This window comes from Kitasatospora sp. MBT66, from assembly GCF_000710405.2.
GTDB lineage: Bacteria > Actinomycetota > Actinomycetes > Streptomycetales > Streptomycetaceae > Kitasatospora > Kitasatospora purpeofusca.
Genome location: NZ_JAIY01000015.1, coordinates 865 through 48,196 on the forward strand (window position 1 = coordinate 865; position 47,332 = coordinate 48,196).

Genomic DNA, 47,332 nt, shown 5'->3' on the forward strand with positions numbered 1-47,332 from the left:
CAGGCCCCACCCCCGCCCCACCGCAGCAGGAGACACCAGTGCCCACCCCCGCCACCCTGACCACCACGCTCCACCTGCCCACCGAGGCGAAGGGCAAGAAGAAGCACCGCACCGTGACCGTCACCACCCCGGCCGACCAGCGCGGCGCACAGAACAAGCACACCAAGGCCGTACAGCTCGCCCTCAACCTGCCGACGGCTAGCGGCCCAGGCAACGCGGTGAAGATCGGGGCAGACCCGCGCCGCACCCCGCAGCCCAGCAAGACCCGCAGCAAGGGCAAGGGCTGGCAGCGCTGGACCGAGAAGGACGGCACCGTTCGCTACGGCGTCGCCAGCGAGGCCACCCCGTGGGAAGCCGGAGCCGGTTGGAGCGCGAACGGGGCCCGGGTGGTCGTCCCCGCAGACGGCGGCCCCCTGTTCGCCATCTTCCGCACCGGCAGCGGTAACAGCTCGGACTGGGCCCGCGAGGGCGACGGCGTCGTGATGCGCCCCGCGCTGCTCCAGGACTGCCTGCCCGGCCTGCTCGTCAGCGGCACCGTACTGGCGGCCTGACCCGCCTCGGTGCGGCCCGGACACCCGTCCGGACCGTGCCGAGGCCGGTCAGACACCAGGCCCCACCCCCAGGCACGACCGAAGGAACAGCGCCACCGTGACCTACCTCCGTGACGAACTCGCCCCGCTGCGCGCCGAACTGCTGGCGCTGGCCGAAGGGCTCGCCCAGGCCCTCGGTCCCGACGAGTGGACCGTCGAACCGCGCCGGATAGTCGACTGGCACCCGGCCACCGAACTCGTCCGCACCGAAGACGGGGCCCGCATCCTGATCCAGCAGGAACGGCTGCGCTCCGGCCGGTGGTGGGTGCACGGCGTCCTGCCCGACACCAGCACCTACTACTACCGCCACGACATCGAGTCCGGGGACATCACCGTCACCCGGGCCAAGACAGCGGCCCAGGTCGCCCAGGACGTCCAGCGGCGGCTGCTGCCCGTCCTGGACGCGGCGGTCGCCGAGATGAGCGCCCGGCAGCACCGGCACCTCACCGACGTGCACGAGGTCACCACCGTGGCCCGCCGGTTGAAGGCCGTGCCGCTGACCACCGGCCAGCCGCCCGGGGAGGCGAACCGCCGCAACGGCGAGGACACCACCCGAACCCTGCGGTGGAACCAGGGCCCCGGGACCTCCTGGACGTCGCCACACGCGGACGTCAAGGTCAGCCGCGCCAAGTTCAGCGGCATCGAGATCACGTGCTCGCACCTGACCCCCGACATGGCCGAGGCCGTGCTGCTGGCCCTGACCGCCTCGCTGCCGGCCGCCGCGCCCGCGCAGGCCGCGTAGGCACCAGGCCCCACCCCCCGCCAGCGGCCGGCCGCTGGCACCAGGCCCCACCCCCTCGGAGACACAAGTGCCCGCCCCCGCCACTCCCGCCACCCACTACACCCTCACCTACCCGCAGGCCCGCCCCGATCAGCCGCCGATGGCCGTCCGCTTCACCGTGTCCCCCGACCCCAAGGGCACCTGGACCGCCGAACGACAGCCGTACGGAGCGGGCGGCCGGATGCTCACCGGGGACCAGCCCCGCCAGTACTTCGGGTGCGAGGCCCAGACCCGCGCCGAAGCCGCCTACCGGGGTCTCCTCGTCCGCGAGTGCCTGCACCTCGCGCAGCTGCTCGGCATCGAGCTGGAACCCCGAGACGTCCGCTTCCGCGACGGCCACCCCACCCTCGACGGAATGGACGCCGGTCAGTGGCTCGAAGCCCTCGCCGCTGGCTGACCGAGCGCTGGCACCAGGCCCCACCCTCACCCACCACACAGGAGAGCAAGTCTTGACCGCCCGCCCCACTGCTGCCTCCCACGACGGCCGTCCCCCCGTCACCGGCCGTCGCCCCCGCGTCCTCGACCTCTTCTGCTGCGCCGGAGGCGCGGGCATGGGCTACTACCGCGCGGGCTTCGACGTGGTGGGCGTGGACATCGTGCCCCGGCCGAACTACCCCTTCAAGTTCATCGAAGGCGACGCGCTCGACGCGATGAGGGAGATGTGCCAGGACTTCGACCTGGTCCACGCCTCCCCGCCCTGCCAGGCCAGCTGCACCCTGACCAAGGGCACCAACAAGGGCCGACGCACCTACGTCGACCTGATCCCCGAGGTACGCGAGCTGTGCCGCTGGTACGGAGTGCCGTGGGTGATCGAGAACGTGCCCGGCTCCAGCATCAGGCGTGACCTGAGCCTGTGCGGGGAGAGCTTCGGCCTCGGGGTCATCCGCCACAGGTACTTCGAGATCGAATGGTGGGGCAACGAGCCCGCGCAGCTGCCGCACCCCAAGCACCGGGGGCCCGTCCGGGGCCTGCGCCACGGTGTCTGGCGGGAGGGCCCGTACATAGCGGCCTATGGCAAGGGCGGAGGCAAGGGGACCGTCACCGAGATGCAGGCCGCCATGGACATCGGTTGGACGGACGTCCACGAGGAGCTGACCGAGGCCATACCCCCGGCCTACACCGAGTACATCGGCAGCGCCTTCCTGGCCGACTGGGGCGCGGCCCTTCGGGGCGAGCCCGACACGATGCCCCTCCCCGAGATCATGCGCCCCTACCTCACCCACGACGACGCCGGCCGCCTGCGCTACATCCCCGCCGCCTGAACCGGGGCCCTGGCACCAGGCCCCACCCCGGCCGTGTCGAAGTGCCGGGTGCCGGAGCCCGAATCGGGTTGAACCCACCACCAGAGCCTATGCCTCTATGTTTTTTATAAATGTCAATAAAAAAGACATTACGACATAAACCCCTACGCCGAGTAACCAGTGCGCTCACCCCGAGCGACCACCTCTCGCCCCATCCCCAGGAGACGCCAGTGACCACCGCCCCCGACCGCCCCCTGTGGGTACCCTGCGGCGGAACCGCCCTGGAGTGGGGACTGCGCAACCCCTGCCCCGTCGCCATCAGCACCCACACCCACACCCGGGGCCGCTGGTGGACTGTCTGGTGCCTCACCTGCGGCGACCCCTACACCGGCTACCCCGCTGAGATCGGCGAGCGCCACCACCACGAGGACGACGCCCAGCACGCCGCCCGCCTCCACGCCGACGACCACGAAGGCGAGATCCGCCGCTTCCTCGCCTCCGCGCGGCACGCCGAGATCCGCGAGAAGTCCGGCTGGACCACCCGCCTCTTCACCCTCGTCGCAGCGGCCAGCGGGGAGGACCCCGACGCCGTGGTGTGGTGGGACGGCTCCGGGTACCGGTTCATCCCGGCCGGGGCCCGCTACGGGGCGAAGGGCCGCCGTATGCGGCGCAAGGTGGTCGAGTTGGCCATCGCCGCCGGGTTCCTCCAGGAGCGGGCGGACGGGGACCTCGTCGCCACCGCCGACGGCCGCGCCATGCTCGCCGTCTGGCGGCACCACCGCGCTGACCTCGCCGAGCCCTGGGCGGTCCGCCACGAACCCCAGGCCCTGCCCCCGCTCCCGGGAGGCCAGGAAGCCGCCCGCCGCCGCGAGGCCGCCCGCCAGCGCGCCGTGGAGCTGGAGCGCCAGGCCGCTCAGAGCCGCGCCGAGTTCCTGCGCCGCCGCGAGGAGGCCGAGCAGCGGAACCAGGCCGAGCTGGAGGCCGCCCGCCAGCGCCGGGCCGACGAGCAGGCCGAGCGCGAGCGCGCCGAGCGGGCCCGCACCGGGGCGGACATCGACCTGACGTGGTCCGCGGTGGATGCCGGCCGCTGGAGCGTCACCGGAACCGGCAACGACCGCTGCCTGGACGTCGTCCTCAACACCACCGACTTCGCCTCGGACATGTACGAGATCCGCGAGAACGGCCACTTCGTCTCCCGCCACCCCTACCGGCACCAGACCGAGGCCGCCGTCCGGCAGCTACTCGCGGACGGCGTCGAGATCGGGCAGCGGACACCAGGCCCCACCCCCGCGGCCTCCATCGAGGCGGGCCCCAGCGAGCCCGCCGTCCGTGGACACCAGGCCCCACCCCCACCACCTTTCGTAACCCCTGTCTACGGCCCAAGGTCTGTCGAACAGCGGGGCGAACCTGGCTTTCCGCCTACCCACCCGGCTACTTGCGCTCTCGCCGGACGCCGCGTGGCTGAGCTGGCAGTTCGTCAGAAACGGAAACGCCTGACAGGCAGGTCGTGTACGCGCCAGGATGAGCCCACCGGTTGTGCAACTACGCAGAACCAGAGCCACAGGGAGCATCGTGGAGCCTCTACAGTTCATCGGGATCATCTCCAACACGCCAGAGGTTGACTCGCCGACCATCTGGCGCGACCCGGAGAACGGTGACCTGCTCATCCAGTCCTACAAGGCCAGCGATGAGGACTTGAGCCGCTGCAAGGAGGTTGGTTCGGTTCCCGGGCACTCGGCTGACGTGCCCGACCACGAGACCGTGATCCGCCTCCCCGAAGAAATGATCAAGTTCATCGTGGACCTCGCCGCAAGGCTGGCCACTCAAGAGGACGAGAGGGAGTAGCGTGGCCAACCCGATCGCCACGGCCATGGCAGAGGCCAAGTTCTCTGCCGTGCACCTGGAGATGCGCGACAACTACACGCCGAACGACCCGCAGTTCCAGCGCTATCGGGAGGGTCTTCGCTACAACCCGGACGACCGGCCGGAGTGGTTCCAGTACTGGACCAACTTCGCTGGCGAGGCGATTGACCGGGGCGTGGTCATGCGTCGGGCTCGCATCGTCTCCGAGCCGGTCACGGAGTACATCCGCTACGAACACCACGTGACATTCCTGAACGTGGCTATCGGCGAGCAGGTTCGCTGGCTTCCGCGCCGGTTGGCGGCAGACATCGCCCTGCCTGGGACTGACCTGTGGATGTTCGATGACTCCAAGATCATGTTCACCTTCTTCTCGGGCGACGGGGATGTGGTGGACCGGGAGTGGACGACCGAGCCTGACGTCGTTCAGCTCGTAAAGAGCGCCTTCGAGACTGTGTGGCATAGGGCGACTCCGCACAAGGACTACGTGCTCAAGTAGCCGAACAAGATGCGTACCTCCCGCTCATCGAGCGTTCAGCAGGCCCGGAAGGCTCTAGCCGAACGGCTTAAGGAGATCCGGAAGGACTCCGGGCTCACCGGGCCTGCTCTCGCCCTCGCATGCGGTTGGAGCAAGTCGAAGTGCTCCCGCATCGAGAACGCGATCACCGCACCTTCCGAGCAGGACATCAGGGATTGGTGTCGAGCGTGCGGAGCAGACGACCGCGCCGCAGACCTGGTGGCTTCCCTTCGCTCAGTCGAGACCATGTTCACCGAATGGCGACGCATGGAGCGGAGCGGACTCAAACACGCCCAAGAGATGGTCCTGCCGTTGTACGAGCGGACTACGCGGTTCCGGGCGTACACACCTGGCATCCTGCACGGGCTCCTTCAGACTCGGGACTACACCCGCTCGGTACTCCAGGCCACCCAACGCCGTCGTGTTGCCGTGGACGACGTGGAAGAGGCCGTACAGGTGCGTATGGAGCGTCAGGAGATCCTGAGAGACCACGGGAAGACCTTCGCTTTCATTATCGAAGAGGCATGCCTGTACCACGGCCTCGGCGGCACGGAGGTAGCCGCCGGCCAACTCACCCACCTGATCACCGTCGCGTCCATGGCGAACGTGAGCCTGGGGATCGTTCCGAGGGGCTACTTGCGCCACTCGATGCACGTCGAAGCGTTTTCGCTCTACGACTCGTCACAGGCCAACATCGAACTCGTCTCCGGGTACCTCCAGATCACGCAGCCCTCCGAGGTGGCCATGTACGTCAGCCGGTTCGCGGAACTGGCCAGCGACGCCGTGTATGGCGCTGCCGCTCGTACTCTGATCACAGAGGCGATTGACTCTCTCGGGTGACGGCTGTGCAACTGCGTGCAACTTGCTGGAGAGCGTCTGGCTGAAACTCCTACGGTCTATCACGCACCCCCACCGCCCACGGCGAAGGAGGACAGACCGGTGGCGAGACGCACCCCCAAGCGTGAGTACCGCGAGACCGGAACCGGCCCGAGCAAGTACGAGTTGAGCCGGGCTCCCGCCGGTTGGAACCCGCTTGACGACTACCGGAAGGCCAACGCCGCCGGGCAGGCCCCCTCGGTGGGCACGAAGCTCCAGATCGACGCCGTTCGCGCCACCTGCTCCTGCTCGGACTGTCGAACCCGCCGCGCCGGCCTCTCGGCCTGACCAGCACCACCACATCGCACGCCCCGACCCGATGGAGAGGCGCAACTGTGAACAGTGTGATCCAGGGAGCCCCGGTCCGGCATCGCACGGACGGCTGGACGGGCACCGTCGCGGAGACCCCGAGCAAGCTGGCCAACCACGCCTGGGTAAGCCGGGATAGCTCCAGCGACACGTACCCGGAGATGGTCCTCCTGACCGACTTGGAGCCCGCGGAGTGAGCAACCCGCTGCTACCCGTCCGAGTGACCGCGCCGCTGCCAGTCCGAGCGGACACCCCGCCGCCGACGCCGGTCCGATTCGCGGGTGAGGGGATGGTCGTGGACCGCCCCGACGGATACCGGCAGGGAACCTGCTGGGCCTGCCGCCAGGAGACGCTGGTCTGCGCCGGCACCACGCTCCAGGCCCCCGGCGAGGACCAGGCCACCTGCCACGCGATCTGCGACGACTGCATTGCCCGTGCCCGCCGGCCCCACCGCCGCGCCGCGCTGCGCGCTGCACTCGACCAGCGCCCGGCGTAGGCCGCCGTGGACGACGGACAGGAGGAGTACCGCGAGGCCGCCGACCGGGAGGCCCGTGGGCTCCCGACGCCGCTGCCGGTCGCCATCGCCCAGACGGTAGCGATGGTCCTGCTGGCGGCGGTGGTGGCCGCGCTCATCGCCTCTGGCCGCTTCTGACCGTCACCCCGCGCCTTCGGGCGCCCCGAACTCCCGGCCCCATCGTGAAGCGTCTGACGGGGTCGGGGCACCAACGCACGACTGCCCGCACAAACCCAAGCGGGCAGAGCCAACCCGATTGGAGAGGCACATGAGCACCGCCACCATCAAGTCCGGTGACCCGGAGGTCAACGCCCTGACCCGCCGGCTGGACCACAGCGTCCCGGACGGCGACTTCGCCCCGGAGGTCACCGCCCTGACCCGCCGGCTGGACCACAGCGTCCCGGACGGCGACTTCGCCCCGGAGGTCACCGCCCTGACCCGCCGCCTGGACCACTCCGTCCCGGACGGCGACTTCGCCCCGCAGACGGGCGTCGAGTCCCTGACCCGCCGCCTGGAGCACTTCATCCCGGACGACGACTTCGCCCCGGTGGGCACCGAGGTCTGACAGCAGTCCCCAAATGACGCCGGTTAGTTGACGGCACCGGCGGGTCGGCGAGCGGTCCTCACCCTCGCCGACCCGCTGCCCCCCAGCCGCACGCCCCGATCAAGGAGAGTCCTCGTTGAGTACCGCCATCGCCACCCGTGTCCCCGCCGGCTCCTTCTTCGACCTCGACCGCAAGGACCCGGAACTGACCAGGCTCCGCGAGCAGGGCGCCGAGTCGGCCCTCCCGTTCGCCCTGATGGAGCGCCTGGTGAAGTCGGGCACCCCCTACGCGGAGCACGCCCGCACCATGCGCAGCGAGCCCGTGAGCCTGGCCGGGGCGACCTTCGACTGGTTCGACGCCGAGCTCCCCCGTGAGATCGCGGGCGAGATCAGTTTGACGAACTACGAGATCGCCGAGCACACCGAGGAGCGCCGCGCGGCGCTGACCCACGCCCTGGACCGCCTGTCGCTGGTCCACCCCGAGGGGTTCGCCTGCGTGCGCGAGTTCGTCCGGGGGCTGCTATGGGTGGGTCTCAAGCCCGGTGTCCGCGCCTCCTCGCTGACCAGCTCCAGCGACCCGGCGCTCCCGTACGTCATCGTGTTCTCCGACAAGGCGTCCCGCCACATCCCGCCGAACACCGTCAGCGAGCGGCCGTCCGCCCTCTTCCTGGCCGAGAACATCCTGCATGAGGGCACGCACCAGTCGATCAGCTTCCACGTCCTCCAGCACCAGGTCTTCGCCGACGGATACGCGTCCCAGACCTCCCCCAAGATCGAGATCAAGTGGCGGGCGGGACAGGGAGAGGACCGCAACCAGTTCTGGGAGCTCGATCGGGCCTTCCACGCCACCTGCGTGTACAACCAGCTGCTCCGGTTCCGCCAGGGCGAACTGCGCCGCGACGACCTCACGCCCGCTGAGCGCGCGAGCTTCCAGGCCGCGTACGACGAGGGCCTGCCGGCCGTGCGCTACCTGATGCGCGAACTCGAACTCCTCACCGAGCACTTCACCCCCCACGGCGTGGAGCTGGTGGCTGACCTGCGTCACCAGACCGACCAGCTCTGATGCCACGCTGACTGGAACCGAACGACGGAGGGTCACGTGCTGGACCACCTCATCGCCCACGACGACAACCTGCGGATGGTCCCCACCGACCGCAACGAGCTGACCGCCGCCATCGGTCGGCTTCACGAGGAACTGCGGGCCCTGCCCGAGGGGAGCGACCCCTCCCGTGCCCGCATCCTGACCCGATGGATCGGCATCGGCGAGATGTGCCTGGACCATCACGACGAGGCCCGCGCACACCTCCAGCAGGCGCTCGACCTGGCTGCGGCGATCGGTAACACCCGCGCCGTCGTCACCACCGGGATCAACCTCGCCGACGCCCACCGCTACGCCGGAGACGTGCAGACTGCGGACGCGCTCTACCGCAGCGCGCTGAGCACAGCACGCGGCCGGTACCCCGAACTCCTCGACTTCGCGCTCCAGCACACCGGCAAGCACCTCATGGAACGCGGCGACCTCGCCGACGCCCAGTCCCACCTGCTGGAAGCGCTGCGATTGCGGATCGCCAAGGGGAACACCGAACTGGTCGAATCCACGCAGGCCGCACTCGACCGGGTCGGCCTGCTGATCAGCCAGGCCGACGCAGCGGCGACCGACCCCGCCGCACCGAGCCGCCAGTGGACCGCCTGGCTCCAGTCACGCACCACCACCAAGACGCCGGACCGATGGGCCGAGGACTTCCCCGCCCTCCAGGACGCTGTGCGCCTGCTCAGCGCACAGCAGCGCGTGCACCCGCGCCACCTGCGCGACCAATCGATCCCCACCGAGCTGATCGGCGTCATGGCCAAGGAGGCCGAGCAGGCGATCACCGTGAACGGCTACCTCCACAACGGCAAGTGGAACGCGGCAGTCGGCGACGCCGCGAACCGCTTCGCCGAGCACATCGATCTCGCCACCATCGTGGCGCGCTCCACCGGCCTGGACGTCGAACAGCCGCACAACGCCGTCTACATCGCCTACCTGGAAGAAGGGCAGTTCCTCGACTTCCACGTGGACACGATCGGGTTCGGCGAAGCTAACCTGATCCTCTGCCTCAAACACGAGCACCCCACCGGCGAGTCCAAGGTCAGCACTACCGTCTTCATCACCGCTGACGGCTACCTCGAATGCGCCCTCGCCACCGGCGACTGCGTCGTCTTCGACGGCGCGCTCACACCCCACGGCCGTACACCCCTCAGCGCCGGAGAGAGCGTCACCCTCATCAGCTTCGGGTTCCGCGCGCGTGATCGAACTCTGCGGACCGTCACGAACCTCCTGCCGGCCCCGGCATAGTGCCGCTGTCCCCAGCCGACCACCCTTGATCCGCCTCATGCACAACCGGAGCACCACATGGAACGAGCCCTATTCATCGTCGTCCTGGCCACCTACATGGCGAGCGGCGTCCGCTTCTACCGCGAAGAAGTGGACGAGACGACCGACCTGACCAAGGTGATGGATGGCACTGGCGTTCCGGGCAAGCTCCGGTACGTCCGCGTCGGCGAGCACCGCAGTGTCGAAATCTGGCAGCGGGGACTCTCCTTCGACATCCGCGTGATCAGGGAACTCTGACCATCTCGCACCCCGCCGCCTTTGACCCCCAGCGGCGGGCCCGCCCCCGTCCTGCTGCTGCCCCCGCAGCCGCAGAGCGGGGGCACCTCCTTATCGGACGCACCACCGCGGACTGCGCCCAGCAGGAAGGAGAAGCAGATGCTTGAACAACCGGACTTCGGGCGAAGGCTGCGCCAGCTCCGGCGAGAACGGGGCATGACGGTCAGGCAGTTGGCCGGGGCCGGGTACTCCCAGGCCCACATGTCGCGGATCGAGACAGGGAATCGCAACCCCACCCCGAAGACGCTCGCCTGGGTGAGTCGCCAACTGAAGATCGACCCCGCCGAACTCGATTACCTCCCCGAAGACCCCGAATCCCCCCTCGACCTGATCGAGGTGGCTACCCAGCTGGGAGTGCCACCCCACTGGCGTCGCCCGTTCGTCGCCGCCGTGCTCGCACTCGCCCAAGGCTGCCAGGCCGAACACCACCAGGAGCAGCCATGTGGGCCAACACCGCGCAGGACCGCCAAGCCATGATCAGGACACTCGTGATCGCTGCCTTACCGGCCATCGCCCACCGCTACGCCTCCGGGGTCGGGGTGAGGGTCCTGGGCACCATGTACGGCTGTGACCCGAACTGGCTGCGCGACCTGATGCTCAAGTCCGGCTATCCCGTCCGGCCTCTGGAAGAGGCCACGGCCATGCGCCCCACCGCCCCCGCACCGTGGGAACCGATCCCGCTACCGAAGACACGGCTTCCCTGACGCGTGCGACGACATTGTCGTGGCCTCTTGCACCTCAGCTCGTTTCCGCAGGTCGGGAACAAGGTACAAGGTCGGTGCGTTCTTCCACGTGGTCGCCCAGACCAGTTCGTACGTTCCGGCCAGTTCGCGCAGCCAGCCGCCGTGGCGGGCGGAGAGCAGCACGGTGTAGCCGAGCAGGGTGTGGGCGTCGAACCCGGCCCCGGGGTGGGGACAGACCGGGTTGAGCACACCGTCGACGTCCAGGAACAGCAGTGGCTTCGGCATCGGGCGCCCCCAGGTCTCGTGCGTCGTCACCTGGTCGGACGAGCCGGGACCCCCGGCGGTTGCCCGCCGAAGGGCGCACACGGGGGCGTACCGGGGGCGCTCGGAGCGGGTCGCGATCCGGGCTCAGGGCGCCGCGGCGGGCGCCCCGGTCGGCTCCGGGAGGACGCCGGTGGGCGGCTCGGTGGGCGGCTCGGCGGGGCGGCGGGAGAGTCGGCGGACCTGCGGTTCCAGCAGGACGGCGGCGCTGAGCACCAGGGAGACCACCGCGCAGGTCCAGAGCGCGCCGGACAGGCCGAGCAGGTCGGCGGCCGGGCCGGCGAGGGCGGTGCCGAGCGGTGCCAGCGAGAGCGAGCCGAGCTCGTCGTAGGCGGCGACCCGGGAGAACGCCTCGGCCGGGATCTCCTGCTGCAGCGCGATCATCCAGTTGACGCCGAAGACGGTGACGCCGACGCCCGAGAGGAACATCGCCGCGCAGAGCACCGGCAGCGGGGCGGACGCCGCCAGGGCCAGCGCGGGCACACCGAAGAGGAACACGCCCCAGTTGCCGACCAGCAGGATCCGGCGCGGCTGCCAGCGGACCATCAGCAGGCCGGTGGCGACCAGGCCGACGCCGTAGGCCGCCATCGCCAGGCCCCAGTCGCGGGCGCCCCCGAGCCGCTCCTTCGCCACGGCGGGCCCGTACACCGCCTCGACCGCGCCGACGCAGGCGACCAGTACCGAGAACTGGAGCACGACGACCCAGAGCCAGCGGCGGGAGGAGAACTCGTGCCAGCCCTCGCGCAGGTCGCGGAGCATTCCGCCGCCCTCGGCCGGGGCGCTCGGCGGCTGCGGTTCGAGCAGGAAGCGCAGCGCGGCGGCGGCCAGGAAGCAGGCGGCGTCCAGGGCGAGCACCCATCCGGCGCCGACCGCCGCGGTCAGCGCGCCGCCGAGCGCGGCGCCGCCGATCTGCGCGCCGTTGAAGCCCATCCGGTAGACGGAGAAGGCCCGGGCGGCGTGCTCCGGAGTGACGCTCTCCAGGATCATGCCGCCGGAGGCGGGGGAGTAGAACGCGTAACCGGCGCCCGCGCCGGCCGAGAACAGCATCAGCTGCCAGAGCGTCGGCCCGCCGGTCAGCACCAGGAGGGCGAGGGCGCCCTGGGAGACGGCGCTGAACAGGTTGGCGCCGACCATGACGTGGTGGCGCGGCAGCCGGTCGGCGAGCGCGCCGCCGATCACCAGCAGCAGGACGGTGGGCAGCAGCCGGGCCGCGGTGACGTAGCCGACGTCGGCGGTCGAGCCACCGCCGTCGAGGATCGCGAAGGCGGTCGCGATCGGGGCACCTGCGTTGCCGAGCCCGCTGACCACGGTGGCCGCGGTCTGGATCCGGAAGTTGCGGCTCGCCCAGGCGAAGCGGCCGGTGGGTGGGGGCGGGGTTCGGCTCTGCACTCCGCGACTATGCCGGGGCGGGTGGTCCGTGTCCATCCGATAAACGGACCGACGCCGGGGCGCCGTCGGGGGCTCAGCCCAGGTGGCCCCAGAGGAAGGCCAGGGTGCGCTTCCAGGCGATCGCGGCCTGGAGCGGGTCGTAGGTGCCGAGCAGGTTCTGCTCGTTCATGAAGGCGTGCCCGGCCGGGTAGAAGTGGAACTCCGGGCGGACGTCGGTGGCCTCGCCGATCCTGATCGCGGCCTCGTCGACGGCGGCCATCGGGATGTACTCGTCCTCCTCCCCGTAGTGGCCGAGCACATGGGCGGTCAGGCCCCGGTACTCGAAGTCCGGGTCGGGCGGCAGACCGTAGAACGCCACCGCCGCGGCCACCCGGTCGCCCTCGGCGGCGGCCAGCAGCAGGGCGAAACCGCCGCCCATGCAGAAGCCGACCACCCCGACCGCGTCGCCGACCACGCCCTCCAGGCCGAGCAGCAGGTCGACCGCGCCGCCGAGGTCCCGCACCGCCTGCTCGACCGGCAGCTGGCTCTTGAGCCGGGCCCCCTCGGCGCTGTCGTGGGTGGTCGCGCCGCCGAAGAGGTCCGGCGCGAGCACGGTGAAGCCCTCGGCGGCGAACCGGTCCGCCACGTCGGCCAGGTACGGGGTCAGGCCCCACCACTCCTGGACCACCACCAGGCCGGGGCCGACGCCCTGGGGAGGACGGGCCAGATAGCCGTGGGCCTGGCGGCCGCCGCTGGGGAAGGTGACGTTCTGCCGGGAGCCGCCCTGCTCAGGCATGGCTTCCTCTCGGGGACGGGCCGCCGGGCGCGGCGGCTGGTCGGGGTGGGTGCCGGGTCCGGGCCGGGTGCCGGTGCCGGTGCCGGAGGGTGCTGGGTCCGGTGCCGGGACGGGCGGGTGGTCAGCCCATCTCCTCCAGGGCGCGGCCCTTGGTCTCCTTGATGCAGAAGGCCACGAACGGGATGGAGAGCAGCGCGAACACCGCGTAGATGACATAGGTCGCCGAGAGGTTCCAGTCGGCGAGGTCGGGGAAGCTGACGGTGATCGCCCAGTTGGCGATCCACTGGGCGGAGGCGGCGACCGAGAGCGCGAGCGCGCGGATCCGGTTGGGGAACATCTCGCCGAGCAGCACCCAGACCACCACGCCCCAGGAGAACGCGAAGCAGAAGACGAAGACGTGCGCGGCGACCAGCGCCACCGTCGCGTAGGTGTCGTCCAGGGTGGCGGAGTCGCCGGTGCCCTGCCGGTAGGAGAACGCCCAGGCGGCGGTGCCCAGTGCGAGGGCCATCCCGGCCGAGCCGGCCAGGGCGAGCGGCTTGCGGCCGATCCGGTCGACCAGGGCCATCGCGATCACCGTGCCGACCACGTTGACGATCGAGGTGGAGAGGCTGATCAGCAGCGAGTTCGACTCGTTGATGCCGACCGACTGCCAGAGGAAGGAGGAGTAGTAGAAGATCACGTTGATGCCGACGAACTGCTGGAACACCGAGGCGCCGATACCGACCCAGACGATCGGCAGCAGCCCGAACCGGCCGCCCAGCAGGTCCTTGAGCCGCGGCTTGTGGGTGGACGCCAGCACCCCGTGGATCTCGGCCACCCGGGCGTCGAGGTCGACACCCTCGCCCTCGACCTCCAGCAGCACCTTGCGGGCCTGCTCCTCCCGGTGGTCGGCGATCAGATAGCGCGGCGACTCCGGGATGGACATCGCCATCAGCCCGTAGACCAGGGCCGGGATCGTTTCCACGCCGAGCATCCACTGCCAGGCCTGGATGCCGCCGAGGTGGCCGGTGGACTCGCCGCCGGCGGCCTGGTTGAGCGCCCAGTTGGCGAGCTGGGAGACGGTGATGCCGAGCACGATCGCCATCTGCTGGAACGAGGCCAGCCGGCCCCGGTAGGCGGTCGGGGCGACCTCGGCGATGTACGTCGGCGCGATCACCGAGGCGATGCCGATCGCCACGCCGCCGACCACCCGCCAGGTGGCCAGCAGCTCCAGGTTCGGCGGGAACATCGAGCCGATGCCGCTGATCGCGAACAGTCCCGCGGCCAGCAGCATGGTGCGCACCCGGCCCAGGTGGTCGGCGAGCCGCCCGGCCACGACCGCCCCGGCCGCCGAGCCGAGCAGGGCGATCGCGACCACGAAGGCCGTCGTGCCGTTGCCGACCCCGAAGTGCTTCTGGATGCCCGTCACCGCGCCGTTGATCACGGCGCTGTCGTAGCCGAACAGGAAGCCGCCCATCGCGGCGGCGGCCGAGATGAAGACGACGTGCCCGAGGTGCGCCTCGCCGGATGCCGGATGGGTCTGGGTCCTGGACACGCACGCTCCCCGGGTCGACGGTCCCGTCCGCGCGGCCGAGCGGGCAGGGTTCGGCTCACATTCGACCAGTGCCCGGGCGGCGGCGCCTCGACGATTGCGCCGAACGGGTGACGTAGCGTCAGTTGATTGCGCGGTCCGGGGGAACGGGCCCGGGGCGGGTCCTTCCGACCGCGCCGGTGCGGCGGGCGTTGCGGCGCAGCAACTGGGTGCGGGCCCCGGCGTCCGCGCCCCGGTCCCGCTCGGCGAGCCGCTCGGCCAGCGCGTACTGCTCGGCGGCCGGCTTCTTGTCGTCGTACTTGAACTTGGCGCGGACCTCGCGGACGGTCAGGTGCAGCGCGGTGAGTCCGGGGAGCAGTCGGGCGAACTCCCCCTCGCCCGGGGTGACCCGGACGTCCGGGCGCTCCGGCTGGAAGTGGGCCAGCTGGCGGTTGAGGATCTCCGCCTTGCCGGTCGGGTCGGTGACCAGCGACGCGGTGGCGTGGAAGTGCACCGAGGCGTAGTAGCTGGTCGGCGTGCCGGGCTCGCCGCGCCAGTGGCCGGGGGCGAAGGCGTAGTCGTCGGTGACCGCGAGGGTGACCTCCGGGTCGGCCCGGACGGCTGAGAGCAGGGGGTTGGGGGCGGCGAGGTGGAGCAGGATCTCGCCGCGGTCGGCGTCCAGCAGGAAATGGGTGGGGGCGAGCACCGGGCCTTGGCCCGGCCCGCCGTTGGCGGCGAGCAGGCCGAAGTCGCGGCCCTCGGCGAGCCAGGCGCGCCATTCGGCCTCGTCGCCGCGGTCCCAGGAACGGATCAGCATCGGGGCCCCGGTCAGCCGGCGGAGCGGGCGGAGTCGTCGGCCCCGGCGCTCGGGTCGGGTTCAGGGTCGGGAGTGGTGTCGGGAGTGGTGTCCGGGTCGGGAGCGGGGCTCGGGGCGGTGAGCGCGCGCAGGTTCGCGGGGAGCGGCACGGTGGTGGAGGCGTCCGGCAGGGGCGTGCCGTAGCCGCTGGTGACCGGGACCAGGCCGGCCCAGTGGGGCAGGTCGAGGTCCTCGGCGTCGTCGGCGGCGAGGTCGTTCCGGCTCTTGGCGGAGACCTCGTCGAGGTCGAGCCGGATCACCGCGGTGGCGGCGAGCTCCTTGGCGTTGGCCGGGCGGACCTCGGCGGAGCGGCCGGGCACCACCTGGTCGACCAGGGCGTCCAGCGCGACGGTCAGCTCCTCGGGGTCGGTGACCTGGTACGCGGTGCCGTGCGCCACCACCGAGCGGAAGTTGACCGAGTGGTTGAAGGCCGATTTGGTCAGCACCAGCGCGTCGACCAGGGTGACGGTGAGGCAGACGGGCAGGCCCTGCTCGCCCCGGGCGCCGCGCAGCGGCCGGCTGCCCGTGGAACCGTGCACGTAGACGCGGTCGCCGACCCGGGCGTGGATGGTGGGCAGCACGACCGGCGCGCCGTCGACGACGAAGCCGAGGTGGCAGAGGTAGGTGGCGTCCAGGACCGCGTGGATGGCCTCGCGCTCCCAGGTGGCCCGGTCCTTGTAGCGGGTGGGGGTGGTGCGCGGGGTACGGGCGTAGGACGTGTCGTTGTCCGGTACGGTCGACATGACAACCTCTATGTACTAGTGCATACTCTGTTTTGTGCTAGGAGACTATCGGATCACCGGTCGGCGTGCCAGCGAGATTGCGGCCGAGATCGAGCGGGGGGTCAGCGCCGGGCAGCTCGCCCCCGGGACGCCGCTGCCGCCGCTGCGCGACCTCGCGACCGAACTCGGCGTCAACCCCAACACCGTGGCCGCCGCCTACCGGCTGCTCCGCGACCGGGGGGTGATCGAGACCGCCGGCCGCAAGGGCAGCCGGATCCGCCCGCGCCCCGCCCACACCCCGCGCGACGAGATCCGGCTGCCCGTCCCGGCGCACGCCCGCGACCTCGCCGACGGCAACCCCGACCCGGCGCTGCTGCCCGACCTCACCCCGGCCCTCGCGGCCGCCGCCGAGGCCGCCCGCCGCACACCGGTCCGCTACGGCGACCCGACCGTGGACCCCGGACTGCTCGCCCTGGCCGGCGCGGCCTTCGCCGCGGACGGCCTGCCCGCCGGCCCGATCGCCGTCGCCTCCGGCTCGCTGGACACCATCGAGCGGATCCTGGCCACCCGGCTGCGCCCCGGCGACGCCGTCGCCGTCGAGGACCCGGGCTGGGGCAGCCTGCTGGACCTGCTGCCGGCGCTCGGCCTGCGCGCGGCGCCCGTCCGGCTCGACGACGAGGGTCCGCTGCCCGGTTCGCTCGCCGAGGCGCTGGACGGCGGCGCCCGGGCGGTGGTGGTCACCAGCCGGGCGCAGAACCCGACCGGCGCCGCGATCACCGCCGGGCGGGCCGAGGAGCTGCGCGCCGTCCTGTCCGCCCGTCCGGACGTGCTGCTGATCGAGGACGACCACGGCCACGGCATCGTCGACCAGCCCTACCACCCGCTGGCCGGTGCGGGCTCGCGGCACTGGGCGGTGGTGCGCTCGGCGGCCAAGGCCTACGGGCCGGACCTGCGGCTCTCGGTCGCGGTGGGCGACGAGGACACCGTCGGACGGGTGCTCGGGCGCCAGCGGCTGGGCGCCGGATGGGTCAGCCATCTGCTCCAGCAGACGGTGGCCGAACTGTGGCGCACCGACGCCGCGCCGGTGGGGCGGGTGGCCGGTGCCTACCGCGCGCGCCGGGGGGCGCTGATCGGCGAACTGGTCGCGCGGGGCGTCGCGGCGCACGGGGCGAGCGGGCTGAACGTCTGGGTGCCGGTGCCGGACGAGGCCGTCGCACTGGCCGCCCTGGTGCAGCGCGGCTGGGTGGTGGCGCCGGGCGCGCGCTACCGGCTCCAGTCGCCGCCCGGGCTGCGGGTCACGGTCGCGCAGCTGGACCCGGCCGATGCCGGGCGGCTGGCGGAGGACCTGGCGTCCGTGCTGAGCGGATGGCACGGGATCACCGGGGCGGGGGCGGACGGGGCGCCGTCGCGGCTGGTCTGATTCGGTCCGGCGCCCACCCGGGGGGAATGGTGGGCCTTCGATTCCAGGTCAATGGCGATGCCAATTTCGATTCGATCCGGATCGAATCGAAATTGGCATCGCCATTGGCCGACTAAAACGATCCGAGCCGATCAGTACTGATTGGTAACAGGGCGAGAAATTCACTGCAGATACCTAGCGGTAACAAGCGCGGGCATGTCAGATTCAACGCGCCACCGGCCGGCGGCCTACCCTCACCCCGTGTCTCCCCGCCCCCACCTGCGGGCGAGACCGATCGTTGGAGTTCCGTCGTGCCCGAAAACCGTTCGAGCATTTCCCGCACCACCGCCCGGTGGCGCGGACGGCTGCTCGCCGCCGCGCTCGCCCTGCCGCTCGCCGCCACCGGACTGGTGGCGGGAACCGCCGCCCCGGCCCGGGCCGCCGCCCCGAGCGGCCCGACCGCCAGCGTCAGCCTCGGCGACAGCTACATCTCCGGCGAGGCCGGCCGCTGGAAGGGCAACTCCGTCACCAGCGGCGGCAACCGGGCCGGCACCGACCGGGCCTGGACCGGCAGCGGCTACGACCCGAGCCGGATCTACGGCGCCACCTACGCGAGCGGGTGCGACCGCTCGGACGTGGCCGAGGTGCGCAGCGCGCCGACCGTGGCCCAGACCCAGATCAACCTGGCCTGCTCGGGCGCCGTCGCCGCCAACGTCTTCCGCGCCGCCAACGGCGGGCAGTCGTTCAAGGGCGAGGCCCCGCAGGCCGACCAGCTCGCCACCGTGGCCCGGCAGAACAACGTCAAGCTGGTCACCCTGTCGATCGGCGGCAACGACCTCGGCTTCGGCGACGTGATCTCGACCTGCGTGCAGGACTACCTCGTCTGGTACTCCTACTGCAACGATGATCAACAGAGTGCGGTCGACGGCCGGATGCCGGACGCGATGGCGGGCGTCGGCAAGGCGCTCGACGAGATCCGCGCCGTGATGGCGGGCGCCGGGTACGCGGCCGGGGACTACCGGATCGTGCTGCAGTCCTACCCCTCGCCGATCCCGCGCGCCGCCGAGATCCGCTACCCCGAGAGCGGCTGGAGCCGCTCCGACACCGGCGGCTGTCCGCTCTGGAACGGCGACGCGGACTGGGCGCGCGACTCGCTGGTGCCGCAGATCTCCCGGGCGCTCGCCGGGGTCGCCAAGGCCAAGGGCGTGCAGTTCCTGGACCTGAGCGACATGCTCCAGGGCCGTGAGGTCTGCTCCAAGGCGACCCGTCAGGCCGGCTCGACCAGCGCGCCGTCCGCGACCACCAGCGAGTGGGCGCGGTTCCTGGACGGGGGGCTCAACGCCTCGCAGGGCACCCTGCAGGAGTCGCTGCACCCCAACTACTACGCGCAGCAGGCGCTCGGGCGCTGCCTGACCCTGCTGTGCGGGCGGACCAGCGGCGACTGGGGGTGCCGCAACACCGCCGGGCAGGACGCCAACGGGATGTACCTGACGGCGAAGTAGCCGTCGGCGAGGCAGCCGGCGGCGAGGCAGCCGCCGGGAACGCGACGTCGCCCTGTCCTCCGCCGCACCGGCGGAGGACAGGGCGACGTCCCGTTCCTGCGGCTCGGGTCAGCCCTTGGCGAGCAGCGCCTGGGTGTGTTCCTTGACCTGGTCCCGCGTCAGATAGGCGTCCGTGTACTCGAAGTCGCGGAGCCGGGCGGGCTGGCGGGCGAGGAACCCGGTGCGCACGAAGTCGTCGCCGGCGGTCGCGTTGAGCAGCCAGTTCGCGCCGACCCGGAACTTGGCGGCGTTGGTGCGCATCGCCATCAGGTGGTAGCCGCGGGCCACCAGTTGCGCCGGCACACCGCGCAGCTCCACCCCGAGCGGCTTGGAGACGGCGTCCTTGCCACCGAGGTCCACCACCAGGCCCAGGTCCTTGTGGTAGTAGGGCTCCAGCGGCTGGTTGCGGAGCGCGGCGATCACATTGTTGGCCACCGCCCGGCCCTGGCGGGCCGAGTGCTGGGCGGTCGGCGGGCACATCGCGCCGTCGCCCTTGGCGAGGTCGGGGACGGCGGCGGCGTCGCCGAGCGCGAACACGCCCTCGAACGGGGCCACCCGCATCTCCGCCGTCACCGCGATCCGCCCGCGCACCGTCTCCGCGTCCAGGGTGGCGATCAGCGGGCTCGCGGCGACGCCGGCCGTCCAGATCAGGGTCCGGCAGGGGAGCACCCGGCCGTCGGTGAACTTCACCGACTCGGCGCCGACCTCGGCCACCGACACGCCGAGCGAGACCTCGATGCCGCGCTCGCGCAGCACCTCCAGGGCGGCGGTGCCGAGGGCGTCGCCGAGCTCGGGCATCAGCTTGGGGGCGATGTCGATGAGGTGCCACTTGATCTGCCGGGCGTCCAGCCTCGGGTAGCGGTGGGCGGCGGCCGTGGTGAGGCGCTGGAGGCAGGCGGCGGTCTCGGTGCCGGCGTAGCCGCCGCCGACCACCACGAACTGGAGCCGGGACTCGCGCTCCCGCTGGTCCGGGGTGGCGGAGGCGAGGTCCAGCTGGGCGATCACATGGTCCCGGACGTACGCCGCCTCGGCGAGGGTCTTCATGCCGCGCGCGTAGTCGGTCAGACCGGGGATGTCGAAGGTGCGGGTGACGCTGCCGGGGGCCAGCACCAGGTAGTCGTACTTCTGCGCCACCACCTCGTCGGTGATCTTGCGCACCACGCAGACCTTGGCGGCCGGGTCCACCCCGATCGCGCCGCCGGGGACGATGTGGGTGCGGCGCAGCGAGCGCCGCAGCGAGACGGCCACCGACTGCGGTGTGAGCACACCCGCCGCCACGTGCGGCAGCAGCGGCAGGTAGAGCTGGTAGCTGAACGGGGTGACCAGGGAGATCTCCGCCTCCGCCGGGGAGAGCTTGCGCTCCAGCCGGCGCGCGCACTCCAGTCCGGCGAAGCCGCCGCCCACGATCAGGATCCGGGCTCGTTCCATCGTGCGTCCCTCACAGTGCAGGTCGTTCCGCCGCGGGTCGAGGCGCCGAGGGCCGTTCCGCCACGTCGAGGCCCTCGGTGGGCGCGGAGGCGGCGGTACGGGTACGGCGGTGCGAGTGCGGTGGTGCGGGTCATGGCCGATGCGGGTCGTGGCCGGTTGCGGTTTCGGCCGGCTGCGGCTGCGGCCCGTCGGGGTCGTGGCCGGTCGGGGTCGTGGCCGATTGCCGGTCGGGGCCGTAGCGTTCCCCGGCTACTGTCCGCCACGTTCGCACGGCGCGGCGGGGGCTGCCACCGGGACGACCCGGGCGGGCGAGCGGGTCGAGCGACACCCGCCCCGTGCATATGCCCGATAGGCTGTCCGCCGTGCTCCCCGAGGTGACGGCGGTCCGTTATGTGACGCCACTGCGAGAAGGCGGCTCGATGCCGGGCCTGGTCGAGGCCGACGACCGGCGGCTGTACGCGCTGAAATGGGTCGGCGCGGCGCAGGGCCGAAAGGCGCTGGTGGCGGAGGTGCTGGCCGGGGAACTCGGCCGGCGGCTCGGGCTGCCGGTGCCCGAGCTGGTGACCGTCGACCTGGACCCGGTACTGGCCCGCAGCGAGCCGGACCCGCAGATCCAGGACCAGATGCGCGCCAGCGGCGGACTCAACCTGGGCATGGCCTTCGTCAGCGGCGCGCTCAACTTCGACCCGCTCTGCTTCGAGGTGGACGCCGGGCTGGCCGGGCAGGTGCTCTGGTTCGACGCCCTCATCGGCAACGTCGACCGCTCCTGGCGCAACCCCAATCTGCTGGTCGCCACCGGTGGACTGCGGCTCATCGACCACGGCGCGAGCCTGATCTTCCACCACAACTGGGCCGGCGCGGCCGCCTGGATCCGGCGGCCGTACGACGCCTCCGACCACGCGCTGCTGCGCGCCGAGCCGGACCTGCTCGCCGCCGACAAGGCGCTCGCGCCGCTGGCCGAGGCGGCGATCGAGGAGGCGGTGGCGCGGATCCCGGACGTCTGGCTGGTGGACGAGCCCGGATTCGACTCGCCCGAGGCGGTGCGCGCGGCGTACCGCACCCAGTTGACCGAGCGACTGGCCGGTCCGCGCGACTGGCTGCCGGAGGTGTCCGCATGACCGAGCCGATCCGGTCGGCGCTGCCGGCCGTCGCCGAGCTGCACGACTACGAGTACGCGGTGATCCGGGCGGTGCCCCGGGTGGAGCGCGGTGAGTGCGTCAATGTGGGTGTGCTGCTCTACTGCCGGCAGAGCGCCCACCTGGCCGCCCGGACCCACCTGGACCAGGCGCGGCTGCTGGCGCTGGACCCGGTGGCCGACGTGTCCGGGGTGCGGCGGGCGCTGCAGGGGATCGAGGCGGTCTGCGAGGGCGGACCGCAGGCCGGTCCGGCGGCGTCGGACAACCCGGGGCAGCGGTTCCGCTGGCTGACCGCGCCGCGCAGCGCGGTGGTGCAGCCGGGCCCGGTGCACACCGGGCTGACCGCGGACCCGGAGACCGAGCTGCGCCGCCTGTTCGACCAACTGGTGCTCTGAGGGCCCGGACGGTCGGGCCCTCGGTACGGTGCGGCGGTTGACTGCCGGATCTTTGCCGTGATCAAAGCTTGAGATACTGAAGCACTCGGTCGTAGGCTGACCTCATGGGTTCCACAGTGACCACGACCGTACCGACCAACGCCGAGCTGATGGAGGCGCTGGCCGCCGTCGGTGCCGCGTACTTCCAGGACTTCGCGGCCGCCGCCGCCAGGCACGGTCTCTCCTCCTCGCAGGCCAAGGCGCTCGGCGCCGTCCAGGAGCCGGTGCCGATGCGCGCGCTGGCCGGGCGGCTCGGCTGCGACGCCTCCAACGTGACCGGGATCGTCGACCGGCTCGAGGCCCTGGGCCTGGCCCGCCGGGAGGCCTCGGCGGGGGACCGGCGGGTCAAGATCGTGGTCATCAGCGAGCAGGGCCGGGAGATCCTGTCGCTGGTCCGCGGCGAGATGAGCCGCACCCACCAGTCCTTCGAGACCCTCAGCGACGAGCAGCGGAGCGCGCTGCACTCGATCTGCCTCCAGGTGCTCCCGGTGCTCAGCGGACGGCAGTAGGTCTCGGTGCTGTGTCCGGGCGCGGCGTCTTCGGGCGCGGTGTGTCCGGGCACGGTGGTACCCGGGCACGGTGTGTCCGGGTGCGGGGCCGCTGCGTCCGGGTGCCGGGCCGCTCCCGGGCGGCTCTCAGGGCCGCTCTCCAGGCCGCTTCCGCTGCCTGCGGATCGCGCTGGGCCGGTCCGGCGCGGGTCGGGCTGACCTCGGCTGTTAGGCTTGCGAAGCGTGAGCGCGAAGCCCCAGATCCCCAATGTCCTGGCCTCCCGGTACGCCTCGGCGACCCTGGCCCAGCTGTGGTCCCCCGAGCACAAGGTGGTCCTCGAGCGCCACCTGTGGCTCGCCGTCCTGAAGGCCCAGCAGGACCTCGGCGTCGAGGTGCCCGCCACCGCCGTCGCCGACTACGAGCGGGTGATCGACCAGGTCGACCTCGGCTCCATCGCCGCCCGTGAGCGGGTCACCCGACACGATGTGAAGGCCCGGATCGAGGAGTTCAGCGACCTCGCCGGCCACGAGCAGATCCACAAGGGCATGACCTCCCGGGATCTGACCGAGAACGTCGAGCAGCTGCAGATCCGGCAGTCCCTGGAGCACGTGCGGGACCGCACGGTCGCCGTGCTGGTCCGCCTGGGCCGGCTCTCCGCCGAGCACGCCGAGCTGGTCATGGCCGGCCGCTCGCACAACGTGGCCGCGCAGGCCACCACTCTCGGCAAGCGCTTCGCGTCGATCGCGGACGAGCTGCTGGTCGCCTTCCGCCGGCTGGAGGAGCTGATCGCCCGCTACCCGCTGCGCGGGATCAAGGGCCCGGTCGGCACCGCCCAGGACATGCTGGACCTGCTCGGTGGCGACACCGAGAAGCTCGCCGAGCTGGAGCGCCGGGTCGCCGGCCACCTCGGCTTCGACAACGTGCTGATCAGCGTCGGCCAGGTCTACCCGCGCTCGCTGGACTTCGAGGTGCTGACCGCCCTGGTGCAGCTGGCCGCCGCGCCGTCCAGCCTCGCCAAGACCATCCGCCTGATGGCCGGCCACGAGCTCGTGACCGAGGGCTTCAAGGAGGGCCAGGTCGGCTCCTCCGCGATGCCGCACAAGATGAACACCCGCTCCTGCGAGCGCGTCAACGGCCTCGCGGTGATCCTGCGCGGCTACGCGTCGATGACCGGCGAGCTGGCCGGCGACCAGTGGAACGAGGGCGACGTCTCCTGCTCGGTGGTCCGCCGGGTCGCGCTGCCGGACGCCTTCTTCGCCTTCGACGGCCTGCTGGAGACCTTCCTGACCGTCCTCGACGAGTTCGGCGCCTTCCCGGCCGTGGTCGAGGCCGAGCTGGACCGCTACCTGCCGTTCCTGGCCACCACCAAGGTGCTGATGGGCGCGGTGCGCGCGGGCGTCGGCCGGGAGACCGGGCACGAGGTCATCAAGGAGCACGCCGTCGCCTCCGCGCTCGCGATGCGGGCCGGGGCCCGGGAGAACGAGCTGCTGGACCGGCTGGCGAACGACGACCGGATCCCGCTGGACCGGGCCGGGCTGGACGCGCTGCTGGCCGACCGGCTGTCCTTCACCGGTGCGGCCGGTGCCCAGGTCGCCGAGGTCGTCCGCCAGGTCGAGGCCGTCGCGGCCGCGTACCCGGAGGCCGCCAAGTACGCGCCGGGCGACATCCTCTGACGGTTGTCCGACCCCGGATGCCGGGCCCCGTCACCGTCGAGGTGGCGGGGCCCTCGGCGTGTCCGGGAGGCCCGGCGGTCCCGGGGTCTTCTGGTGTGGGGAGGCTCAGCCCTGCTCCGGAGCCGGACGGCCCGGGTCAAGGGGCGGGGCGGGATGGCCCGGGTCGAGGGGCGGCGCGTTGGTGCCGCAGGCGTAGCGGCAGTCCGGCTCGGCCACCGGGCGGTGGTCCTCGGGGGCCAGGACGTTGCCGTGGACGGTGGTCAGGGCCGTGAGCCCGCCCGCCACGAGCAGTCCGGCACAGATCAGCATCGCGGTGTGGAAGGCGGAGTCGACCGCCGACGGCACCCGGTAGGCGTCGCCGCTCAGACCCGCCAGCGCGGGCAGCGCGGCAACGGCCAGCAGTCCGGCCGCCCGGGCCGCGGCGTTGTTGACCCCGCTCGCGATGCCCGCGTGCCGCACCTCGACCGCCGCCAGCACGGTCGCGGTCAGCGGTGCGACCAGCAGCACCATTCCGCTCCCCATCACCGCGACGGCCGGCAGCACGTCCGTCCAGTAGGAGGCGTCGGGCCCGATCCGCAGCATCAGCAGCACGCCCACCGCGCACAGCAGCGGGCCGACGGTGAGCGGCAGCCGCGGGCCGATCCGTTTGCCCAGCCGGCCCGCCCGGGCGGAGAGCGCCAGCATGATCACGGTGATCGGCACCAGCGCGAGTCCGGAGACCAGCGGCGAGAAGCCGGAGACGATCTGCAGCTGGACGACCAGGAGGAAGAAGACCCCGCTGAACGCCGCGTACACGGCGAGCGTGACCAGGTTGACGGCGGTGAACAGCCGTGAGGAGAACAGGCCCAGCGGCAGCATCGGCTCCGCGGTGCGGCGCTCGACCACGATGAAGGCGGCGCCGAGCAGGAGGCCGGCCGCGCCGGTGACCCAGACCGTGGCGGAGAGGCCGCCCCCGGCGGCGGTCAGCGCATAGGTGATCGAGCCGAGCGCGAGAGCGGCCAGCACCGCGCCGAGCACGTCGAACCGCCCGGTCGAGCTCTCGTCGCGGCTCTCCGGGACGTGCCGGGCGGCCACCGCGATCACCATCGCGGCCAGCGGCAGGTTCAGCAGGAAGATCCAGCGCCAGCCCGGGCCGTCCACCAGCCAGCCGCCGAGGAACGGGCCGACCGCCGCCGAGACCCCGCCGAGGCCGGACCAGAGGCCGACCGCCGCCGAGCGGTCGTCCGGATGGAACACCGCCTGGAGCATCGCCAGCGAGCCCGGGGTGAGCAGCGCCCCGCCGATGCCCTGCACGGCGCGGGCCGCGATCAGCACCTCGATGGTCGGCGCGGCGGCGCAGGCGGCCGAGGCGGCGGCGAACCAGACCACGCCCAGCAGGAAGATCCGGCGCCGCCCGTACCGGTCGCCGAGCGCGCCGCCGAGCAGGATCAGGCCCGCCAGGGTGAGCAGATAGGCGTTCAGCGTCCATTGCAGGGCGTCGAGCTGGGCACCGAGATCGGTGCCGATCCGGGGCAGTGCGACGTTCACGACGGTTCCGTCGAGCATCGCCATGCTGGAGCCGAGCACCGTCGCCAGAAGTACCCAGCGTCCCTGCGCGGTGCCCAACCGCAGGGTGCCTGCATCGGTGGTGGTCACGGCCCATGGTGGGGCCCACGGGGCCGACGTGACAAGGGTCACCGGGGGTGTGTCGGGGATGTCCGTTCCGTGAGTGATCGTGTGCGCACTGATGACGACATCGGCGGAGGGTTGCGGATCACGTGCGCGCAGTGAATGGATTGTGTGCGTACTGTGCATGCCTTTCATGCGGAGCGTCACGGTGTTCCGGACTTTGGTCCCGGGCTCCGGAGATCGACATTGCTTCACCCGAACGGATGGGTTTTAGTTCAGCGACCGCCCGGCGTCAGCCCGGGTGGCCACCGGGTGGAACGCCTAGTCCTGCCGCTGCCCGGTGGTTCGCAACGAACTCTGTACGGCAGGAGCGGGGGACCCACAGGTAAGTCGCCGGACCCGAATTGACGGTCCGGCTTGGGGTGAAGCCGCATTTCTCTGCGGCCGGGCAACTCCAGCCCGAACCCGACAGCTCACCTCGCAGGCGTCGGAGAGGACAGCTTCCATGCCCGCACAGGCTCGTCGTATCGCCATGCCCCGCGCCGTCCGCATCGGCATCGCCACCGCCGTCACCGGCGCCGCCTTCGCCCTCCCGCTGGTGACCACCGTCACCGCCCAGGCGCACGAGGCCCCGGCCGCCGGCCACTCGCAGCAGACCAGCACCTGGACCGGCGCCGCCAGCGTCGACGCCGCGCCGGCCGCTGCCGAGAACGCCCCGGCCGCCCCGGCTGCCGCCGCCGCTCCCGCCGCCGAGGCCGCTCCGGCCGCCCCGGTCGACTACAAGGTCGTCGGCGGGGACACCCTGTCGAAGATCGCCGACGCGAAGAACGTCGAGGGTGGCTGGAAGGCGCTGTTCGAGCACAACCGCTCGGTCATCGGCGCCAACCCGAACCTCATCTTCCCGGGTCAGCACCTCGCGCTCGGCGCCAAGGCCGCCGAGGCCGCGAAGCCCGCCGCCCCGGCCGAGGCCGCCAAGCCGGCCGCCCCCGCCGCCAAGGCGCAGACCTCGCAGGACTCGGTGAAGCCGGCCGCTCCGGCCGCGAAGCCGGCGGCCCCGGCTGCCAAGCCCGCCGCCAAGCCTGCCCCCCAGCCCGCCGTTCAGGCCGTCGTCGCCCCGGTCGCGAAGCCGGCCACCGCGGCTCCGGTCGCCGCCACCTCCGGCTTCTTCGCCCCGCTGGCCAACCCGAAGCTCGGCACCGCCTACGGCGTGGCCGGCTCGATGTGGGCCTCCGGCCACCACACCGGCGCCGACTTCGTCGCTGCCACCGGCACCCCGCTGCGCGCGGTCGCGGCCGGCACCGTGGTGAAGGCCGGCAACGGCGGCGCCTACGGCAACGAGGTCGAGATCAAGCTCGCCGACGGCAAGTACGCCGAGTACGCGCACCTGTCCTCGATCGGTGTGTCCATCGGTCAGACCGTCACCGCCGGCCAGCAGATCGGCCTCTCCGGTGCGACCGGCAATGTGACCGGCCCGCACCTGCACTTCGAGATCCGCACCGGCTCGGAGTACGGCTCGGACATCGATCCGATCGCCTACCTGCGGGCGCACGACGTCGCGATCTGACCTCGGTCGGATCATCTGCCTCCGCCGGATGCGGGGCGAAACGACCTCCCGGAATGGTCATGTCGGGTGACCGCTGGACCGGGTGGACGCCGCATCCGAGTGGATCGACGGGCGCGGGACACGCCCGTCCTGCCGGCCGGCCCGGCTCACGAGACTTCTCGTGGGCCGGGCCGGCCGTCGTCGTGCCCGGGGTCCGCTGCGGCGGAGTTGATCAGGCTTCAGAGTTGGTTCGGGGTAGCCCGGTTCTGCTTCCGGTGGGTTCAGGAACTGTGGGCGGCCGGCTCCTGCTCGGCGGCGGACAGCAGTTGGTGCACCCGGTGGCCGAACTCGTCGGCGTCGCGGGCCGGTTCGAGGAAGACCAGGCGGACGTCGCGGTGGCCGTGCGGGTGGTCCAGGCGGAGCACCAGGCCGTACCGGTCGAGCGCGAGCGGGCGGACGTCGGGGCGGTCGGTGAGCAGCGCCGGGTCGAGCAGCCGGGTGAGCACGGCGAGCGCGTCGGGGTGGTCGTCGGCGAGGTGGGTGAGAAGTCCGGCCTCGTAGCGGGCCAGCGGGTCGGGGGCGGCCGCCGCGAGGTCGGCGCCGGTGATCGCGGTGGTGCCGTACGGGGTCGAGAGCACGGCGTGCGCGACGTCCAGGCGCAGGTGCACGCTGAGGCCGTCGTCGGCGAGGTGGGCGAGGTGGAGCCGGCCGGCCAGGGTGAGACGCCCGCGGACCCGGTCGCGGACGGCCACCGGGGCGATGTCGGTGAGGTCGAGCACGACGGCGAGGCCGTCCTGCTCGCGGGCGGCGGCGGAGGTCACCGGGGAGTCGAGCGGCGCGCGCAGCCGGAGCCGGGAGCCGTGCACCGAGACGGGGGTGGAGAGTTCGTGCTGCTCGCCGCCGGCGCGGAGGACCACCGAGGAGGTGGCGGTCAGCAGGCTGCCGATCCGTTCGGCGGCGGTGGGCTCGGGAATCTCGGCATCGTGCTGCGGGTGCGGGCTCATGGGATCGGGACCTCCGGCGGACGAGCTGACCTTGTAGTTAGGTGAGCCTAACCTAATGAATTGAGGGGGTGAGGGCAAGGTGTCGCGAGGGTGGGGCGCACCGGGAGTGCGTGCAGGGCTCCGGCTCGGAGTCCGGGGGCTCCTGGTGGGGATGGCGCTGTCGGGGTAGGTGGGCCTGTGCCGCCCGCCGTCGGGGCGAGGGGCGCCGAAGTGGCGGCAGTCAGCAGACTATCGATCAGGTCGGTGCCGGCGGGCCCGGAAATCTCGACGATGTGCGGATGCGGGCCGCAGGTCAGGGGTCAATAGTGAACGAATCGGTCTGTTGGTTAGGCGAGCCTTGCCTTTCTTTTGATGGGGTGGCGGCCGGATGGCGATGTGGCGGGGCCGGACATGCCGAAGGGCCCCGACTCGGCCTGAGTGCCGAGGTCGGGGCCCTTCCGGTGCGGACGGTGCGTGCGGGTCAGACGACGACCGCCTGGGCGTCGATCTCCACCAGCATCGGCTCCTGCGGGAGTTCGCAGAAGATCGTGGTCCGGCACGGCTTCACGCCGCCGGCAGGGATGTTCTCCTCGATGAACTCGGCGTAGACCTCGTTCATCAGCGGGAAGTCGGCGCGCTTGGTGAGGTACACGCGGAACATCACCACGTCCTCGACGGTCGCGCCGCCCGCCTCGACGATCGCCTTGACGTTCTCCAGGGTGCGGCGGGTCTGTGCCTTCACATCGCCGTGGTGGAGGTACTCGCCGGTGGCGGGGTCCTGCGGGCCCTGGCCCGACACCTGGAGGATCGGGCCCTTTCGGACGCCCTGGGAGAACATCCAGGCCGGGGCGGGGGCGCCGTCGGTGCGGATCTCGGTCTTGTCGTTCCGGGTGCTCATGCGTGCTCACTTCCTGTGCGGGGGAGGGGGTTTGTGGGTCGTGCGGTCGTGCAGTGGTGCGGTGGTGAGGTGGTGCGGCGGTGAGATCGTGCGGTGGTGGTGCGGTGGTCGTCGGTGGTGCTGTGGTCGTCAGTGGCGCGGGGGCTGGCCGCAGTCGGCGGAGATCGCCCTTGCGGTGGCGAGAAGTTGGGGCAGCAACTCCAACACCTGCTCGTACGGGAGCACGACGTCCGGGACGGAGATCGAGGCGGCGGCGACCACTCGGCCGCTGGCGTCGCGGATCGGCGCGGCCACGCAGTTGATGAACGCCTCGTGCTCGGCGTGGTCCTGCGCCCAGCCCTGGGCGGCGACCTTCTCCAGCTCGGCCAGCAACGCCTCGGGTGTGGTGAGGGTGCGCGCGGTGTGCGGGGTGAAGTCGATGCCCGCCACCACCCGCCGCCGTTCGGGCGTGGGCAGGTCGGCGAGCAGTACCTTGGACACCGCGGCGCTGTGCAGGGCGGCCCGGAGGCCGATCCGCGAGTACATCCGCACCGGGTGCCGGGAGTCGTACTTGTCGATGTAGACCACCTCGCCGCCCTCGTAAGCGGCCAGGTGCACGGTCTGGCCGGTGCCGGCGTTCAGTTCGGCGAGGTACGGCGCGGCGATCCGGCGGACCCCGCGCTGTTCCAGGGCGAGCCCCGAGAGCGCGAACAGGCCGGCGCCCAGGTGGTAGCGGTATCCGGCGTCGCGGTAGACGAATCGTTCCTCTTCGAGGCTCTGGAGCAGCCGGAGCACGGTCGTCTTGTGCACACCGAGCACCTCGGCCAACTGGTCCAGGGAGCGCTCGCCCTCACCGAGTTCGGCGAGGATGCGCAGGGCGCGGGTGACGGTCTGGCTCATGGCGCTCCAAGGGCCGGGGTGGCGGCCGGTCGAGGGTCGGGGGCACCGCCCCCTGGTGGAACGGGCGCGGAGCGGTCGGTGGGGGAGGCGGATGCGGCGGTGCGGGAGGAGGCGGGCGACGGGGTGGGTGGGTCGGTGGGGAAGGCGTATGTGCTGGTGGGCGCTGCGGGGAGCGCTGGGGACACGATGCCATCCGCCGACACCCGGGTGGCCGCCCAGGCCTCGGGTGAGGCGTCGAGCAGGGCGCCGACCACCGAGTCGGGCGGAAGCTCGCCCTGGTCCCCGTGGCTGGTCAGCGCGCAGGCCGCGCTCAGATGGCCCAGTCGCAGGCGGCGCCGCTGGTCGAGGCCGCGCACGGTACCGGCCAGGTAGCCGGCGGCGAACGCGTCGCCCGCGCCGGTCGCCTCGACCACCTCGACGGTCAGCGCCGGTTCGGCGACGGTAGTGCCGTCGCGCCCGATCGCGGTGACCAGCCGGGCCTCGTCCTTGACCACGACGGTGGCCGGCGACGGGAAGAGGCGGCGCAGGGCGTGCGGCTCCCCGGTGCCGAAGGCGGCCTCGGCCTCGTCCGAGCCGAGCAGGAGCAGGTCGGCCGCGTCCAGCAGGGGCGGCAGCACCGAGAGGTCGCGGTCGCGCCAGAGCGCCGGACGCCAGTTGAGGTCGAAGCTGACCAGGCGGTCGGAGCGGCGTTCCGCCAGCAGTGCGCGGAGCAGGGCGAGGCAGTCGTCGGAGAGCGCGGCGGTGATGCCGGACAGGTGGAGCAGCCGGGCCCCGGCCAGCAGGCGGGCGGCAGTCGGGTCGTCCAGCAGCTCGGGGGAGAGGGCGGCCGCCGCCGAACCGCGCCGGTGGTAGTGCAGCCGGCTGCGCCCCGGGCCGAGGTCGTGGCGCTCGCCGGTGGTGCCGCCGACCTCCTTGAGGTAGACGCCGGTCGGGCGGTGCGGGTCGACCGCGACGGCGGAGACGTCCACCCCGCGGGCGGTCAGTTCGCCGAGCAGGCGGCGGCCGAAGCCGTCGTCGCCGACCCGGCTGATCCAGGCGCTCGGCACGCCGAGGGCGGCCAGGGCGCCGGCCACGTTGGACTCGGCGCCGCCGACGGCGAGCCGGAAGTTCTCCACGGACTCCAGCGGGCCAGCGCGGTCGGGGAGGAGTACGGCCATCGACTCGCCCACGCAGACGGCCAGGGGGGTGGGGGGCGTGGCGGGTGTCGGCGGCTGTGTCCGGGGCTGTGTCCGGGGCGGGGTGTGGGGCGCGGTGTGGGGCAGGGGCGGTGTCGGGGACGGCTCCGGGGTGGCCGGTGTGCGGGGCGGTGCGGCCGTCGGATCGCCGGGCGACGGGGTGGCCTCGCTCGCGGCGGCGTCCTGGCGTGGCATCTGCTGGGCTCCTCGGAGTACTGCGGCCGGCCGGGGTGGGGGTGCTGCGGCGAGCCTGGCTGACCCGCGTGCGGCGGGCGGCTGTCGTTGACCTTCGTCCGGCGCCGATGCTAGAACCGTGTTGCCAGCATGTGCAACCCTCATTGCACATGTTGCAACATGGCAGATGGAGGAAGACGGTGGACCAGACCTTCGCGAGCAGTGGCAGCGACGGCGGCGGAAGTGGCAGCGGCGGTAGTGGTGGCAGCGGCAGCGGTGGGCCCGATGGTGGGCTCGGTGGTGAGCCCGGCGGTGGCGGTTCGGGCATCGACGCGGGTGCGGTGGCGGCACTCGCCGAGGAGGTGCTCGACTGGCGGTTCAAGGCGCTGCCGTCGGCCGCCGACGGCCTGACCGTCCGCCAGTACCTGGCCACCGGACCCACCCTGTCCGACCTCGGCACCCCGCTGCTCACGCTCGACGAGGGCGCGCTCGACCACAACCTGCGCACCATGGCCCGCTGGTGCGCGGACGCCGGCATGGCGCTCGCTCCGCACGGCAAGACCACCATGGCCCCCGCGCTCTGGAAGGCGCAGCTGGACGCGGGCAGCCACGGCATCACCCTCGCCAACCTGCCGCAGCTCCGGGTCGCCCGCGCCTTCGGTGTGCGCCGGCTGCTGCTCGCCAACTCCCTGCTCGACCCGGCCGGCCTGCGCTGGCTGGCGGGCGAGCTCGCCGCCGACGCCGACTTCGCCTTCACCTGCTGGGTCGACTCGGTGGAGAGCGTCCGGCTGATGGACGAGGCACTGCGCGCGGCCGGTGCCGAGCGTCGGGTCGAGGTACTGGTCGAACTCGGCGGCCCCGGCGGCCGCACCGGCGCGCGCACCGTCGACGGGGCGGTGGAGATCGCGGATGCCGTCCGCCGTGCGCCGACCCTCCGGCTGGCCGGCATCGGCGGGTACGAGGGTGCGTTGGCGCACGACGCGAGCGAGGGCGGGCTCGGTACCGTGCGCGGGTACCTGCGGTCGCTGGCCGAGCTGCACGGGCGGCTGGCCGGTCGGTACGCCGAGGACGCCGCGCCCGTGGTCACGGCCGGTGGCAGTGCCTACTTCGACCTGGTCGCCGAGGAGTTGGCTGCGCTGCCGGAGGCCTTCGTGGTGCTGCGCTCGGGTGCGTACCTCGCGCACGACGACGGCTTCTACCGGGGGATCTCGCCGCTCGCCCGGGGCGCGGCGGAGCCGGGGGCCGGTGGTGGCCGGGCACTGCGCGGGGCGCTGCACGGGTGGGCCCGAGTGGTCTCCCGGCCGGAGCCGCAGTTGGCGCTGCTGGACGCGGGCAAGCGCGACCTGCCGTTCGACGAGGGCCTTCCGGAACCGCATCTGGTGCGGGGCGGGGCGGAGTTGACGGGCACGGCGGCGCGGATCACCGCGCTCAACGACCAGCACGCGTTCCTCAGGGACGCGGGCGACCTCGCGCCGGTCGGCGCGGTGCTGCGGCTGGGCATCTCGCACCCGTGCACCGCCTTCGACAAGTGGACGCTGATCCCGGTGCTGGACGATGCCTCGGCGGCCGAGCCGAAGGTGACCGGGCTGGTCAGGACGTTCTTCTGATGAGCGCCAGGGCCGGTGGGAGCGTGCTGTTCCGTGGTGCCACGGTGGTGGACGGCACGGGAGCGGGACGGTTCCGGGCGGACGTCCGGATCGCCGGCGGGGTGATCGTCGAGGTCGGGGCGCCGGGCGGGACGGTGGCGTCGGGTAGGACGGTGGCGTCGGGTGCGGGTGCGGGTGCGGGTGCGGGTGCGGGTGCGGGCCGGTCGGGTGCCGGTGGCGTGGGCCGGTCGGGTGCGGGCGCGGCGCGGACGGTCGACGCGGACGGGCTGGTCCTGGCGCCCGGGTTCATCGACATGCACGCCCACTCCGACCTCGCGCTGCTCCGCGAACCGGAGCACCCGGCCAAGGTCACCCAGGGCGTGACCTGCGAGGTCCTCGGCCAGGACGGCCTCTCCTACGCGCCGGTCGACGACACCACCCTGCCCGCGCTCCGCCGCCAGATCGCCGGCTGGAACGGCGACCCGGACGACCTGGACTGGGACTGGCGCACCGTCGGCGGCTATCTGGACCGGCTGGACCGGACCGGCCCCGCCGTCAACGCCTGCTACCTGGTGCCGCACGGCTCGCTGCGCATGCTCGCCATGGGCTGGGAGAACCGGGCCCCGAGCGCCGCCGAACTCGACCGGATGCGCGAGCTGTTGGCGCAGGGGCTGGTCGAAGGCGCGGTCGGGATGTCGAGCGGCCTGACGTACACCCCCGGGATGTACGCCGGAACCGCCGAACTGGTCGAACTCTGCCGGGTCGTCGCCGGCTTCGGAGGATTCCACGCCCCCCACCAACGCTCCTACGGGGCCGGGGCGTTGGAGGGATACGCGGAGATGGTCGAGATCGCCCGGCGGTCCGGCTGCCCGCTCCACCTCACCCACGCCACCATGAACTTCGGTGTCAACGAGGGCCGCGCCGGAGAACTGCTGGCCCTGCTCGACCGGGCCCTCGACGACGGTGTGGACCTCACCCTGGACAGTTACCCCTACCTGCCCGGATCCACCACCCTGGCCGCCCTGCTGCCCAGTTGGGCCACCGAGGGCGGACCGCAGGCCACCCTGGCGCGGCTCGGCGACCCCGCCGCGCGCGAGCGGATCCGGTACGAGGTGGAGGAGAAGGGCAGCGACGGCTGCCACGGTGTGGTCACCGACTGGAGCACCATCCAGCTCTCCGGCGTCCGGGCCCCCGAACTCGCCGACGCGGTCGGCCGGACCGTCGCCGAACTCGCCGCCGAGCAGGGCCGGAGCGGCACGGAGGTCTTCCTCGACCTGCTGCTCCGGGACGAGTTGGCCACCACTATCCTCCAGCACGTCGGCCACGAGGCGAACGTCCGGGCGATCATGCGCCACCGCGTGCACACCGTCGGCAGCGACGGGCTGTTGGTCGGCGCCCGCCCGCACCCGCGGGCCTGGGGCACCTTCCCCCGCTACCTGGCCCGGTACGTCCGCGACTCCGGCGTGCTCACACTGGAGGAGGCGGTCGCCCGGATGACCGGTCGGCCCGCGGCCCGGTTGCGGCTGCACCGGCGTGGGCGGATCGCCCCCGGTTTCCATGCCGACCTGGTCCTCTTCGACCCCGAAAAGGTCCAGGACGGCGCGACGTTCGAGCAGCCGAGGCGGCCCGCAGTCGGTGTGGAACACGTCTATGTGAACGGCATGGCCGTGGTGGAGCAGGGCCGCACCACGGGCGCGCGGCCCGGTCGGGCGCTGCGCCGGACGGGGCGCGGGGCGGAGGCGGTATGACGGCCGCGTGCTGGGGAGCCGAGCCCGGCGGGTGCGGGTGCGGGTGCAGGTGTGGCGGTGGGGCCGGCGTCGGTGGGGGCGGTGGCGGTGGGGCCGGTTCCCGTAGATCAGGGTGCCTGGTGAATCAGGGTGCCAAGCGAATCCGAGTGGAATGGAAGCGAACGCCGTGAATTCGAGTTCAGTCGGTCCGAGGCCGGTCGAAGAGGGTTTCGTGGATCGGGAGTCGGCGGGTCCGAGCGCCGGGAGCCCGGGCTCCGGGAGCCGCACGCCCTCCGCTGCCGCCATGGCGGCAGCGGCGCGGGCCGCGCTCGCCGCCTCGCCGGTGGTCGCGGTCGTCCGTGCGCCACGGATACCGGACGCCGCCGCACTCTGCGCCGCGCTCGCCGAGGGCGGAATCACCTGGACCGAATTCACCTTCACCACACCCGATGTGACAACCCACCTGCACCGGGCGGCACAGGCCGGCCACCGGGTCGGGGTCGGGACGGTGCTCACCGCCCAGCAGGCCGAGCAGGGGCTCGCTGCCGGGGCGTCCTTCCTGGTCACGCCCGGTTTGCGACCCGAGGTGGCGGATGCCGCGCACGCGGCGGGAGTCCCGGTGATCCTCGGCGCCCTCACCGCGACCGAGGTGGCCCAGGCGGTGGATCTCGGTGCCGCGGCGGTGAAGATCTTCCCGGCCCGGGCGTTCGGCCCCGGCTACTTCAAGGATCTGCGGGGCCCGTACCCCGATGTCCCGCTGGTCGCCTCCGGCGGTGTCAACGCGGGCAACGCGGCGGAGTTCCTGGCGCACGGGGCACTCGCCGTCTGTGCCGGGACGGACGTGGTGCCGCCGGAGGTCGTCGCGGCCGGGGACTGGACGGAGATCACCCGTCGGGCCCGGGCGTTCACGGAGGCCTGCGCGCTCCGGTAACGGGGGCGAGCGGGGGCGAGCACCGTGGCCGATGTTGCGACGCCCTGCGGGGCGGCATGCCCCGCACGGCGGGCGTCGATCGTGGGGCGCGAAGGAGTGGGAGGGGCTCGGGAGGGCGCGCGGCATGGGCGGGGGCTCCTTCCAGGAGTCCCGCGCCGGTCCGGGAGTGGCCGAGCCGGACTGTTGGGGCGACGGGGATTCGACGAGAATCGGTAGCCCCCCGGCACCCGGCAGGAGGATCCCACCCATGACCTCGACCCGCCCCGGCCCCGACTGGCTGACCGACGCCGTGCTGTACCAGATCTACCCCCAGACCTTCGCCGACTCCGACGGCGACGGCATCGGCGACTTCGCGGGCATCACCGAGCACCTCGACCACCTCGCCTGGCTGGGCGTGGACACGGTCTGGCTGAACCCGTGCTTCGCCTCGCCCTTCCGTGACGCGGGTTACGACGTCACCGACTACCTCGCACCCGCCCCGCGCTACGGCACGGCCGACGACCTCGCCGCACTGGTCGAGGCGGCGCGCCGCAAGGGCATCCGGATCCTGCTGGACCTGGTCGCCGGCCACACCTCCGACCAGCACCCCTGGTTCCGGGCCTCGGCCGAGGATCCGTCCGACCACCGCTACATCTGGTCCGACCGGCCGGTGGACGGCTTCGTCGCCTCCCCGGGCGGCCGGGCCGGGTGGTACCGGCCGAACTTCTTCGAGTGCCAGCCCGCACTCAACTTCGGCTACGGGCGCGAGGATCCGGAACAGCCCTGGCGCCAGCCCGTCGACGCCGAGGGCCCCCGGGCCAACCGCGCCGCGTTGCGCGGGATCATGGCGCACTGGCTGGACCTGGGGCTGGCCGGCTTCCGGGTCGACATGGCGTCCTCCCTGGTCAAGGACGACCCGGGCTTCGCCGAGACGGGCAAGCTCTGGACCGAACTGCGCGACTGGCTCGACCGCGACCACCCGCAGGCCGCGCTGTTCGCCGAATGGGGCGACCCGGCAGCCGCCGTCGCCGCGGGCTTCCACGCGGACTTCCTGCTCCAGTTCGGCGGCACGGACCACGGACTGCCGCTGCGCTCGCTCTGGAACAACAACGCCGGGACGGTGGAGGAGTTCTGGAAGCAGGGCCCGTGCTACTTCGAGGCCGAGGGGCGCGGCACGCCCCAGGTGTTCCTGGACGCCTGGCGCTCGGCGTCGCAACTGACCGAGGGCGCCGGGCACATCGCCCTCCCCACCGCCAATCACGACTTCTCCCGGCTGGCGACCGGTCCGCGCACCGCCGAGCAACTCGCCCCGGCCTTCGCCCTGGTGCTGACCTGGCCCACGCTGCCCGCGGTGTACTACGGCGACGAGATCGGCATGCGCTATGTGCCGGACCTCCCCGACGTCGAGGGCAGCGTGCTCGGCCCGACGTACAACCGGGCCGGCTCGCGCACGCCGATGCAGTGGGCACCCGGTCCGAACGCGGGCTTCTCGGCCGCCCCGGCGGAGCGGCTCTACCTCCCGGTGGATCCGGACCCGCGCAGGCCGGATGTCGCCGGCCAACGGGCCGACCCGACCTCGCTGCTGCACACCGTGCGGCGGCTGATCGCACTGCGCCGCAAGCACCCGGGGCTGGGGGCGCGGGGCTCGCTGGAGGTACGGCACGCCGGGTACCCGCTGGTGTACACCCGGGCCGGGCGGTACCTGGTGGTGATCAACCCGCGGCGGGAACCGGCGGTTCTCCCGCTCGACGGGCTGCTGGACGGTGTCGGTGCGTCCGGTGCATCCGACGTGTCCGGTGGGGCCGACCGGGTGGGCAGGGCGGGCCGGGCTGGCGGGGTCACCCCGCTGGAGGCCCAGGGTGTGCGGATCGGAGCGGCGGGTGAGCTGCGGGCGGACGGCTTCTCGTACGGGGTCTTCGACCTGGGGTGACGGTCCCGGCGCTGCCGACGCCGCAGCCCTGCGAGGCGTGGGCTGATCGGGGGCGGGCTTCGGCCCGCCCCCGAAGTGGTTGTACACTGCATCCAGATGGTTGCATTTACCATCTTTCATGCCCACCTTTCACTGGCGACCGCCGTAGGACGGACCGAACTTCATGAGCACACCCCGGACCACAGCCGCAGCGCCCGCCGTGGGGCACTCGCTCAAGCATCTGGCGTTCCACCTGCTCACCCCGCTGCTGATGTGCCTCGGCATGGCGCTCGCGTACCAGGGCGCCTTCCACCAGCCCGAGCCGCACCATCTGAAGGTCGCCGTTGTCGGCGTCACCCCGGAGGCGCGGGCGCTGGCCGGAGCGGTGCAGAGCGGGGCGGGAGACGCGCTGGACGTGAGCACGCTGCCGGACCGGGCCGCCGCCGAACAGGGACTGCTGGACCGGGACCTGGTCGGCGCCTTCCTCCCCGACGCCAGCCACCCCGAACTCCTGGTCGCCAAGGCCAACTCGGACACCTCGGCGATGGCGGCCGAGAAGGTCTTCCAGCGCGTGACCGCACAGCAGGGCGTCCCCCTGGCCGTCACGGACCTCACCACCCCGAGCGAGGGCGATCCCACCGGTCAGGGCCTGTTCTTCCTGCTGGTCGCGCTCAGCATCGGTTCCTACGGCAGCGTCGCGGTGATCGGCGCGGCGGGTGCGGCGCTGGCCATGCGGATCCGGGTGCTGGTCGGGGTGGGTGTGTCCTTGGCGGTGAGCGTGATCGGAATTCTCACCGCAGGGCCGGTCTTCCATGTGGTGGACCACGACCTGGCCGGGATCTGGGCGCTGGGCTGGCTCTACTCGGCCGGGGTGATCGGGATCGGCATCGGTCTCCACACCTTCCTCAAGCGGTGGACCACGCTGGCGATGATGGTGCTGTTCGTGATGCTGAACTTCACCAGTTCCGGCGGTGTGTACCGGCCGGAGCTCCAGAACGGCTTCTTCGCCGGGCTGCACTCCTTCTGGGCCGGTGCGGGCTTCCTGGAGGGCGCCCGCAGTCTGCTGTACTTCGATGGCGGTGCCGGCTTCGGCGGTCATCTCCTGACGTTGGTGCTGTGGTTGGCGGCCGCCGGTGTGCTCGTGGTCGGAGCCGCGCGGTACGAACGGCGCGGCCGGGCCGTGGCGTCGAGTGCGGTCGGCGCGGGGGCTGCCGAAGGTGGCGGCGGTACGGCCGGGTGGGTCGGCTCAGCCGGGTCGGCCGGGGCGGCCGGTGTGGCGCGCGCTGCCGACTCGTCGCCCGGAGAGGGGCCCGGTGTCGAGGAGGAGATGGAGGAGTCGGCGGTCGCGATCTGATTGTCCGTCAACTCGGTGGGAGAACTTCACCCGGTGCGAGGGGCATCGACTCCGGGTGGGGACAGGTGGCCCGCGACCGGCCCTGGACAAGCCGGTTGCGGGCCCCGGCCGGCGGAACGCGCGCCGCCGCCCCGGCGTGGTGGATCGGGTGATCTGCGTGGCGGCACAGCCCGCTGCCTCCCGGATGGCAGGATCGGGCGTGCTCTGCCGACGGGGGACGTCGCCCCGTCCGTTCGCCGTCCCCGAGGAGTACCACCGTGCCTCGCCCCTTCCGACCTGCCCGTAGCGCTCTTGCCGACCGGGTGCTGGCAGCGGTGCCGGCCACCGCCATCGCCTTGGCGCTGCTCGCCGCGACCCCGGCCGTCGCCGTCGCGCCACCGCTCTCGCAGCCCCGGATCGTCGCCCACTTCGATCTGTCCCAGGGCCGCCAGCCCGAGAACATCGCCGTCGAACCCGACGGCTCCGTGGACCTCACCCTCTCCTTCGCCCGCCAGGTCGTCCACCTCGACCGCGCCGGGCGGCTCACCGTCCTTGCCGGCATGCCCGTTCCCGCACACCCCGCGACCCCGGTCATCGGCGCCGCGGCCGTGTCGGGCCTGGCCCGCGCCCACGACGGCACGCTGTACTTCGCTTATGCCACCGGTACCGAGGACCTCGCCGGGATCTGGAGGCTCTGCCCCGGCGGTGAGCCGGAGCGCATCGCCGCCCTCCCCGCGAACAGCCTGCCCAACGGCCTCGCGCTGGACGAGCGCGCCGGCGTGCTGTACTCCGCCGACTCGGCGCTCGGCCTGGTCCGGGTCGTGCCGACGGCCGGCGGCGCTCCGGTGGTCTGGTCCGACGATGCCCGCCTCAAGCCCACCGTCGCTTTCGGTGCCAACGGCCTGAAGGTGCACCGCGGCGCGGTTTGGGTCGGCAACACCGACACCGGCTCGCTACTGCGAATCCCGATCGGTCCGGACGGCTCCGCCGGCCCGGTCGAGGTCCGCGCCGACGGGCTCGCAGGGCTCGACGACTTCGCCTTCGTCGGGGTCGGTGACGAGCTGATTGCGGCGCTCAACACCTCCAGCGAGGCCGTCTACCTCCGTGGTGACGGTACTCGGCACACCGTTCTCGATGCCTCGGACGGTCTCTCCAACCCGACCTCGGTCGGGATCCGGGGCGACCGGGTGTACGTGCCGAGTGCGGCCTTCTACTCGAGGAGCGATCCCAACCTGCTGGCCGCGACGCTGGAGCGGTAGGGCGCCGGGACTGCGCGTGGGGCCGCCGGGCGGGCCGGGCCTGCGGCCCTCTCGTGGGCTCCTTCCTGCTCAGGGGCGGCTGGGTGGACGGGTGAAGCAGCAGTCACCGCAGACGCCCGCCTGCGGACCGATCCGGTAGTAGAGGCAACAGCTGGTGCGTCGGAACCCGGTGCCGCTCCGAGCGCCGCCGACGGTCAGGGTTCCGGTGCCGGCCAGAGGCGGGTGGTCGAGCGAGCGGGCGACCAGGAGCCGGGCCAGACCCGGATCCGCGGAGGCTCCGTCGCGGGCCGCCTGCGCGATGTGGGCCTCCAGCATGCGCAGGGCACCGGCCAGGGCCGAGGCCGCGTTCCCCCGCAGCAGCCCCTCGGAGAGCGGGACCGTGGAGCGGACGGCTGCCGCAAGCTCCGTCAGCTGACCCTCGACGACGGTCCGGCGGAACCGGTCGGCGAGCTCAGCCGGATCGGCCGACCTGCCCGCGTCCTCCGAGGTGGGCCCTGTCGTCGACGTGGGCGGGTAGGGCGCCCAGAGGTCGATCGGCCCCTGTTCGGGGATGCGGACCCACGCTTCATCGGGAGTCAGGTCGGGCACTTCGCCGAGCAGCACGGCGGCGCCGAGGCCCACCGAGCAGAACCTGGAGGCCAGGCCCAGGTGCAGGATCGAGGCCGCGACCCGTGCTTCGGTCGTGCCGAGCCTCCGACCGACCTCCCGAACCCGGCCCGCCAACAGGCTGCCCTGGCCCGGGGCGTAGAACTCCCGCAGCGGTCGGAAGCCCGGCGGCGGGCCCTGCCCGGGTGTCTCGGCCGTGTCCAGCGCGAAGTACGGGCCGACGCCGGCGAGCCGTCCGAGGCCGGATGCGACGCTCATCGGCGACAGGCCGTCGTCGCGGTGCGGCCGGCGGCGGGGGACGGGGCGAGGCGTGCCCGCACGGGGCCGGGGGACGGACGGTTGCGGGTGGGCATCGGGTTGGTTCTCCGGATCCGTGCGGCGAGTTGGAGCGAATGGTGGTGGCACCGGTGCGCGGCGGCGGTTCGGTCCGGTGCGACGGCCGAGGAGGTACCGGTGCAGGTCCCGAAGAACGGTACCGCGCCCCGGTGGTCCCGGACGGGCACCCCGAAGGCCCGTAGGAGTCGGCCGGGGTGGCCGTGGCGGTCGTGGCGATGATGCGGAAGCGCATGGGAGCGTCCTCTCCTGAGTCCTGTTCGAGCCCGTCCGGCTCTCTGTTCGGTCACGGACTGACATCCCCCCTTTCCGGAGCTCGTACCTCCCTCGGACGAGCGAGTTTGACCTTGCTTGTGGTGGATTCGGCTCTCGTCGGGAGGAGTTGGCCCGGCTCGGGGCCGACCGTCGGTCGGCAGCCGCGACCTTAGGCTCGGACGTATGCCCGCCGATTCCTCGGTGGACGCGGCCCACGGCCGGTCCACCGCTCCCGCCAGAGCCGTTCCCGCGTCCCGCCGCGGTGCGAGTCGTCGCACGGCGCTCCGAGGGCCGGTGGGGGTGGTGGCCGCGCTGTTCGTGCTCGCGCCCGTCCTGCTGGCGCATCCGGGCCAGCGTGCCGCCGCGCTTCTGTTGGCCGCCATGGCCGCGGTGGCGGTGCTGGTGGCCGCGGTGCCGTGGCCGCGAGGGCGGGTGACGCTCGCCGGTGCGGTGGGCTGGATGGCCGCGGCCTCGCTGCTGCTCGACCTGGTCTACCCCGGCCCGTACCGACTGCCGGCCTTCTGGCTGCCGTTCGAGTGGGCGGCCCTGCTGATGCTGGCGGGCCGGGTGGTCCGGCGGGCCCGGGGGCGGTGGGCCGGGCCGGTGGGTGCCCTGGTGGCCACGGCGGTGGTGGCTGTGCCCCTGCGTTTCACCGTCCGGACCCCGAACGGTGGTGGGACCGCCTCCGTGCTGGCCGTCCTGACCTCGGGGGTGCCGCTGGCGGCTGTGGTCGGCGCGAGTGTGTATCTGCGAGTGCTGGACGCGCGGCGCGAGCGCGCGGTGGCGAAGGCGCGGCGCGAACAGCGTCTGGAGGTGGCGCGTGGGTTGCACGACTTCGTGGCGCACGAGATCACCGGCATCGTGCTGGAGGCCCAGGCCGGTCAACTGCCGGGCGATCATGGAGCGGAGGAGACGGCGGCGCTGCTGCGACGGCTGGAGGAGGCGGGGCTGCGCGCGCTGGACTCGATGGACGCGATGGTGGGGGCGCTGCGGGAGCCGCACGAAGGCGGCGAGGACAGTGGGGACGGCGGCGGGGACGGCGGGGCAGACCCGCCAGGCGCGACCGGCGCGACCCGGGTGTACGGGCTGGCCGATCTGCCGGAGCTGGTGGGCCGTTTCGACCGGACCGGTCCCACCCGGGCCCGGCTCGAGGCGGCGCGGGAGGTCACGGGGCTGCTGTCTGCGGAGGCGGAGGGCGCCGCGTACGCGGTCGTGCTGGAGGCGCTGACGAATGTGCGAAGGCACGCTCCGGGTGCCGCGGAGGCGTTGGTCCGGGTGGAGGCCCGTGCGGCCGCGGACGGAACGGTCGCGGTTGTACGGGTGTCGGCGAGCAACGACGGCAGGGTGCCGGGCGGCATCCGTGGGCTGCGCCGCCTCCGGGACAACGGCGGGACCGGTCTGCCGGCGCTCGCCGAACGCCTCGCCCGCCACGGCGGAACGCTGGAGTCAGGACCGCTGGAGCCCGCTCCGCTGCGTCCGACGGGCTGGCGGACGAGCTGCGAACTGCCGGTCCACCAGGCCGAACGGCAGGGGTGCGGAGCGAAATCGGCCGCAGAAGTATGCCGATCGGCAGATGGCAGCGGCTCGGTGAGCGGCGATGCTCGTAGTCGTGATCGACCGTACCCCGCGTCAGAAGAAGGGCCTGCCATGGCTGCCGCATCCACCCCGGTCCCCACCGGTCCCACCGCGACCGACCGTCAGGCCGACAAGGGGGCCGCGCCCGACCGAGTCCGGCCGTGCGAGACTTCCATGCGTGACGAGTCCGAATCCGGATCCCATCCGTACCCTGATCGCGGACGACCAGGAAGCCGTCCGCCGGAGCGTGCGGCGGATCCTGGAGGCCCAGGACGACATCACCGTGGTCGGTGAGGCGGCCGACGGGGTCGCCGCGCTCGAACTCGCGGCGGAGCTGCGCCCGGACGTCGCGCTCGTGGACATCCGGATGCCCAGGATGGACGGTCTGGAGCTCACCAGGCGCCTGGCCGGTCCGGGGGCGGTCACGCCCGTGCGCGTGGTGGTGCTGACCACCTTCGACCTGGACGAGTACGTCTATCCGGCGCTGAGGCACGGGGCTTCCGGATTCCTGCTGAAGCGGTCCGGTCCGGCCCTGCTCGCCGAGGCGGTCCGGGCGGCGGCAGGAGGGGAGAGCCTGATCAGCCCGGCGGTCACCGTGCGGTTGCTCCAGCATGTGACCGCACCCCGGAGGGTGGACCGCCGATCGGCTCCCGCGGCGCCGTTGACCGAACGAGAGGTGGAGATCGCCGGCCAGGTGGCCGCCGGTCGGACCAATGCCGACATCGCCGCCGAACTCTTCATCTCCCCCGGCACGGTGAAGACGCACGTGGCGAGCATCCAGCGCAAGCTGGGCGTGCAGAACCGGGTGGGCATCGCCGTGCACGCGTGGGAGATGGGGTATGCGGTGCCGACCGCGTCGTAGCGCGGAACCGGCGCCGGGGCACCGGCGGGTCGACGTGGGATGTCCGGCCGGTGAGGGGTCCGGCCGGACATGGGGAACCTGCGAGGTGGGGGTGGCCTCCGGACGTCCCGTCCTCCGGCCAAATAGTTCGATCGTCGACCGAGGTACCAGCGGCAGACCCTGATCCGTCTCGATCTGTCGCCACTGCCTCCTGCGGTCGAACCTCCGCGGCTACCTCGCAGGTCCATCACCATGATGCGCCTCGGGTGACCGCCGCACCAGGGGTATCCGGAAAAATTTCCCACAAATCGGACAATTTTCTGACCCTGGTCGCACCACCCCGGATCGGACACTCAGGTACGGAGCGCGTCCTTGCGGAGGAACCGCTTGAGGCGTTGCCACGGCCAGGTGTTGATCACGTCCTCGGCGGTGAGCCACGCGCGTTGGGCGGTGCCGATCCCGTACCTGGGGTAGGCGAGGTGGGGGGTGGCGTGGGCGTCGCTGTCGATCGAGAACTTCACGCCGTGGCGCTTGGCCCGGAGCACGTCCTCGTCCCGCAGGTCGAGGCGCTGGGGCGAGCTGTTGATCTCGATCGCGGTCCCGGTCCGGGCGGCAGCGGCGAGGACGGCGTCCAGGTCGACGTCGATCGGCCCGCGCCGGCCGATCCGGCGGGTGGTGAGGTGGCCGATGATGTGCACGTGCGGGTTCTCGCAGGCGCGGATCAGCCGACGCGTCTGGGCGTCCCGGTCCGCGCCGAAGTGGGAGTGCACGGACGCCACGCAGACATCGAAGCCGGACAGGAACTCGGCCGGCCAGTCGACGGTGCCGTCCGGTCCGATGTTCAACTCGGTGCCGTGCAGCAGCCGCATCCGCCGGTGCCGCCCGGCCAGTTCGCGCAGCTGCTCACGCTGGGCGAGCATCTTCTCGTCCGTCATCCGCTGCATCACCAGGTCGGGGGCGTGGTCGGTGACCGCGTAGTACGCGTAGCCGCGCGCGGCGGCGGTGTCGATCATCTCCTCCAGGGTGGCCAGCCCGTCGGTGAGATCGGTGTGGGTGTGCAGGTCGCCGCGGAGGTCCGCCTCGGTCACCAGCTCCGGCAGCTCGTCGCGCAGGGCCGCCTCGATCTCACCCCGGTCCTCGCGCAACGGCGGCGCGACCCAGGGCAGGCCGAGCGCGGCGTACACCTCGTCCTCGTCGGCCGACACGATCTTCTCGCCGCTCTCGGCGTCGAACAGCCCGTACTCGGAGAGCTTCAGGCCCGCCCGGACCGCCATCGTCCGGAGCTTGATGTTGTGCGCCTTCGAACCGGTGAAGTAGACCAGGGCCGCGCCCCAGTCCTCCTCCGGGACGACCCGCAGGTCGATCTGGATCCCGTCCGTGGTGCGGATCGACGTCTTGGTCGGCCCGGTGCCGATCACCTCGGCCGTGTAGGGGAGCGCCGTGAGCGCGGCCATCAGGGGCGCGGAATCCTCGGCGGTGGCCAGGATGTCGATGTCGCCGACCGTCTCGCGCATCCGGCGCAGCGAGCCCGCGTACGCGCAGCGGGTGCACCCCGGCACGGCTGCCAGTGCCGCGACGATCCGGTCGGCCAGCGCCGTGGCGGAGTCCAGCAGCGTCCGGCCGCCGGACTGCCGGATCAGTTCGATGCCGTGCAGGATCTTCTCGCCGCTGCGTTCGCCCAGGCCGGGGACGTCGCTGAGCCGGTCGGCGCGGATCGCCTCGGCGAGTTCGTCGACGGAGGCGATGCCGAGGTCACGGTAGAGCGCGAGCGCGCGCTTCGGTCCCACACCGGGGACGGACATCATGGCGCGCACCCCGGAGGGGATCTCGGCCCGGAGCGTCTCCAGTGCCTCGATCCGCCCGCCGGCGAGGTACTCGGCGATCTTCTCGGCGGTGGACCTGCCGACCCCGGGGATCTGCTGGAGCCCCTTCACGTCGAGGCCGTCGATGTCCGCGGGGTGGCCGCCGACCGCTCGGGCGGCCTTCTCGTAGGCGCGGGCGCGGAAGGCGTCGCCGCCGGTGATCGAGATCAGGTCGGCGTACTCCTGCAGCAGCTCCCTGACCTTGTCGTTGAGCCGGGCCATGGGGTCAGTCTAGGTTCGCCGGCCGGATCGGGCCGGGTGCCGCGAGCCCGGCCGGCGGGCGCGGGAGAAGCGCGGGGGAGAGTCGCGGCCGGCGCCCGAAGAGAGGTCGGTGGCAGGGAAGGGGGCGCGTACGGACCGACGCGCGCCGGTGTGGTGCTCCCGCCGGTTGCCGGAGGGCGGCCCCGCTGGTCGGCGGGGTAGCAGCGGCTGGTGTGGCACCGGGGCCGGATTGTCACCCGGGCGGCGGGGGCGCAGGCTTGGCGCAGGGCCGGGGAATCGGCCCGCACCGGTCCGTCATGGGGTGGCGGATCGGGTCCGCGATGGACGAAGGGCAGGACGATGGCAGGCGGGAAGCTCTGGGGCTACGTCGCGTCGGGTGCCCGGGCACTGGGCGGGCTCGGCCCGCTCGGGCGGTCCGGGGCGCTGGCGGGCGCGCGGCTGCTCAAGGGCGTGGGCGGGGGTGGCCGGCCGGAGCCGGACCGGCACGGCGTGATGCTCGCCGCGCCGATCGGGCCGGTGGGTGCCGGGAGTTCGGGCCGGTCCGCGGCCGGCGGCATGGCCGGACCGCAACTGTTGTCGCGGCCCGAACTGGAGCGGTTGCGCTGGATCGACCGAGCCGCCGGCTGTGTGCCGGACGCGAGGCACGTGCAGGTGGCCGAGGTGGTCGGACGGGTACTGCGGGGCGGTGGCCGGGGAGCCACGGTGGCGGTTCGGCTTCCGGTGGGGCTTCCGGTCGTGATCGCGGACTCTCCGCGGCTGGAGGCGGCCCTGGCCGGGCTGGTCGATCACGCGATCCGGCGCAGTCCGGCGGGGGCCCGGGTGCTGGTCCGGGCCGATCCGCTGCCCGGTCCCGACGGCCTGCTGGGTGCTCGGGGCGGGGCGGGGCCGGGAGGGGTGTTCGGCCGGGGGGCTTCCGGGAAGGGCTCCCTCGGCAGGGGAGTGCTCGGCAAGGGGGCGTTCACCGGGGGAGCGTTCGGCGGGTCGGAGGCGTGGACGGCCGAGCCCGCCCGGGTCGAGCTGAGGGTGGTGGACCGGGGGGCGTCGGAGTCGCCGGAGGCCCGTCAGTGGCTGCTGGCCGGGATGTACGGCGAGCCGGGAATCCCGGGCGCCGGCTGGGCACCGGGCGGCGGGTTCGGCGGTCCCGGCAGTGGTGGCGGGAGCGGTTGGGCCGTGGAGGGCGCGGGGGATGCGACCGCTCCCCGGCGGGGGGCGGGCGGACAGGAACCGGTCGGGCCGTCGATCTCGGCGCTGGTGCGCGCGGCCGGGGGCCGGCTGAGGGTGGAGCAGACGGCGGGCGGCGGGCTCACCGTGGTCCTGGTGCTGGCTGTCGCGCGGGACTGAGACGGCGGCCCGCTCCCCGGTCGGCGCGGGCCGGTCCTGCGGCGGTGCGCGGCCCCTGTTCGAAACCGCAAAGGG

Annotated in this window: 47 protein-coding genes and 1 riboswitch; of the genes, 33 read left to right on the forward strand and 14 right to left on the reverse strand. The window is 72.7% G+C overall.

Features of this window, described 5'->3' with window-relative positions:
- The 17 genes from BI06_RS35155 to BI06_RS35230 form a co-directional block, all read left to right on the forward strand.
- Nucleotides 1–551, forward strand: a 551-nt coding sequence (locus tag BI06_RS35155) for a hypothetical protein (protein WP_206743650.1), incomplete at its 5' end; no start/stop codon positions are given.
- A 97-nt stretch (nt 552–648) separates the two neighbouring features.
- Nucleotides 649–1,332, forward strand: a complete 684-nt coding sequence (locus BI06_RS35160; protein ID WP_043475187.1) for a hypothetical protein — start codon at nt 649–651, stop codon at nt 1,330–1,332.
- A 67-nt stretch (nt 1,333–1,399) separates the two neighbouring features.
- Nucleotides 1,400–1,768, forward strand: a complete 369-nt coding sequence (locus tag BI06_RS35165) for a hypothetical protein (protein WP_043475188.1) — start codon at nt 1,400–1,402, stop codon at nt 1,766–1,768.
- Nucleotides 1,769–1,922: 154 nt separating this feature from the next.
- Nucleotides 1,923–2,633, forward strand: a complete 711-nt coding sequence (locus tag BI06_RS35170; RefSeq protein WP_233290426.1) for a DNA methylase — start codon at nt 1,923–1,925, stop codon at nt 2,631–2,633.
- A 209-nt stretch (nt 2,634–2,842) separates the two neighbouring features.
- Entirely contained in the window at nt 2,843–4,234 is a 1,392-nt protein-coding gene (locus BI06_RS35175; RefSeq protein ID WP_043475190.1) for a hypothetical protein, read from the forward strand.
- Complete coding sequence (locus tag BI06_RS35180; protein WP_043475192.1) at nt 4,185–4,457, forward strand: hypothetical protein; 273 nt, start codon at nt 4,185–4,187, stop codon at nt 4,455–4,457. Before BI06_RS35175 ends, BI06_RS35180 begins: the two co-directional genes overlap by 50 nt.
- 1 nt (nt 4,458) lies before the next feature.
- Nucleotides 4,459–4,971, forward strand: coding sequence for a DUF6879 family protein (locus tag BI06_RS35185; RefSeq protein WP_043475193.1), 513 nt, complete (start codon nt 4,459–4,461; stop codon nt 4,969–4,971).
- Between the two features lie 9 nt (nt 4,972–4,980).
- On the forward strand, nt 4,981–5,829 hold the full coding sequence (locus BI06_RS35190) for a helix-turn-helix transcriptional regulator (RefSeq protein ID WP_043475195.1): 849 nt from the start codon (nt 4,981–4,983) through the stop codon (nt 5,827–5,829).
- A 99-nt stretch (nt 5,830–5,928) separates the two neighbouring features.
- Complete coding sequence (locus BI06_RS35195) at nt 5,929–6,153, forward strand: hypothetical protein (RefSeq protein WP_043475196.1); 225 nt, start codon at nt 5,929–5,931, stop codon at nt 6,151–6,153.
- 316 nt (nt 6,154–6,469) lie between these two features.
- Nucleotides 6,470–6,670 (forward strand): hypothetical protein, encoded by a 201-nt coding sequence (locus tag BI06_RS35200; RefSeq protein ID WP_149030583.1) that lies wholly within the window; start codon nt 6,470–6,472, stop codon nt 6,668–6,670.
- A 6-nt stretch (nt 6,671–6,676) separates the two neighbouring features.
- The gene (locus BI06_RS51620) at nt 6,677–6,826 is read left to right on the forward strand and encodes a hypothetical protein (RefSeq protein WP_158516498.1); all 150 of its coding nucleotides are present in this window, start codon (nt 6,677–6,679) and stop codon (nt 6,824–6,826) included.
- A gap of 130 nt (nt 6,827–6,956) precedes the next feature.
- Nucleotides 6,957–7,253, forward strand: coding sequence for a hypothetical protein (locus tag BI06_RS35205; RefSeq protein WP_043475199.1), 297 nt, complete (start codon nt 6,957–6,959; stop codon nt 7,251–7,253).
- A 115-nt stretch (nt 7,254–7,368) separates the two neighbouring features.
- Nucleotides 7,369–8,295 (forward strand): hypothetical protein, encoded by a 927-nt coding sequence (locus BI06_RS35210; RefSeq protein WP_043475202.1) that lies wholly within the window; start codon nt 7,369–7,371, stop codon nt 8,293–8,295.
- A 36-nt stretch (nt 8,296–8,331) separates the two neighbouring features.
- On the forward strand, nt 8,332–9,567 hold the full coding sequence (locus BI06_RS35215) for a tetratricopeptide repeat protein (RefSeq protein WP_043475204.1): 1,236 nt from the start codon (nt 8,332–8,334) through the stop codon (nt 9,565–9,567).
- 57 nt (nt 9,568–9,624) lie between these two features.
- Entirely contained in the window at nt 9,625–9,843 is a 219-nt protein-coding gene (locus tag BI06_RS35220) for a hypothetical protein (RefSeq protein WP_043475206.1), read from the forward strand.
- Nucleotides 9,844–9,981: 138 nt separating this feature from the next.
- Nucleotides 9,982–10,359, forward strand: a complete 378-nt coding sequence (locus tag BI06_RS35225; protein ID WP_051742620.1) for a helix-turn-helix domain-containing protein — start codon at nt 9,982–9,984, stop codon at nt 10,357–10,359.
- Nucleotides 10,323–10,586 (forward strand): hypothetical protein, encoded by a 264-nt coding sequence (locus tag BI06_RS35230; RefSeq protein ID WP_043475207.1) that lies wholly within the window; start codon nt 10,323–10,325, stop codon nt 10,584–10,586. The genes BI06_RS35225 and BI06_RS35230 overlap by 37 nt, the downstream gene beginning before the upstream one ends.
- On the opposite strand, the gene BI06_RS35235 is transcribed toward BI06_RS35230, so the two are convergent.
- The 6 genes from BI06_RS35235 to BI06_RS35260 form a co-directional block, all read right to left on the reverse strand.
- A complete protein-coding gene (locus tag BI06_RS35235; RefSeq protein WP_051742621.1) occupies nt 10,563–10,850 on the reverse strand; it encodes an HAD domain-containing protein in 288 nt (95 codons plus the stop codon). The two genes, BI06_RS35230 and BI06_RS35235, sit on opposite strands and share 24 nt — an antisense overlap.
- A gap of 123 nt (nt 10,851–10,973) precedes the next feature.
- On the reverse strand, nt 10,974–12,275 hold the full coding sequence (locus tag BI06_RS35240; protein WP_043475210.1) for an MFS transporter: 1,302 nt from the start codon (nt 12,273–12,275) through the stop codon (nt 10,974–10,976).
- 73 nt (nt 12,276–12,348) lie between these two features.
- The gene (locus tag BI06_RS35245; protein ID WP_043475213.1) at nt 12,349–13,050 is read right to left on the reverse strand and encodes a dienelactone hydrolase family protein; all 702 of its coding nucleotides are present in this window, start codon (nt 13,048–13,050) and stop codon (nt 12,349–12,351) included.
- Nucleotides 13,051–13,171: 121 nt separating this feature from the next.
- Nucleotides 13,172–14,584, reverse strand: a complete 1,413-nt coding sequence (locus BI06_RS35250; RefSeq protein ID WP_030397884.1) for a sugar porter family MFS transporter — start codon at nt 14,582–14,584, stop codon at nt 13,172–13,174.
- A gap of 118 nt (nt 14,585–14,702) precedes the next feature.
- Complete coding sequence (locus tag BI06_RS35255; protein ID WP_063795088.1) at nt 14,703–15,377, reverse strand: FMN-binding negative transcriptional regulator; 675 nt, start codon at nt 15,375–15,377, stop codon at nt 14,703–14,705.
- Nucleotides 15,378–15,388: 11 nt separating this feature from the next.
- Complete coding sequence (locus tag BI06_RS35260; protein ID WP_082558915.1) at nt 15,389–16,159, reverse strand: pyridoxamine 5'-phosphate oxidase family protein; 771 nt, start codon at nt 16,157–16,159, stop codon at nt 15,389–15,391.
- A 34-nt stretch (nt 16,160–16,193) separates the two neighbouring features.
- Between BI06_RS35260 and BI06_RS35265 the strand changes: the two genes are divergently transcribed.
- Nucleotides 16,194–17,558, forward strand: coding sequence for an aminotransferase class I/II-fold pyridoxal phosphate-dependent enzyme (locus BI06_RS35265; protein ID WP_051742622.1), 1,365 nt, complete (start codon nt 16,194–16,196; stop codon nt 17,556–17,558).
- Nucleotides 17,559–17,848: 290 nt separating this feature from the next.
- Nucleotides 17,849–19,039, forward strand: coding sequence for a GDSL-type esterase/lipase family protein (locus tag BI06_RS35270; protein WP_233290414.1), 1,191 nt, complete (start codon nt 17,849–17,851; stop codon nt 19,037–19,039).
- A 108-nt stretch (nt 19,040–19,147) separates the two neighbouring features.
- Here the strand turns inward: BI06_RS35270 and BI06_RS35275 are convergent, their stop codons facing one another.
- Nucleotides 19,148–20,506 carry an NAD(P)/FAD-dependent oxidoreductase gene (locus tag BI06_RS35275; RefSeq protein WP_030397879.1) on the reverse strand — a complete coding sequence of 453 codons (1,359 nt, stop codon included), beginning with the start codon at nt 20,504–20,506 and terminating at the stop codon, nt 19,148–19,150.
- Nucleotides 20,507–20,868: 362 nt separating this feature from the next.
- Here BI06_RS35275 and BI06_RS35280 point away from each other — a divergent pair, with 362 nt between their 5' ends.
- From BI06_RS35280 to purB, 4 genes are all read left to right on the forward strand, one after another.
- Nucleotides 20,869–21,624: a HipA family kinase gene (locus BI06_RS35280; RefSeq protein WP_233290415.1), complete on the forward strand. Its 756-nt coding sequence runs from the start codon at nt 20,869–20,871 to the stop codon at nt 21,622–21,624.
- A complete protein-coding gene (locus BI06_RS35285; RefSeq protein ID WP_030397877.1) occupies nt 21,621–22,037 on the forward strand; it encodes a DUF3037 domain-containing protein in 417 nt (138 codons plus the stop codon). The genes BI06_RS35280 and BI06_RS35285 overlap by 4 nt, the downstream gene beginning before the upstream one ends.
- Before the next feature lie 104 nt (nt 22,038–22,141).
- Nucleotides 22,142–22,585 (forward strand): MarR family winged helix-turn-helix transcriptional regulator, encoded by a 444-nt coding sequence (locus tag BI06_RS35290; protein ID WP_030397876.1) that lies wholly within the window; start codon nt 22,142–22,144, stop codon nt 22,583–22,585.
- A 213-nt stretch (nt 22,586–22,798) separates the two neighbouring features.
- Nucleotides 22,799–24,238: an adenylosuccinate lyase gene (purB, locus tag BI06_RS35295; protein WP_199523405.1), complete on the forward strand. Its 1,440-nt coding sequence runs from the start codon at nt 22,799–22,801 to the stop codon at nt 24,236–24,238.
- A 105-nt stretch (nt 24,239–24,343) separates the two neighbouring features.
- Here the strand turns inward: purB and BI06_RS35300 are convergent, their stop codons facing one another.
- The gene (locus tag BI06_RS35300) at nt 24,344–25,873 is read right to left on the reverse strand and encodes an MFS transporter (RefSeq protein ID WP_037782494.1); all 1,530 of its coding nucleotides are present in this window, start codon (nt 25,871–25,873) and stop codon (nt 24,344–24,346) included.
- Between the two features lie 311 nt (nt 25,874–26,184).
- Nucleotides 26,185–26,348, forward strand: a riboswitch (cyclic di-AMP (ydaO/yuaA leader).
- 3 nt (nt 26,349–26,351) lie between these two features.
- On the opposite strand from BI06_RS35300, the gene BI06_RS35305 reads away from it, so the two are divergent.
- The gene (locus BI06_RS35305) at nt 26,352–27,410 is read left to right on the forward strand and encodes a LysM peptidoglycan-binding domain-containing M23 family metallopeptidase (protein WP_043475215.1); all 1,059 of its coding nucleotides are present in this window, start codon (nt 26,352–26,354) and stop codon (nt 27,408–27,410) included.
- 260 nt (nt 27,411–27,670) lie between these two features.
- Here BI06_RS35305 and BI06_RS35310 read toward each other — a convergent pair whose 3' ends face one another.
- From BI06_RS35310 to BI06_RS35325, 4 genes are all read right to left on the reverse strand, one after another.
- Nucleotides 27,671–28,393 carry a DUF2470 domain-containing protein gene (locus tag BI06_RS35310; RefSeq protein WP_051742623.1) on the reverse strand — a complete coding sequence of 241 codons (723 nt, stop codon included), beginning with the start codon at nt 28,391–28,393 and terminating at the stop codon, nt 27,671–27,673.
- A 460-nt stretch (nt 28,394–28,853) separates the two neighbouring features.
- Complete coding sequence (locus BI06_RS35315; RefSeq protein ID WP_030397871.1) at nt 28,854–29,270, reverse strand: RidA family protein; 417 nt, start codon at nt 29,268–29,270, stop codon at nt 28,854–28,856.
- 129 nt (nt 29,271–29,399) lie between these two features.
- Nucleotides 29,400–30,149 (reverse strand): IclR family transcriptional regulator, encoded by a 750-nt coding sequence (locus BI06_RS35320; RefSeq protein ID WP_030397870.1) that lies wholly within the window; start codon nt 30,147–30,149, stop codon nt 29,400–29,402.
- Nucleotides 30,146–31,519 (reverse strand): sugar kinase, encoded by a 1,374-nt coding sequence (locus tag BI06_RS35325; RefSeq protein WP_082558916.1) that lies wholly within the window; start codon nt 31,517–31,519, stop codon nt 30,146–30,148. Before BI06_RS35325 ends, BI06_RS35320 begins: the two co-directional genes overlap by 4 nt.
- A 179-nt stretch (nt 31,520–31,698) precedes the next feature.
- Between BI06_RS35325 and BI06_RS35330 the strand changes: the two genes are divergently transcribed.
- The 6 genes from BI06_RS35330 to BI06_RS35355 all read left to right on the forward strand — a co-directional run bounded on the left by BI06_RS35330 (nt 31,699) and on the right by BI06_RS35355 (nt 40,222).
- Entirely contained in the window at nt 31,699–33,105 is a 1,407-nt protein-coding gene (locus BI06_RS35330; RefSeq protein ID WP_233290416.1) for an alanine racemase, read from the forward strand.
- On the forward strand, nt 33,105–34,832 hold the full coding sequence (locus BI06_RS35335; RefSeq protein ID WP_043475218.1) for an amidohydrolase family protein: 1,728 nt from the start codon (nt 33,105–33,107) through the stop codon (nt 34,830–34,832). Before BI06_RS35330 ends, BI06_RS35335 begins: the two co-directional genes overlap by 1 nt.
- A gap of 283 nt (nt 34,833–35,115) precedes the next feature.
- Entirely contained in the window at nt 35,116–35,742 is a 627-nt protein-coding gene (locus tag BI06_RS35340; protein ID WP_043475220.1) for a bifunctional 4-hydroxy-2-oxoglutarate aldolase/2-dehydro-3-deoxy-phosphogluconate aldolase, read from the forward strand.
- 247 nt (nt 35,743–35,989) lie between these two features.
- Nucleotides 35,990–37,651 (forward strand): alpha-amylase family glycosyl hydrolase, encoded by a 1,662-nt coding sequence (locus tag BI06_RS35345; protein ID WP_030397865.1) that lies wholly within the window; start codon nt 35,990–35,992, stop codon nt 37,649–37,651.
- Between the two features lie 163 nt (nt 37,652–37,814).
- The gene (locus tag BI06_RS35350) at nt 37,815–38,984 is read left to right on the forward strand and encodes a hypothetical protein (protein WP_051742624.1); all 1,170 of its coding nucleotides are present in this window, start codon (nt 37,815–37,817) and stop codon (nt 38,982–38,984) included.
- A 257-nt stretch (nt 38,985–39,241) separates the two neighbouring features.
- Nucleotides 39,242–40,222, forward strand: a complete 981-nt coding sequence (locus BI06_RS35355) for a hypothetical protein (protein ID WP_233290417.1) — start codon at nt 39,242–39,244, stop codon at nt 40,220–40,222.
- Between the two features lie 69 nt (nt 40,223–40,291).
- On the opposite strand, the gene BI06_RS35360 is transcribed toward BI06_RS35355, so the two are convergent.
- Nucleotides 40,292–41,086, reverse strand: a complete 795-nt coding sequence (locus tag BI06_RS35360; RefSeq protein ID WP_043475223.1) for a (2Fe-2S)-binding protein — start codon at nt 41,084–41,086, stop codon at nt 40,292–40,294.
- Nucleotides 41,087–41,599: 513 nt separating this feature from the next.
- Here BI06_RS35360 and BI06_RS54865 point away from each other — a divergent pair.
- A complete protein-coding gene (locus tag BI06_RS54865; RefSeq protein WP_255360307.1) occupies nt 41,600–43,285 on the forward strand; it encodes a sensor histidine kinase in 1,686 nt (561 codons plus the stop codon).
- A complete protein-coding gene (locus BI06_RS35370) occupies nt 43,194–43,853 on the forward strand; it encodes a response regulator transcription factor (RefSeq protein ID WP_030397860.1) in 660 nt (219 codons plus the stop codon). The genes BI06_RS54865 and BI06_RS35370 overlap by 92 nt, the downstream gene beginning before the upstream one ends.
- Nucleotides 43,854–44,185: 332 nt before the next feature.
- Here BI06_RS35370 and polX read toward each other — a convergent pair whose 3' ends face one another.
- Entirely contained in the window at nt 44,186–45,916 is a 1,731-nt protein-coding gene (polX, locus tag BI06_RS35375) for a DNA polymerase/3'-5' exonuclease PolX (RefSeq protein ID WP_043475226.1), read from the reverse strand.
- A gap of 339 nt (nt 45,917–46,255) precedes the next feature.
- Between polX and BI06_RS35380 the strand changes: the two genes are divergently transcribed.
- The gene (locus BI06_RS35380; RefSeq protein WP_043475228.1) at nt 46,256–47,257 is read left to right on the forward strand and encodes a hypothetical protein; all 1,002 of its coding nucleotides are present in this window, start codon (nt 46,256–46,258) and stop codon (nt 47,255–47,257) included.
- Nucleotides 47,258–47,332: the final 75 nt, after the last annotated feature.

What these genes read in the sequence shown, in the direction of transcription:
- BI06_RS35170 (WP_233290426.1), top strand. Translation starts at nt 1,923, where the DNA reads ATGGGCTACTACCGCGCGGGCTTCGACGTGGTGGGCGTGGACATCGTG.
- BI06_RS35345 (WP_030397865.1), top strand. Translation starts at nt 35,990, where the DNA reads ATGACCTCGACCCGCCCCGGCCCCGACTGGCTGACCGACGCCGTGCTG.
- BI06_RS35275 (WP_030397879.1), bottom strand. Translation starts at nt 20,506, where the DNA reads ATGGAACGAGCCCGGATCCTGATCGTGGGCGGCGGCTTCGCCGGACTG.
- BI06_RS35340 (WP_043475220.1), top strand. Translation starts at nt 35,116, where the DNA reads ATGGCGGCAGCGGCGCGGGCCGCGCTCGCCGCCTCGCCGGTGGTCGCG.
- BI06_RS35260 (WP_082558915.1), bottom strand. Translation starts at nt 16,159, where the DNA reads ATGTCGACCGTACCGGACAACGACACGTCCTACGCCCGTACCCCGCGC.
- BI06_RS35310 (WP_051742623.1), bottom strand. Translation starts at nt 28,393, where the DNA reads ATGAGCCCGCACCCGCAGCACGATGCCGAGATTCCCGAGCCCACCGCC.
- polX (WP_043475226.1), bottom strand. Translation starts at nt 45,916, where the DNA reads ATGGCCCGGCTCAACGACAAGGTCAGGGAGCTGCTGCAGGAGTACGCC.
- BI06_RS35225 (WP_051742620.1), top strand. Translation starts at nt 9,982, where the DNA reads ATGCTTGAACAACCGGACTTCGGGCGAAGGCTGCGCCAGCTCCGGCGA.
- BI06_RS35205 (WP_043475199.1), top strand. Translation starts at nt 6,957, where the DNA reads ATGAGCACCGCCACCATCAAGTCCGGTGACCCGGAGGTCAACGCCCTG.
- BI06_RS35350 (WP_051742624.1), top strand. Translation starts at nt 37,815, where the DNA reads ATGAGCACACCCCGGACCACAGCCGCAGCGCCCGCCGTGGGGCACTCG.
- BI06_RS35360 (WP_043475223.1), bottom strand. Translation starts at nt 41,086, where the DNA reads ATGAGCGTCGCATCCGGCCTCGGACGGCTCGCCGGCGTCGGCCCGTAC.
- BI06_RS35190 (WP_043475195.1), top strand. Translation starts at nt 4,981, where the DNA reads ATGCGTACCTCCCGCTCATCGAGCGTTCAGCAGGCCCGGAAGGCTCTA.
- BI06_RS35325 (WP_082558916.1), bottom strand. Translation starts at nt 31,519, where the DNA reads ATGCCACGCCAGGACGCCGCCGCGAGCGAGGCCACCCCGTCGCCCGGC.
- BI06_RS35285 (WP_030397877.1), top strand. Translation starts at nt 21,621, where the DNA reads ATGACCGAGCCGATCCGGTCGGCGCTGCCGGCCGTCGCCGAGCTGCAC.
- BI06_RS35245 (WP_043475213.1), bottom strand. Translation starts at nt 13,050, where the DNA reads ATGCCTGAGCAGGGCGGCTCCCGGCAGAACGTCACCTTCCCCAGCGGC.
- BI06_RS35335 (WP_043475218.1), top strand. Translation starts at nt 33,105, where the DNA reads ATGAGCGCCAGGGCCGGTGGGAGCGTGCTGTTCCGTGGTGCCACGGTG.
- BI06_RS35290 (WP_030397876.1), top strand. Translation starts at nt 22,142, where the DNA reads ATGGGTTCCACAGTGACCACGACCGTACCGACCAACGCCGAGCTGATG.
- BI06_RS35255 (WP_063795088.1), bottom strand. Translation starts at nt 15,377, where the DNA reads ATGCTGATCCGTTCCTGGGACCGCGGCGACGAGGCCGAATGGCGCGCC.
- BI06_RS35230 (WP_043475207.1), top strand. Translation starts at nt 10,323, where the DNA reads ATGTGGGCCAACACCGCGCAGGACCGCCAAGCCATGATCAGGACACTC.
- BI06_RS35220 (WP_043475206.1), top strand. Translation starts at nt 9,625, where the DNA reads ATGGAACGAGCCCTATTCATCGTCGTCCTGGCCACCTACATGGCGAGC.
- BI06_RS54865 (WP_255360307.1), top strand. Translation starts at nt 41,600, where the DNA reads ATGCCCGCCGATTCCTCGGTGGACGCGGCCCACGGCCGGTCCACCGCT.
- BI06_RS35305 (WP_043475215.1), top strand. Translation starts at nt 26,352, where the DNA reads ATGCCCGCACAGGCTCGTCGTATCGCCATGCCCCGCGCCGTCCGCATC.
- BI06_RS35315 (WP_030397871.1), bottom strand. Translation starts at nt 29,270, where the DNA reads ATGAGCACCCGGAACGACAAGACCGAGATCCGCACCGACGGCGCCCCC.
- BI06_RS35320 (WP_030397870.1), bottom strand. Translation starts at nt 30,149, where the DNA reads ATGAGCCAGACCGTCACCCGCGCCCTGCGCATCCTCGCCGAACTCGGT.
- BI06_RS35380 (WP_043475228.1), top strand. Translation starts at nt 46,256, where the DNA reads ATGGCAGGCGGGAAGCTCTGGGGCTACGTCGCGTCGGGTGCCCGGGCA.
- BI06_RS35235 (WP_051742621.1), bottom strand. Translation starts at nt 10,850, where the DNA reads ATGCCGAAGCCACTGCTGTTCCTGGACGTCGACGGTGTGCTCAACCCG.